We start from the raw sequence: 56,186 nt of genomic DNA on the forward strand, positions 1-56,186 counted from the left end.
ACGCCCGGTTACATTCCGAACCCGGAAGCTAAGCCTCACAGCGCCGATGGTACTGCAGGGGGGACCCTGTGGGAGAGTAGGACACCGCCGAACAACTCTTGGAGCTCTGGCTCCTGGGCAGCACAGCCCAGGAGCCAGAGCTTTTTTGCGTTGAGGTAGGGTCAGGACGCATCGTCGTTACGTTTGACCAGGAGGCCCCCGCGTGGAGGTCCAGGAGACCCGAGTCCAGACGGACCGGGTCCTCACCATTCCGAACATCCTCAGCATGGCGCGGCTCCTTGGCGTGCCCCTTTTCCTGTGGTTGATCCTCAGGCCGGAGTTCGGAGGGCCCAAGAGCGACGGGTGGGCCCTGCTGGTCCTCGCGCTCAGCGGCGTCAGCGACTACCTGGACGGCAAGCTGGCGCGGCGCTGGAACCAGATCAGCAGCCTGGGCCGGCTGCTCGACCCGGCGGCCGACCGCCTCTACGTGCTTTCCACCCTCGTCGGCCTCACCTGGCGTGAGATTCTGCCGGTCTGGCTGACCGCGGTTCTCCTGGCACGCGAATTGATGCTGCTGGTGGCCGTGGGCGTTCTCCGGCGTCACGGCTACCCCCCGCCCCAGGTGAACTTCTTGGGGAAGGCCGCCACGTTCAACCTGATGTACGCGTTCCCGTTGCTTCTGCTCAGCGATGGAAGCGGATGGATCCCGTCACTCGCCGCCGTTTTCGGATGGGCGTTCGCCGGATGGGGTACAACCCTCTACTGGTGGGCAGGAGTTCTCTACGTGGTGCAGGTCCGCCGACTGGTCCGGGCGGACGCCATGGCCGACTGAGCTCGCCCATTCCGGCAGCCGCAGTGGCTCCGATGGCCCGCTTCGGAAAAGTGCGGGACAATCAGGACGGGTGAAGTCGGCTAGATCGTCGTCTCTTGGAGGAGGACGCTTCCGACATGAAGGCCGTCGTGATGGCCGGAGGCGAAGGCACGCGCCTTCGCCCAATGACCTCGAGCATGCCCAAGCCGCTCCTGCCGGTGGCCAACCGGCCGATCATGGAGCATGTGCTGCGGCTGCTCAAAAGGCATGGTCTGAATGAGACCGTCGTCACAGTCCAGTTCTTGGCCTCGTTGGTCAAGAACTACTTCGGTGACGGTGAAGAGCTCGGCATGGAGCTCACCTATGCCAATGAGGAGAAGCCACTCGGTACCGCCGGAAGCGTCAAGAACGCCGAAGAGGCGTTGAAGGACGATGCCTTCCTGGTGATCTCCGGCGATGCGCTGACCGACTTCGACCTCACGGATCTGATCCGGTTCCACAAGGAAAAGGGTTCGATGGTCACCGTGTGTCTCACGCGCGTGCCCAATCCGCTGGAATTCGGCATCACCATCGTCGACGAAGAGGGCAAGGTCGAGCGTTTCCTCGAGAAGCCGACCTGGGGCCAGGTCTTCTCCGACACGGTGAACACGGGCATTTACGTCATGGAACCGGAGGTCTTCGACTACGTCGAGGCCGACGTTCCCGTCGACTGGTCCGGTGACGTCTTCCCCCAGCTGATGAAGGAAGGCAAGCCGATTTACGGCTATGTCGCCGAGGGCTACTGGGAGGACGTCGGCACCCACGAGAGCTACGTCAAGGCGCAGGCGGACGTCCTCGAAGGCAAGGTGGACGTCCAGCTGGACGGCTTCGAGATCTCACCGGGTGTCTGGGTCGCCGAGGGCGCCGAGGTGCATCCCGACGCCGAACTGCGCGGCCCCCTCTATATCGGCGACTACGCCAAGGTGGAGGCCGGCGCGGAGATCCGTGAGCACACGGTGGTCGGCTCGAACGTCGTCGTGAAGAGCGGTGCCTTCCTGCACAAGGCCGTCGTGCACGACAACGTGTACATCGGGCAGCACAGCAACCTGCGTGGCTGCGTCGTCGGCAAGAACACCGACATCATGCGCGCGGCGCGGATCGAGGACGGCGCGGTCATCGGTGACGAGTGCCTGATCGGTGAGGAATCGATCGTCCAGGGCAATGTGCGGGTCTACCCGTTCAAGACCATCGAGGCGGGTGCCTTCGTCAACACCTCGGTGATCTGGGAGTCCAGGGGGCAGGCGCATCTGTTCGGTGCCCGCGGTGTCTCCGGCATCCTGAATGTGGAGATCACGCCGGAACTCGCCGTACGCCTCGCCGGCGCCTACGCGACGACGTTGAAGAAGGGCTCCACGGTCACCACGGCACGTGACCACTCCCGTGGCGCGCGTGCGCTCAAGCGGGCGGTCATCTCGGCCCTCCAGGCCAGCGCCATCGACGTACGAGACCTGGAGAACGTGCCGCTGCCGGTGGCCAGGCAGCAGACCGCACGCGGCAGCGCCGGTGGCATCATGATCCGGACCACTCCTGGAGTACCGGACTCCGTCGACATCATGTTCTTCGACGGACAGGGCGCCGATCTGTCGCAGGGCGGCCAGCGCAAGCTCGACCGGGTCTTCGCCCGCCAGGAGTACCGGCGCGCGTTCCCTGGCGAAATCGGCGACCTTTACTTCCCGTCCAGCGTCTTCGACTCGTACACCGGGTCACTCCTGCGCAACGTCGACACGAACGGTATCGGCGAGGCGGGTCTCAAAGTCGTCGTGGACGCCTCGAACGGCAGCGCCGGCCTGGTCCTGCCCAGCCTGCTCGGCAAGCTCGGTGTCGACTCGCTGACCATCAACCCCGGTCTCGACGAGTCCCGGCCGACGGAGAGCGAGGACATGCGCCGAAAGGGGCTGGTGCGGCTCGGCGAGATCGTGGCGTCCTCCGGGGCCGCGTTCGGGGTGCGGTTCGACCCGGTCGGAGAGCGGCTGTCGCTCGTCGACGAGAAGGGCCGCATCATCGAGGACGACCGGGCGCTGCTGGTGATGCTCGACCTGGTCGCCGCCGAGCGTCGCAGCGGCCGGGTCGCACTGCCGGTGACGACCACCCGCATCGCCGAGCAGGTGGCCGCCTACCACGGCACCCAGGTCGAGTGGACGACGACCTCGCCCGACGACCTGACACGGGTCGGCGGCGAGGAGGGGACGATCTTCGGTGGCGACGGCAAGGGCGGGTTCATCGTCCCGGAGTTCAGCAGCGTCTACGACGGCACGGCGGCCTTCGTACGGCTGATCGGGCTGGTCGCGCGAACCCAGCTGACCCTCAGCCAGATCGACGCCCGGATCCCGCGCGCCCATGTCCTCAAGCGCGACCTGGCCACGCCGTGGGCGGTGAAGGGCCTGGTGATGCGCCGGGTCGTCGAGGCGGCGGGAGAGCGTTTCGTCGACACGACGGACGGTGTGCGGGTCGTGGAAACCGACGGGCGCTGGGTCATGGTGCTGCCCGACCCGGCCGAGGCGGTCACCCACCTGTGGGCCGAGGGTCCCGACGACGCCTCCGCGCAGGCCCTGCTCGACGAGTGGTCGGCGGTCGTCGACAGCGCGGGACGGTAGCGGACCGCAGAGGCAGGACCGTCCGGACGCCACGACCGGACGGTGACACAGGGCGATAAAACGGACAGCACGCGGGCGTGCCGGACAAGTGCCCCCAAGGGGGCCTGTCCGGCACGCCGGTGGGGTCATTCGGAGGACTCGGCCCCTGCATGCGACGATGTGCGGCATGCCGCAGCAACCCCCCGTTCGGAGCACCCCCACGCGGCCTTCCCGTCCGGATGCGTCCATGTCGTTGATCACCAACGTCATGGACCACAGCCTCGACGACGGCTATGCCGAGGCCGCCGCACGGAAGAAGGCCGCTGGTGAGGGCGGTCTGCCCAAAACCCTCCGGGCGCGGCTGGGACTGGCGGTCGGCCTGGTGCTGGCGGCGCTGGTGGTGACCGTGGGAGCGGCGCAGGCGCGCGTGGCGGCCCCGACGGTCGCCAAGGAGCGCCAGGAGCTGATCGACCGCATCGACCGTGAGACGGCGGCGGCCGACAAGCTCGAGCGAGATGTCGACAAACTCCGTGGCGACGTGAGCGAGCGGCAGCGGCAGGCGCTCAGGGAGAGCGGCGGAAACAGCCGGGCCGACCTGGTGGGGATCCTGGCGGGCGCCACCGCGGTGCACGGACCCGGGGTGAAACTCGTCGTGGACGACGCCAAGGAGGCCGCCACGGGCGGGGGCGGCGGCAACCCGCGCGAGACGTCGGGCTTCTCGGACACGGGCAGGGTGCGCGACCGGGACATGCAGCGCGTCGTGAACGGGCTGTGGCAGTCGGGGGCCGAGGCGGTCTCCGTCAACGGGCAGCGGTTGACCGCCCTGTCCGCGATCAGGGCGGCCGGCGACGCCATACTGGTCGACAACAAACCGCTGGTGCCGCCGTACACGGTGCTCGCGGTGGGGGACGGGCAACGGCTGAGCACCCGGTTCCAGGACAGCCCCGACGGGCTGTACCTGCACGCCCTCCAGGACAACTACGGCATCCGGACGAGCATCTCCGTGGAGGGCGACCTCCGGCTGCCCGCCGCACCGAGTGTGATCGTACGTACCGCACAGCCGAGCACTGAGAAGGGCACATCGTGATCGCCGTACTGGGCCTCGTCGTGGGAGTGGTGGCCGGCCTGTTGGTCCGGCCCGAGGTTCCGGCGGTTGTCGAGCCTTATCTGCCGATCGCCGTCGTCGCGGCGCTGGACGCCGTCTTCGGCGGGCTGCGGGCCATGCTCGACGGGATCTTCGACGACAAGGTGTTCGTGGTGTCGTTCCTGTCGAACGTGGTCGTCGCCGCGCTGATCGTGTTCCTGGGCGACAAGTTGGGCGTGGGCGCCCAGCTGTCCACGGGGGTCGTGGTGGTCCTCGGCATCCGCATCTTCTCCAACGCCGCCGCGATCCGACGGCACGTGTTCCGGGCGTGAGACCGATGAACCACAAGGACGAACTGCCGGAGAACGAGTCCGGCGCGAACCGGGACGAGCCGGGCGAGGAGCGGGAGGACCAGAGGGAGAACCGGCTCCGCAAGGAACTGCCCGCGGAGGTCCCCGCGCAGGTTCCCGGAGCCGCGGAGGGCACCGAGGAGGAGTCCGCTCCCCAGCTCACCGGTCGTCAGCGGCTGGGCAAGGGCCTGTGGCCGCCGCGCTTCACCCGGGCCCAACTCGTCGTCGCGCTGCTGCTGTTCGGCCTGGGCTTCGGTCTCGCGGTCCAGGTCGCCTCCAACAGCGACAGTGACAGTGCGCTGCGCGGTGCCCGGCAGGAGGATCTTGTGCGCATCCTCGATGAACTCGACGACCGTACTCAGCGTCTTGAGGACGAGAAGCAGGGTCTCGACAAGCAGCGTCAGGAGCTGGAGAACAGCTCGGACCAGGCCGAGGAGGCCCGCAGGCAGACGGTCGAGAAGGAGAGGCAACTCGGCATTCTGGCGGGCACGGTGGCCGCGCAGGGACCAGGCATCACGATGACGATCGAGGACACGAAGGGGACGGTCCGGGCGGACATGCTGCTGGACGCGATACAGGAGCTGCGCGCGGCCGGTGCGGAGGCCATCCAGGTCAACGGCGTCAGGGTGGTGGCGAGCACCTATCTGACGGACTCCGGCAAGAGCGTGGACGTCGACGGGAACAAGATCAACGCGCCCTATCGTTTCAAGGTCATCGGCAAGCCGCAGGACCTGGAGCCGGCGCTCAACATCCCGGGGGGCGTGGTGCAGACCCTCGAGAAGGAGCAGGCCACCGTGACCGTCGAGCGATCGGACAAGATCGTCGTGGACGCCTTGCGAGCGGCGAAGCAGCCTGACTACGCTCGGTCGTCCTCCCAGTGAACCGGGGGTGCATGGCGGTCGTCCGGCAGGGGCATGAGGTTGCGGGGGGTCGGCGCACCGATTGGGTGGTGCGTGGTGGAAACTGTCTGGTGGATACGGACGTTGTGAAGATGTCCGGGTCGACCGGTGTATGCAGTCAGGGTTCGTCCTGCCCCACGGGCGGGTCTGTTTCGGTCAAGGGGAATCGCCCGTGAAGTTGTTTGCGAAGTTGTTCGGCAAGAGCGCGCGAGAGGGCGGCGACAATGCGACCGCCCGTCATCGCGCACAGCCCGACGCGGAAGGTCAGCGTCCGCTGTTCCGCGACCAGGTCCCGGGGTCGGGTGACATTTCCGGCGCACCGGGCGCGCCGTCGGTTGACCCTGCCCAGGCAGGCGGCATAGGTTTCGGCCAACCGTCAACCTCAGGTACGGGTGGAGGGTTTGCCGCCGGCCCGTACGCGTCCCCAGCCCCGACGGGGCAGCCGCGGCAGGAGGATCCGTCCATGTCGGCCCTGGTCTGTACGAGGTGCGGCCACCGCAACGCGGAGAACAGCCGTTTCTGCTCCAACTGCGGTGCCCCGCTGCGGCCGGGCGCGGTGCCGGAGCGCGCGTCGGAGACGACCTCCACGATCTCCATCTCCGGTCTGGAGGCCTACGACGCCGAGGCCACCGGTCAGACGCCGATGCTGTCTCCGGAGGCGCAGGCGGCCGTCGACGCGCTGCCGGTCGGTTCCGCCCTGCTGGTGGTGCGCCGCGGGCCGAACTCGGGCAGCCGCTTCCTCCTGGACGGCGAGCTGACCACGGCCGGGCGTCATCCGCAGAGCGACATCTTCCTGGACGACGTGACGGTCTCGCGCCGCCACGTGGAGTTCCGTCGCGGCCCGGACGGGTCGTTCACGGTGGCCGACGTCGGCAGCCTGAACGGCACGTACGTCAACCGGGAGCGGATCGACCAGGTCGCTCTGTCCAACGGCGACGAGGTGCAGATCGGCAAGTACCGGCTGGTCTTCTACTCGAGCCGACAGGGCTACTGACCCTCCCCGGACTCGTCCGGGGAGATCCCAGGGAAGGTCCATGCTTCAAACACCGAGCGGTGGTGCCGGGCACGGCACCACCGCCGCGGACAGTGGGCTGATGAGCATCGGCAGCGTGCTGAACGTGCTGCGCGAGGAGTTTCCCGAGGTCACCATCTCCAAGATCCGTTTCCTGGAGTCGGAGGGCCTCGTCGAGCCGCGGCGTACCCCCTCGGGGTATCGGAAGTTCAGTCCGGACGACGTCGAGCGCCTCGCCCGCGTGCTGAGACTGCAGCGGGACCACTACCTGCCGTTGAAGGTGATCCGCGAGTATCTGGACGCGGTGGAGCGCGGTGAGGCCGTGTCGCTGCCGGTGCTCGGCCGGCAGCGTGACGGCGAGGCCGTGCCGGCGCCCGTCGAGACGCCCGCGGCGGCCCGGATCGGCCGGGCCGAGCTGCTCGCCGCCGCGGAGATCGACGAGGAGGTCCTCCAGGAGTGGGAGTCGTACGGGCTGGTCACTCCGGTGGAGGACGGCGCTTACGACGCGGAGGCGGTCACTGTCGCCTCGCTGGTCCGTGAGCTGGGGCGGTTCGGGATCGAACCCCGTCACCTGAGGGTGATGAAGGGGGCCGCCGACCGGGAGGCCGGGCTCGTCGACCAGGTGGTGGCCCCGCTGCGGCGTCATCGCAATCCGCAGACCCGAGCCCATGCCGAGGCCCGTACGAAGGAGCTGGCGGCGCTGACGGTGAGGCTGCACGCGGCGCTGGTGCAGACCGCGCTCGGTGTGCGACTGCCCTGAACCGGCCACTCCGACCCGGTACCAGCCGCGGCGGCCGGATCGGCCTCCCGTTTCCGGCCCGACTACCCAAACATCCCGGGCACGGCCTAGGGTTGCTGTGTGAACGAGCTCGATGTCGTAGGTGTCCGGGTCGAGATGCCCTCCAACCAGCCGATCGTGCTCCTGCGTGAAGTGGGGGGCGACCGCTACCTCCCCATCTGGATCGGGCCGGGGGAGGCTACGGCCATCGCCTTCGCCCAGCAGGGGATGGCCCCCGCGCGTCCGCTGACCCATGACCTGTTCAAGGATGTGCTGGAGGCCGTCGGCCAGGAGCTCACGGAAGTGCGCATCACGGATCTGCGTGAGGGCGTCTTCTACGCGGAGCTGGTCTTCGCGAGCGGGGTCGAGGTCAGTGCTCGTCCGTCCGATGCCATAGCGCTGGCGCTGCGCACCGGCACGCCGATCTACGGCAGTGACACGGTGCTCGACGACGCGGGCATCGCGATCCCGGACGAGCAGGAGGACGAGGTGGAGAAGTTCCGCGAGTTCCTCGACCAGATCTCGCCGGAGGACTTCGGCACCAGCAACCAGTGAGGTTCGGGCCCCCGGCTCCGGCAGGCGCTGGTCGCGGGGCGGGACCCGGCAGGCAGTGAAACGCCGACATATGCCACCGGCCACCGGGAGTGCTCGGCCGTTCCCCGCGTGGCATTCCGCTAGCCTTTCCCCACGACGGGGCACGGGAAACCACTCGTAGGGTGATTATCACTCGGCGTGCCGAGTGTGGCGATCGTTGACGCACCCCCGGTGACTGCCTACCGTCGAGGAGGCAGGTCAAGGACGGAGGTCGGCGTGAGAAGCAGCGGCGACGGTACGGCTGGGGGTGCCCCCGGTCGTGAGGCCGGGGGAATGGGTCCGTACCCTCCTCCGGGCTCTCGGCTCCGCTCGAGCATGGGCTACCCCCATCACGTCAGCACGGCCGATCACGCTCCGCAGCGGCCCACGGTCGTGCCGAGCAGCAAGGGGGCGGCGTCCATGGCGTCCGAGCAGATCGGCTACCGCGGTCCGACGGCCTGCGCGGCCGCCGGCATCACCTACCGGCAACTGGACTACTGGGCGCGCACGGGCCTGGTCGAGCCGAGCGTGCGGCCCGCCCACGGGTCCGGCACGCAGCGGTTGTACAGCTTCCGTGACGTCGTCGTCCTGAAGATCGTCAAGCGGTTCCTCGACACCGGGGTGTCGCTGCAGAACATCCGTACGGCCGTCCAGCACCTGCGCGAGCGCGGCTTCCGTGACCTGGAGCGCATGACGCTGATGAGCGACGGCGCCACGGTCTACGAGTGCACCTCGCCCGACGAGGTCCACGCCCTGCTCCAGGGCGGCCAGGGCATCTTCGGCATCGCCGTCGGCGTGGTGTGGCGCGACGTGGAGAGCGCGCTGTCCCAGCTGCACGGCGAGCGCGTCGACACCGGCGAGACCCTGGTGGGCCACAATCCCGGCGACGAACTCGCCCGACGACGCAACCGGGCGGTCTGAGCGGCCCACGGGCCTCGGCCGTGCCGGACGTCGCGTCATACGTGGCGCCTGGGCTGCGGGGTCCCTGACGCCGGGGCGGGTCCCGTTCCGGGGTGTTGTCAGTGGTGTGGTGCAGCATCGGAGGTGTGAGAAGCGCGCCGACCATCCTGCATCTCGACATGGATGCCTTCTTCGCCCAGGCGGAGCAGGCGTCCAAGCCGAGCCTGCGCGGGAAGGCCGTCATCGTGGGCGGGCTCGGGCCGCGCGGGGTCGTGGCCACCGCGTCGTACGAGGCACGGGTCTTCGGTGTCCACTCGGCGATGCCGATGGCCCAGGCGCGGCGGCTGGCTCCGAACGCCGCGTACCTCGTGCCGCGCTTCGGCTTCTACCGGTCCATCAGCGAGCAGGTGATGGGGCTGCTGCGGGCGCTGTCGCCGCTGGTGGAGCCGCTCAGCCTGGACGAGGCGTTCGTGGACCTGGAGGCCGGGGAAGCGGCCTGGGACGCCGATTCCGCCCGGCTGGCCGGGGCCCGGCTGCGCGCCGACATACGGGCCGTCACCGGCCTGACGGGCTCGGTGGGCCTGGCCGCCTCCAAGATGCTCGCGAAGATCGCCTCCGAGCAGGCAAAGCCCGACGGGCTGGTCCTCATCGAGCCCGGCACCGAGCGGGCCCTGCTGGGCCCCATGTCGGTGCGGACGCTGCCCGGCGTGGGCCCGGCGACGGGCGACCACCTGCGGCGGGCCGGGATCCACACGGTCGACGAGCTGGCCGAGGCGGGTGAGGACGAGCTCGTACGGCTGCTGGGCAAGGCGCACGGGCAGGCGCTGCACGCCATGGCGCTGGCGCACGACGAGCGGCCCGTGGTCGCCGAGCGCGAGGCGAAGTCGGTGTCGGTCGAGGACACCTACGACGTGGACATCCACGACCGGCTGCGGGTGGGCCTGGAGGTGCAGCGGCTCGCCGACCGGTGCGTACGGCGGCTGCGCGGGGCCGGGCTGTCGGGCCGCACCATCGTGCTGAAGGTGCGGCGCTACGACTTCTCCACGCTGACCCGCTCCGAGACGCTGCGCGGGCCCACCGACGACCCGGCGGTGGTGCGGGAGGCGGCGGCCCGGCTGCTGGACTCGGTGGACACCACGGGCGGGGTGCGGCTGCTCGGTGTGGGCGTGTCCGGGCTCGCCGACTACACGCAGGAGGACCTCTTCGCCCAGGCGGCCGGCGCGCGGGTGGACAGCCCTGAGGAGGAGCCCGCGGCCGAGGCGGCGCCGGAGCAGCCGGCCCCCGCCGAGCGGCACTGGCCGGCGGGCCACGACGTACGGCACACCGAGTTCGGGCACGGCTGGGTCCAGGGCAGCGGCCTCGGCCGGGTCACCGTCCGTTTCGAGACGCCCGACTCCGCGCCGGGGCGGGTGCGGACCTTCCGTGTCGACGACCCGGACCTGGAACCGGCGGATCCGCTTCCGCTGGTGCGGCGAAGACCGGACGCCACCACCGGCAACGCGTCCTCGGTGGCCGGCGGGGCCCGGTCCGGATAGCGGGCGGTGGGACGCCGCTCGCTCTCAGCTTTCCTCGGAACCGGATCCCGCGAGCTTGCCGAAGTCGCGGTCCGGGAGGGCGGGGGGAGGCGCCACGTCGAGGCCGTAGTGGTGGTAGAGCTGGAGTTCCTGCTCGGGGGAGAGGTGGCGGCCGACGCCGAAGTCGGGGGCCTCCTTGATGAGGGCCCGGTCGAAGGGGACGTGCAGTTCACCGCCGACCAGTTGGCTGGGCTCGAGCGGCACGAAGGCGTCCCGGGAGAACAGGCCGGTGCGTATGGCGGCCCACTCCGGCACACCGGTCGCGTCGTCGAGGTAGACCTCGTCCACCGTGCCGATCTTGGTGCCGTTCCGGTCGAACGCCTTGCGGCCGATCAGGTTGCGCGGATCGATGTCGGTCTGCACGGTCCCTCCACTAGGTCGCAACTCATTCGTAAGCACTACGAAAGAGCACAATCGGGACGGCGGCCACTCGAGCCCGCCTCGTGACACCCGCTGGTACCCTGGCAAACGGCTGCTGACCCCGTGCGGGAGAGTCCTCCACCACCGGAGGCGCCGAAGGAGCAAATCCTCCCCGGAATCTCTCAGGCCCCTGTACCGCACGGACGAGGTCACTCTGGAAAGCAGAGCGGGTGTCGACGGATGCCGCTCTCACCGACGGTGAAAACCGGGTGCCCTCGGGCGGTCCGGTGAAGCTCTCAGGTTGAGATGACAGAGGGGGAGGCCGTCGGGGCACCCGAGCCGTGGTGTCCCTCGAAGGTCGCGTCAGACCAGGAGGCCTCCGCAATGACCGCCCAGCGCATTCCGCTCTCCGAGCTCGAACAGGGCATTCCCTTCGAGCAGCGCCACATCGGGCCCGACCAGGAGGCGCGGGCTAAGATGCTCGCGCAGGTCGGTTACGGCTCGCTCGACGAGCTGACCGCCGCCGCGGTGCCGGATGTGATCAAGAACGCCGACAAGCTCGACCTGCCGGGCGCCCGCACCGAGGCCGAGGTGCTGGCCGAACTGCGTTCCCTCGCCGACCGCAACCAGGTCCTCGGCTCGATGATCGGCCTCGGTTACTACGGCACGTTCACCCCGCCCGTCGTCCTGCGCAACGTCATGGAGAACCCCGCCTGGTACACCGCGTACACGCCGTACCAGCCGGAGATCTCGCAGGGCCGGCTCGAGGCGCTGCTGAACTTCCAGACCATGGTCGCCGACCTCACCGGCCTGCCGACCTCCGGCGCCTCCCTCCTGGACGAGGGCACCGCCGCCGCCGAGGCCATGGCGCTGTCCCGGCGCATGGGCAAGAACAAGAAGGGCCTCTTCCTGGTCGACGCGGACGCGCTGCCGCAGACCATCGCCGTCATCGAGACCCGCGCCGAGCCGACCGGCGTCGAGGTCGTCGTCGCCGACCTCAGCGACGGCATCCCCGCCGAGATCGCCGAGCGCGAGATCAACGGCGTGCTCCTGCAGTACCCCGGCGCCTCCGGCGCCGTACGCGACCTCAAGCCGGTCATCGACCAGGCGCACGAGCTGGGCGCGCTGGTCACCGTCGCCGCCGACCTGCTCGCCCTCACCCTGCTGAAGTCCCCCGGCGAGCTGGGCGCGGACATCGCCGTCGGCACGACCCAGCGCTTCGGCGTGCCGATGGGCTTCGGCGGCCCGCACGCCGGCTACATGGCGGTGCACGAGAAGTTCGCCCGCAGCCTGCCCGGCCGCCTGGTCGGCGTCTCCGTGGACGCGGACGGCAACAAGGCCTACCGTCTCGCCCTCCAGACCCGTGAGCAGCACATCCGCCGCGAGAGGGCCACCAGCAACATCTGCACCGCCCAGGTGCTGCTCGCCGTCATGGCCGGCATGTACGCCGTCTACCACGGCCCCGAGGGACTGAAGGGCATCGCCCAGCGCACCCACCGCTACGCCACGATCCTCGCCGAGGGCCTGAAGGCGGGCGGTGCCGAGGTCGTCCACGGCGCCTACTTCGACACGATCACGGTCAGGGCCGAGGGCCGGGCCGCCGAGGTCGTCGCCGCCGCCCGCGAGGCCGGCGTGAACCTGCGCCTGGTGGACGCCGACCACGTCTCCATCGCCTGCGACGAGACCACCAACCGGGCGCAGCTGCGCAGCGTGTGGTCCGCCTTCGGCGTCGAGGCCCGCATCGAGGCGCTGGACGCCGCCGCCGCGGACGCCCTGCCCGAGACCCTGCTGCGCACCGACGCCTACCTCACCCACCCCGTCTTCCACCAGCACCGCTCCGAGACCGCGATGCTGCGCTACCTGCGCAAGCTGGCCGACCGCGACTACGCGCTCGACCGCGGCATGATCCCGCTGGGCTCCTGCACCATGAAGCTCAACGCGACCACGGAGATGGAACCGGTCACCTGGCCCGAGTTCGGCGGGCTGCACCCCTTCGCGCCCGCCGAGCAGGCGCAGGGCTACCTCACCCTCATCCACGAGCTGGAGGACCGGCTCGCCGAGGTCACCGGCTACGACAAGGTCTCGCTCCAGCCCAACGCCGGCTCGCAGGGCGAACTCGCCGGCCTGCTCGCCGTCCGCGGCTACCACCGCGCCAACGGCGACGACCAGCGCACCGTCTGCCTCATCCCGTCCTCCGCGCACGGCACCAACGCCGCCAGCGCCGTGATGGCCGGCATGAAGGTCGTCGTCGTGAAGACCGCCGAGGACGGCGAGATCGACGTCGAGGACCTGCGGGCGAAGATCGAGCAGCACCGCGACCAGCTGGCCGTGCTGATGATCACCTACCCCTCGACGCACGGTGTGTTCGAGGAGCACGTCGCCGACATCTGCGCCCAGGTGCACGACGCCGGCGGTCAGGTCTACGTCGACGGCGCCAACCTCAACGCCCTGGTCGGCCTCGCCAAGCCGGGCCACTTCGGCGGCGACGTCTCCCACCTGAACCTGCACAAGACGTTCTGCATCCCGCACGGCGGCGGCGGTCCCGGCGTCGGCCCGGTCGCCGTACGCTCCCACCTGGCGCCGTACCTGCCCAACCACCCGATGCAGCCCGAGGCCGGACCCGAGACCGGCGTCGGTCCGATCTCGGCCGCGCCCTGGGGCTCGGCGGGCATCCTGCCCATCTCCTGGGCGTACGTCCGGCTGATGGGCGGGGAGGGCCTCAAGCGCGCCACGCAGGTCGCGGTCCTCAGCGCCAACTACGTCGCCAAGCGCCTGGAGCCGCACTACCCGGTGCTCTACACAGGCCCCGGCAACCTGGTCGCGCACGAGTGCATCATCGACCTGCGGCCGCTGACCAAGGCGACCGGTGTGAGCGTGGACGACGTGGCCAAGCGACTGATCGACTACGGCTTCCACGCGCCGACGATGTCCTTCCCGGTGGCCGGCACGCTGATGATCGAGCCGACCGAGTCGGAGGACCTGGCCGAGCTGGACCGCTTCTGCGACGCGATGATCGCGATCCGCGCCGAGATCGAGAAGGTCGGCTCCGGCGAGTGGCCCGCGGAGGACAACCCGCTGCGCGGCGCCCCGCACACCGCGGCCGCGCTCGGCGGGGAGTGGAAGCACGCCTACAGCCGTGAGGAGGCGCTCTTCCCGGCCGGTGTCTCGGTGGCGGACAAGTACTGGCCGCCGGTGCGCCGCATCGACCAGGCCTTCGGCGACCGGAACCTGGTCTGCTCCTGCCCGCCGCTGGACGCGTACGAGGACTGAGCGGCGCAGAGCCACCCGGGCGGCCGTCGGAGCCGCCGTGAGAAGCACAGGGGGCCCCTGTCCGGCTTTTTCGGCCGGGCAGGGGCCCCTTGGTGAGTCAGGCGGGCGGGGTTGGGCCCGGTGGGCCCGCGTCAGGCGGCTGTGGGCCCGTCAGGCCGGGTAGGCGTGGGTCTGGGCCGCCTTGACCGTGGCCCAGACGACCGCGCCCGGGTGCAGATCGAGTTCCGCCGCGGCGACCGTGGTCAGGTCGGCGGCGAGGGCCAGCTCGCCGGTGAGGTCCGCACGGATCTGGTCGCCGTGCGTTTCCAGGCCCGCGACCTCGCACCGCCACAGATTGCGCGCGCTGGAGCCGGAGGGCCGGTCCCGGTAGAGGGTGACGGCGCCCGGCGGGAACGCGACGAAGGCGGGTCCGGACAGGTCTTCGGTGGTGGCGAGGACCGGGCCGCCCTCCAGCCGTACGGTGTGGCCCTCGGCCTGCCCGCGATACAGGTTCAGGCCGACCAACTGCGCGATGTAGTCCGTGCGCGGACGGCGGGCGATGTCCGACGGGGCCCCCTTCTGCACCACGCGCCCGTGCTCGACGACGACGAGCCGGTCCGCCAGTACCATCGCGTCCAGCGGGTCGTGGGTGACCAGGACGGCGACGGCCTCGAACTCGGCGAGGTGCCGGCGGAGCTGGGCCCGCACCTCCAGGCGCGTCCGGGCGTCCAGCGCGGCGAGCGGCTCGTCCAGGAGCAGCAGCCGGGGCCGGGTGGCCAGGGCGCGGGCCAGGGCCACCCGCTGGGCCTGGCCTCCGGAGAGCCTGCGCGGCTTGACGCCGGCGTGGTCGGCCAGGCCCATGCGCGCCAGCCACTCGGCGGCCTGCGCACGGGCCTCCGCCTTGCTCGCGCCCCGGCAGCGCGGCCCGAAGGCCACGTTGTCCAGGGCGGACAGGTGCGGGAAGAGCAGGTAGTCCTGGAAGACGACCCCGACCGGACGCGCCTCCGGCGGCGTACGGTCCAGCGTGGCGCCGTCCAGGCGCAGATGGCCGCCGGTGAGGGGGACCAGGCCGGCCAGGGCGCGCAGGGCCGTGGTCTTGCCGGCGCCGTTCGGGCCGAGCAGGGCCACGACGTCGCCGGGGGCGGCGGTGAGCGTCAGGTCGAGACGGAAGGCGCCGCGGTCGACGACGAGCCGGGCGTCCAGCCCGGCACCCCGCGGGTTCTCGGCGCGGACGCCGCTCGTGGTCTCGTCGATGTCCGTCATGAGGTGATCGTCCAGGATGCGCGATGGTTCGTGCGGGGGATCCGCGGCGGCCTCATGAGGACGCCGTCGTCCAGCGGTCCCGCAGACCCGCGAGCACCGCGATCGACACCGCGAGCAGCACCAGGCTCAGCGCGATCGCGGCGGCCGGATCGTTCTGCAGGGCCAGGTAGACCGCCAGGGGCATGGTCTGGGTACGGCCGGGGAAGTTGCCGGCGAAGGTGATCGTCGCACCGAACTCGCCGAGCGCCCGCGCCCAGGCCAGCACGGCACCCGCGGCGATGCCCGGCGCGATCAGCGGCAGGGTGACCCGGCGGAACGCGGTGAAGCGGGACGCGCCCAGCGTGGTGGCCGCCTCCTCGTAGCGCGGGTCCGCGGCGCGCAGCGTGCCCTCCACGCTGATGACGAGGAACGGCATGGCCACGAACGCCTCCGCGACCACCACACCGGCCGTGGTGAACGGCAGGGTGATCCCGAACCAGGAGTCCAGCCACTGTCCGACGACCCCGTTGCGCCCCAGCGCCAGCAGCAGCGCCACACCGCCCACCACCGGCGGCAGGACCAGCGGCAGCGTCACCAGGGCCCGTACGAGGCCGCGTCCGGGGAACTCGGTCCGGGCCAGCAGCCAGGCCAGCGGGACGCCGAGCACCAGGCTGACGGCGGTGGCGGCGGTGGCGCTGATCAGGGACAGCTGGAGCGCCTGCCACACCTCCGGACTGGTCAGCTGGCCGGGCAGGCTGCGCCAGGGGGCGCGGATCAGCAGGGCCAGCAGCGGCAGCAGCAGGAACGCCAGGCCCACCAGCGCGGGCACCAGTAGGGGGAGCGGGACGCCCCGGGGGACACGCCGGCGCCGTGGCCCGTTCTCCAGGGTCACCGTGCCGGTGTCGTGGGTCGTGGTCACGGCTTGAGGAACCCGGCCCGCGTCAGGACCTTCTGGCCCTCGGCGGAGCGCACCAGCGCGATGAACGCCTTGGCCGCCGCGGAGTCGCGTCCGTGGTCCAGAAGGGCGATCGGGTAGTCGTTCACGGCCTCGGCCGCCTCGGAAAACTCCACGCCCTCCACCTTGCCACCGGCCGCCTTCACATCCGTCTTGTAGACCACCGCGGCGTCGGCCTCCTTCAGGACCACCTTGTTCAGCGCGGACTTGACGTCCTGCTCGTAGGAGACCGGGGTGAGCTGGAGGCCGGCGGCGGTGAGTGCCTTCTGCGCGGCGGCTCCGCAGGGCACCGCCTTGTCGCACAGGACGACCTTCAGCCCGGACCCGGTCAGGTCCTTCAGGGAGGAGATCTTGTCGGGGTTGCCGGGCAGGGTCGCGATCTCCAGTTGGTTGCGGACGAAGGTGGCCGGGGCGCCGGCCGTGTCCTTCCCGTCGGTCACGATCTTCATGGTCTTGGCGCTGGCGGCGGCGAAGACGTCGGCGGGTGCACCGCCGGTGATGCTCGCGGCGAGGGTGTCGCTGCCGCCGAAGTTGAAGGTGACCTCGGTGCCCGGGTGCTGTCGTTCGAACTCCTTGCCCAGCGCCGTGAAGCTCTCCTTGAGGGAGGCGGCGGCGAAGACGGTCACCGTGCCGGTCACCTTCCCGGAGGAGGACGTCGCCGATCCGGACCCGGACGACGACGAGCCGTCGGAGGAGGACGCGGAGGAGCAGCCGCTGAGAGCCAGCAGAGCTGCGGCCCCCGCACCGGCCACCTGCAGTGTCCGGGTCCGGCGCACGGAACGGGTCATCACGGATCTACTCCTCTGCTGCCGCACGGAAGGTGTCGCGCCCTGCCACGGCCGAAGTGAGGCCGTGCCGCGATGATACTGCCGCATCTGCGAGGGATAAGTCTCCTGTGGCTTCGCATGAGCTGGCCGGTCGACGGCTTGGCATGGCATGTGCGTTTGTACGGCGGAGGGTCCGGTCGGCCGGGTCCGTCGGCTACGTCCGGTCGATATGTACGTTTGTCGACTTCACGCGGGCCGTGGCCTCCATGCCGACCTCCAGGCCCAGTTCCTCGACGGCCTCCCGGGTGAGCAGCGAGACCAGGCGGTGCGGTCCCGCCTGGATCTCGACCTGTGCCGCCACGTCGCCGAGCTTGATGGCCGTCACGATCCCGGGGAAGGCGTTGCGGGCCGAGGTGTAGGAGACCTCCTCGTCACCTCCGCCGGAGCGGGCCAGTTCGACCGAGAAGGCGGCGAGGTCGCGGCCGTCGACGAGCCGCCGTCCGCTCTCGTCGCGGTGGGTGGCCACCCGGCCCGCGTCCGCCCAGCGGCGTGCGGTGTCCGCACTGACGCCGAGCAGACGGGCCGCCTGGCCGATCGTGTAGGACTGCATGCCGGTCACGATAGGGCCGTCGGCGCGGAACCGTGGACGCCGGGTCGGTGGCCGGCCGGGTCAGCCCGTGTGCACGCGCGGCCGCCTGGCCCGGTCCGGCTCCGCCTCGCGCAGCACCTCACGGGTGACCGGCGCGACCTCGCCCTGACCGAAGAGGAAGAAGCGCAGGAAGTTGCGGAACGGGTTGCCCTCGGTCCACTCGAAGTAGATGTGCGGGGTGCAGCCCGTCGTCTCGCGGACGTGCAGGAGGAGGGCGGCCAGGGCGTTGGGGATGGAGGAGGACTCCAGGGTCAGCACGCGGTAGCGGTCGTGCAGCACCTCGCCGCGCACCGTGAGGCCGGCCTCGAACTCGGAGGGGTCGGTGACCGTCACCTCGACGAAGACGAAGTCCTCCGTGTCCGGGATGTCGTTGTCGGAGCGGATCTGCTCGATCTTGTCGCGGTACTCGGCCTTGTCCCGGCGTCCGGGCTTGTTGGCGATGAAGCGGATCCTGCGGCTGGCGATGTCCCTGACGAATCGTTCCGCCATCGGGTCCATCGTCACGCTGGTCACGCGCAGCTCGAAGGCACGGGCCAGCCGGGACAGCAGCGAGACCAGGATGATGCCGACGATGAAGCAGGCACCGATCTTCACACCGTCCGGGCGTTCGATGACGTTGACGACGGTGGTGTAGAGGAACACCGTCGAGATCACCGCGAACGCGATGGTCCACTTGCGCTGCCCGGCCCTGTGGGCGGCGATGGTCACCGCGATCGCCGCGGAGCTGATCAGGACGAGCACACCGGTGGCGTACGCGCCGCCCTGCTTGTCGACGTCGGCGTCGAAGATCCAGGTGACCAGGAAGCCGATCAGGGTGAAGACGATGACCATCGGCCGCACCGCCCGGGCCCAGTGCGGGGCCATGCCGTAACGGGGCAGGTAGCGCGGCATCAGATTGAGCAGCCCGGCCATCGCGGAAGCGCCCGCGAACCACAGGATCGCGATGGTCGAGACGTCGTACACGGTGCCGAAGACGTTCCCGAGGTAGTGGTGGGCCAGGTAGGCCAGCGCACGCCCGTTGGCCTTGCCGCCGGGCTCGAACTCCGGCGCCGGGATCAGCAGCGTGGTGATGAAACTGGTGGTGATCAGGAAGCCGCTCATGATGAGCGCGGCCGTGGTGAGGAGTTTCTTGGTGTCCCGGATCCGGCCGGTCGAGCGCTCCTCGGTGTCCTGCGGGTCGCCCTGCACGTGCGGCATCACGGCGACGCCGGTCTCGAAGCCGGACAGGCCGAGCGCGAGCTTGGGGAAGACCAGCAGGGCCACGCCGACCATGGCGAAGACGCTGCTGTGCTGGGCGGTCAGGGCGCTGGACCAGTCGGCCACCACATGACCGGCGGTGACGACGTGCCACAGGCCGACGACCACCACGACGACGTTCAGCGCCAGGTAGATGCCGACCAGCGCGACCGCGACCCCGATCGCCTCCAGGAACCCCTTGAGGAACACCGCACCCAGCAGCGCCACCAGGAAGAGCGTGACGAGCATCTGGTGGCTGTGCAGCGCACCGGTCAGATGGGGGTTCTCCACCAGGTGCGTCGAGGCGTCGGCCGCCGACAGGGTGATGGTGATCAGGAAGTCGGTGGCGGCGAAGCCGAGCAGGGTCAGCACGAACAGCTTGCCCTGCCAGAACGACAGCAGCCGCTCCAGCATGGCGATCGAGCCCTCGCCACGGGGGCTCTCCTCGGCGACCCTGCGGTACACCGGCAGGGCCCCGACGAGCGTGACCAGGACCAGCACCAGGGTCGCGACCGGCGACAGCAGACCGGCGGCGAGGGCCGCGATGCCCGGCTGGTAGCCCAGTGTCGAGAAGTAGTCGACACCGGTCAGGCACATCACGCGCCACCACCGCTGCCCCTTGTGCGGGGGCTCCGGCGCGGCGTGCGGTGCCTGCTGCACGCCCTTGCCCATGTCGGACAGGCCCTCCAGCATCCAGGCACGCAGACGACTGGGAGGGTGTTCGGTGGTGGCCATGGGCCCTGCTCCTGATGTGCGGCTCAGCGTGTGGATCAGGCCCTCACGCGGACGGGGCACCAGCGTATGCAGAGCGTGACGCACGGGCCCACGCGTACCGGGGCGGGCGGGCGTCAATCTTCCGTTAAGAATGGCCGCGCCGACGGCGGGGCGGGCCTCAGGAGCAGGTGGGCCGGACGGCTCGTCCGCGTTCGGCCGGCCGGGGCACAACCATGGCCGCAAGCCCGGAGGCGACCGAACCCCGGAGGCGACCGAACCCCCGGAGGCGTCATGGCTCGAGCCCGGAGACGCGGAACACCGTCAGCGCGGTCTCGCGGTCGACCTGCTCCGCGAGGTCCCGCAGCGCGCTCGCCCCGCACCGCAGCAGGCCGCCGGCCGCCGACGTCCGCGCGTCCTCCTCGAAGCGGTACCACAGGCCGGGGTTGTCCAGCAGGACCCGTGGGTCGATCTCGACGCGGGCGCCGAAGACGTCCCGCAGGACCAGCCGCCGGGAGACGCCGTCCGTGACGCGCACCGACACCAGCAGGTCGGTACGGACCCTGCGGCGGCGCAGCGGCGAACGAATGGCGAGCCAGCCCTCGCCGGCGCACACGAGGGGCGGGCAGAGCACCAGGAAGAGCAGCGCCCCGAGCGCGCACCACAGAGCGCCGCGCGCCCAGGTCAGGTTGCCCGTGCCCCAGTCGAACAGGAGCAGCAGGCCGCACAGTGCCACCGAGGAGCAGACCGAGGTGTGCAGGTCCCGCGCCCAGTGACGGTCGTACGCCACCCGGCCGGGGCGGTGCGCGGGTGTGCCGGTACCCGGTCGTACGTCGTTGCCGTGCTGCCTCATGACATCGACGCTAGAGCCCGCACGCGCCGCGGCAACCGCCGTTGACACGCCCCTGACGCGACGCCGACCGTTCTTGACGCCGTGGCAGCGCGGCCGGCCGTGCCGCCCCCTTGATCGGCTCCCTTGTCCGCCCTCCGCGCCACATCTACAGTGCGACTGCCATAAACATTCGTCAACAGTTTCGAAATTTTCGACTCGGATCGCTTCGCTTCGACCTCCTGAAAGGGGCTCGACTCCCATGCGGACGTACGACAACCCGGTGATCCCCGGCTTCCATCCCGACCCCAGCGTGTGCCGGGTGGGCGAGGACTACTACCTCGTGTGCTCCAGCTTCGAGTACTTCCCCGGCGTCCCGCTGTTCCACAGCCGCGACCTGGTCCACTGGCGCCTGATCGGCAATGTCCTCGACCGCCCCGGGCAGTTGCCGCTGCCGGACGACCTGCCGGCCTCGGCGGGGATCTACGCCCCGACGATCCGTCACCACGACGGCCGCTTCCACGTGATCACCACCAACGTCGGAGGCGGCGGGAACTTCCTGGTCACCGCCGAACGCCCGGAGGGCCCCTGGTCGGACCCGGTCTGGATCGACCTGCCCGGCATCGACCCCGACCTCGCCTGGGACGACGACGGAACCTGCTGGTGCGCCGTGGCCGGAGTGGGGCTGGCCCGGATCGACCCGCAGAGCGGAAAGGTGCTGGAAGGGCCGTTGAAGGTGTGGTCGGGGACGGGGATGCAGCATCCCGAGGCGCCGCACCTGTACCGCGTGGGGGACTGGTGGTACCTCATGCTCGCCGAGGGCGGCACCGCGCACGGCCACAGCGTCTCGATCGCCCGCGCCCGCTCCCCGCGCGGGCCCTACGAACCGGCGCCGCACAACCCGATCCTGTCCCACCGCAGCACCGACCGGCCGATCCAGTGCACCGGCCACGCCGACCTGGTCCAGGCCGCGGACGGCACCTGGTGGATGCTGCTCCTGGGCACCCGTCCCCGGGGCTACTTCCCGGAGTTCCACGTGCTCGGCCGGGAGACGTTCCTGGCGCCGGTGCGGTGGGTGGACGGATGGCCGACGGTCGGCCCGGTGCGCGAGAGCCATCCGGCCCCGGCGGCCTGGCACCCGGTCCCGCCCGAGCCCGCCCGGGACGACTTCGACGCGCCGGCCCTCGCGCCGTACTGGATCTCCCCGCGCAGCAGGCCGGACGGCTCCTGGTCGCTGAGCCGGCGCCCGGGGTGGCTGAGGCTGACCGCGACCGGCGACAGCCTCGACCGCCCGGGCCACACCCTCGTCGGGCGCAGGCAGCAGCACCCGGACTGCCGGGCGTCGGCCCGTCTGGACCCCGGCTCGGGACGCGCCGGACTGTCCGTCCGCCTGGACGAGGCGCACCACTACGACCTGGAGATCGGCGGGGGAGTGGCGAGCGTCGTCGCCCGTATCGGGCCGGTGCGGCAGCGGATCGCCGAACACCCGGTGCCGCCGGGACCGCTCACCCTGCACGTGCAGATCCGAACGTCCGAGGTGCCGCCGCCCACCGGGACGGCCGCCGGCGGACAGGCGCCCGGTCTCCGGTCGGGCGGCCCCGACGCGATCGCCTTCTCGGTCGAGACCGGCGAGCGGACCGTACCCCTGGCGGAACTCGACGGCCGCTATCTGTCCACGCAGGTCGCCACCGGTTTCACCGGGCGGGTGATCGGCATGTACGCCACCGAGGGCAGCGCCGATTTCGACTGGTTCGACTACCGCCCGCGGCCCGCCTGAAGCCCCGCCGGCGCCCTCGGCAGCCCGGCGGGCGGGCGGAGTTGCCCGCGAATCCGCGTCTGACGAGGGCTTGCCGAGCGTGCGCGCGTGTCCCTAGGGTGCACCGCAGCTTTCTGGACATGAGCCGAAAGTTTCGGAACAGAACGAGGAGTCGCACCATGTCACGGACCACCGTTCGCCTCAGATTCGCCGGAGCGCTCGCCGCAGCCCTCGTGGCCGGCGGCGTCGCCACCGGCCCCGCGGCCCAGGCCCATGAGCGGACGCCCAGCCTCGCCGACCTCGCCCACCGCCAGGGCCGCTACTTCGGCAGCGCCACCGACAACCCCGAGCTGACCGACAGCGCCTACACGAAGATCCTCGGCAGCGAGTTCGACATGATCACGCCGGGCAACGGCATGAAGTGGGAGAACACCGAGCCGCAGCAGGGCGTCTTCGACTGGTCCAAGGGCGACGAGATCGTGAAGCTCGCCCGCGCCAACCACCAGCAGGTGCGCGCCCACACCCTGGTCTGGCACAGCCAGCTGCCCGCCTGGCTCACCTCGCGCGAGTGGACCCCGTCCGAGCTGCGCGCCGTGCTGAAGAAGCACATCACCGCCGAAGTGCGCCACTACCGGGGCAAGGTCTACTCCTGGGACGTGGTGAACGAGGCCTTCAACGAGGACGGCACCTACCGGGACACGATCTGGTACAAGACCCTCGGCCCCGGTTACATCGCGGACGCGCTGCGCTGGGCCCACGAGGCCGACCCGCACGCCAAGCTGTACCTCAACGACTACAACATCGAGGCCGTCGGCCCGAAGAGCGACGCCTACTACAACCTCGTCAAGCAGCTGAAGGCGGAGCACGTCCCGCTGGACGGCGTCGGCTTCCAGACGCACCTCGCGCTCCAGTACGGCTATCCGACCACGATCGAGGACAACCTGCGCCGCTTCTCCCGCCTCGGCCTCGACACCGCGCTCACCGAGGTCGACGTCCGGATGCAGCTGCCGGCCACCGACGAGAAGCTGGCCGAACAGGCCACCTGGTACGGGGACCTGACGCGGGCGTGCCTGGCGGTGCGGCGCTGCGTCGGCGTCACCGTCTGGGACTTCACCGACAAGTACTCGTGGATCCCGGGGGTCTTCGCCGGGGAGGGCGCCGCGCTGCCGTGGGACGAGCAGCTGCGGCCCAAGCCGGCCTACCAGGCGCTGCGCGACGCGCTCGGCGGGTGACCGGGTCGCCGGACGGCTACGGTTCGTAGTCGCGGCGGGACATGCGTCGGGGCCGGCCCTCGCACACCGTGCGAGCCGGCCCCTCGTCGTGCCGGGCGGCTCTCCGGCCCGTCTCCGGCGCACCGGGTGCGCCCGGGCCGTGGCCGCCCTCGTGCTCAGGCCGCGGTCATCACCCGGTCGGCGCCCAGCGGGCGGTGCGGGGCGATGATCTGACCGTCCGGCAGAAGCTCACCGGTGTCCTCGAAGAGAAGAACGCCGTTGCACAGCAGGCTCCAGCCCTGCTCCGGGTGGTGCGCCGCGAGGCGGGCGGATTCCCGGTCGGCGGAGTCGGCTGACGGACACGGTGGCTGGTGCTGGCACATGGGTGGGATCTTTCGCTCTGTCGTCTGGTCCGGAATGGTCGGTGTGTGCGTTTCGCGGCTGGTGGCACTCTCCATGGCCGCCCCCCGTTGGATGAGTCGGACTGAAACCAGTGTTGCCCCACGAGCGTGTTTCCGCAGGCATTTCACGGCACCGCTTCTCACAGGTTGGAGACGCCTCACCCGCCTGAGCGGTTCATCCCGGACGCACGGCCTCTTCGGATGGTTCGGTGTGGCCGGATGGGGCTAGTCCGGTCGGGCCATCGGGCCGTGAACGGCGTCGTACCCCGCTCCCGGGGGATCCGGCAGCGGGGTACGACGAGGTGGTCCGGGGCGGCGCGAGACGGTCCGGGGCGGCGCGAGGGCGTCGGCGCGCGGGACGTCAGGCGGGCGAGCCCATGAGCCGTACGGGAGTGGGAGTCACCCGATGGGTGAGGACCGGGAGCAGTTCGGCGACCCGGTGCGGCACGTGGGCCGGTATCCCGGGCGGGGCCGGAGCCAGCGGTACGAGCAGGTCGGCGGGGTCCGGGTGGCCGTCGGCGCCGTCGTCGGCGAGGTCGCCGTGCAGCCACAGGGTGAGCATGTACAGGCTGGGCAGGGACAGCAGGCGCGGCTGGTAGGGCTGACCGAGGTTCTCCGCCTGACGCAGCGCGCGTTCGGTCGAGGTGATGTAGGGACCCTCGAAGAAGTGGGAGAAGGCCCAGCCGTCGGGGGTCAGCCTGGTCTCGGCGGCGGCCACCGCCTGGTCGCCGACGCGGATCAGGAAGCGCCATCCGGCCAGCCGGGTCGCGGAGATCCCCTCGGGGGTGATCCGGTCCAGTACGTGCACCGGAAGCGGGAGTTCTGGAGTGGCCGGGCCCTGCGCGGCGCGGAGCGCGGGCGTGGGCGCCTCACGGACCGCGGTGGGGGAACCGAGGGCCGTGAGGACGGAGCGAAGTGCGGGCGCGGGAGCCGGCGGGACATGCAGCGGCATGGTGGGTCGCCTCTCATTCGACAGGCAGGGTGGCGCGAGGGCGGGGCGGGTGGGGCGGACGACGCTGTCAGCTCTCGGGGGCAGGAGGGGGCGGGGCCGGGGCCTCGCGTACGAGGGGTGTACGAGGAGTTGCGGAGCGCGGCATGCCGGACATGACCCGGACCGCGGGTCCAGGGCCGCGGGCGCCAACCTTCTGCCGTTCAGCAGAGTTTATACGACACATGTTCACGCGATGTTTCATCTAGCTGTTTCCGGCGTGAACAACAAGTCGCTATTCAGCCGGAGATTCGCGGGATTGATCCCGCTTCCGAGTCGGGCGCACCGCGATGACCTCGGGTTCTGTCCGCGCAGCGGTCGGCTTGTTGTCGTCGGCGTTTTTCACGAGATCTCCGGGGTACTCGTTCTTGCTCGCTGCCCCATGCCCCGTGAATGTGCCGGACGGTCATTTGGCACCAGAGTAGTCGGTGCGGGGCGGCGACGGGACGTTATCGATCGCGTTCGTGGGGCATCATCCCACCTGACCGGGACCCCGGCGGCCGGATCCTCGGCCCGCCCGAGCGAGGAGGGACGCTGCGATGGGGGAGAAGGTCGTGGCAGGAGAGTTCGACCTGTCGGATCGCAACCGCTACCGCGCCAAGCTCCGGCGGTGTCTGAAGGGGCTGGAGCGGTTGCTGGAGGAGAAGCGGTTCGACCGCCCCAAGAACCTCATGGGGCTGGAGATCGAATTGAATCTCGTCGGGTCGGACGGCATGCCGAAAATGCTGAATGCGCAAGTACTCGAGCGCATCGCGAGCCGGGACTTCCAGACGGAACTCGCCATGTTCAATCTGGAGGTGAACATCGCCCCGCACCGGTTGGGCGGGCGGGTATTCGACCGGCTGGCCGAGGAGTTGAGGACGTCACTGGCATATGCCGACCGAAAAGCCGGAGAGGTCGACGCGTCGATAGCGATGATCGGTATTCTTCCGACGCTCGACCGCGACGACCTGGTCTCCTCCAATCTCTCCGACGTCGACCGCTACACGCTGCTCAACGACCAGATCGTGGCGGCACGCGGTGAGGACTTCGCCCTGGACATCGAGGGCGTGGAGCGGCTGACCTGCACCTCGAAATCCATCGTCCCCGAGGCCGCCTGCACCTCCGTGCAGCTGCACCTCCAGGTCACCCCCGGCCGCTTCGCCGACGTGTGGAACGCGGCGCAGGCGGCGTGCGCCGCGCAGATCGCCGTGGGCGCCAACTCGCCCTTTCTCTTCGGGCGCGAGCTGTGGCGGGAGTCGCGGCCCCCGCTGTTCCAGCAGTCCACCGACACCCGCCCGCCCGAGCTCCAGGCGCAGGGCGTGCGGCCGCGCACCTGGTTCGGTGAGCGGTGGATCTCCTCCGCGCACGACCTCTTCGAGGAGAACCTGCGCTACTTCCCCGCGCTGCTGCCGATCTGCGACGAGGAGGACCCCCTCGAGGCGCTCGACGCCGGCGGTGTCCCCAGACTGGCCGAACTCGTCCTGCACAACGGCACCGTCTACCGCTGGAACCGGCCGGTCTACGACATCGCCGACGGCGTGCCGCACCTGCGGGTGGAGAACCGGGTGCTGCCCGCCGGGCCCACCGTCACCGACGTGATCGCCAACGCCGTCTTCTACTACGGCCTCGTCCGCGCGCTCGCCGAGGAGTCACGGCCCGTGTGGACCCGGCTGCCCTTCGAGGCCGCGGCCGCCAACTTCGACGCGGCCTGCCGGTACGGGATCGACGCCCGGTTCAGCTGGCCCCGGCGCGGCCGCTACTCCGGCACGGTCGAGGTCGACGCGGTCACCCTCGTCCGCGACGAACTGCTGCCGCTCGCCGAGGCCGGTCTGGACGCGTGGGGCGTGGAGGCGGTGGACCGGGACCGCTATCTCGGTGTGATCGAGGAGCGGTGCCGGCACCGGACCAACGGCGCCCAGTGGCAGGCGGCCACCTTCCACCAGGGCGTGGAGAGCGGTCTCACCAGGGACGAGGCCCTGGCCGCCACGACGCGGCGCTACTGCGAGCTGATGTGGCTGGGCGAGCCGGTCCACACCTGGCCGGTCGGCCTGCCCGCGCCGGTCCCGCTGGGCTGAGCCGGCGGGGGCGCCCGCGCCCCGGCGGGGCGGATGGGGCAAGCTGTGACCTCTCAGAACGGTGTACGGGAGGCACAGCGTGCAGGAGAGGATGGGGCCGACGGACGAGGCCGCTCCACGGGAGCGGCTGTCGCGGCGGATGCTCCGTGACGAGACACTGCTCGTGCTCGCCCTCTCTCTCGGGGCGAGCGGGGTCTCCGCCCTGATCAGCTTTGTCGGATCGGTCACCCGACCCGGCGGCCTCAAGGACCAGGCCGCCACCCTCAACGCCTCGGCCGCACCCGGCCGCCCCTGGCTCGATCTCGCCTGGCAGCTCTTCGGGATCGCCACCGCGCTCGTCCCCGTCGCCCTGGTCGCCCACCTGCTGCTCCGCGAGGGCGAGAGCCTGCGCACGCTCGGCTTCGACCGCACCCGTCCCTGGCCGGATCTCGGCCGGGGCGCCGCGATCGCCGCGGTGATCGGCAGCACCGGAATCGCCTTCTATCTGGCCGCCCGTGGCCTCGGCTTCAATCTGACGGTGGTGCCCGAGGCGCTGCCGCCGGTCTGGTGGAAGTACCCGGTGCTGGTCCTGTCCGCGATCCAGAACGCGGTCCTGGAAGAGGTCATCGTGGTCGGCTATCTGCTGCGCCGGCTGGGCGGCCTCGGCTGGACGCCGGGGACGGCGCTGGTCGCCAGTTCCGTGCTGCGCGGCTCGTACCACCTCTACCAGGGCGTCGGCGGCTTCGTCGGCAACATGGTGATGGGCGTGGTCTTCGTCTGGCTCTACCGCCGGTGGGGGCGGGTCGGCCCGCTGGTCGTGGCGCACTCGCTGCTCGACATCGGCGCCTTCGTGGGCTACGCCCTGCTGGCCGGGAAGGTGGGCTGGCTGCCCACGGCGTGAGGCGGGCGGCCGTGGCCCGTGCGAGCGGCCCGCGGCGCTCGTGGTCCGAGTGGGGGCGGGGCGTACGACGCCGTCGTACGCCCCCTTCGTGCGAGCGGCCCCGCACGCCGGACGCGGGCGCTCAGGCGTGCAGCTCCCCCTCGATGACCGTCACGGCGTGGCCGGTGAGCAGCGTGCGGGCGCCGCGCAGCCCCGTGCGGACCCGGCCGGAGCGCCGGGAGGCCTGGAGGCCGGTGAGGTCCGTCCGGCCGAGACGCTCCGACCAGTAGGGCGCCAGGGCGGTGTGGGCGCTGCCGGTGACCGGGTCCTCGTCGATGCCGACGTTCGGGAAGAAGCAGCGGGAGACGAAGTCGTGGCGGCGGGCGGTCTCCTCGGCGCGGGCGGTGGCGATGATGCCGCGCGAGGAGTAGGCGGCCAGGGCCTTGTGGTCGGGGTCGAGGCTCCGGACGGTCTTCTCGTCGGCGAGTTCCAGCAGCAGGTCGCCCACGTTCGGGCCGGTGTCGAAGGCGGTGCGGGGCTCGGCGCCGAGGGCCTCGGCGACCCCGTCCGGCACCTCGACCGGCGTGAGCGGGGCGGTGGGGAAGTCCAGGGTGATCGCGCCGTCCCCGGCGGGCGTCGCGATGAGCACACCGCTGCGCGTGGCGAAGCGCACCGGTCCGGTGTGGGCGCCGGTGGTGTGCAGGACGTGTGCGGTGGCGAGCGTGGCGTGCCCGCACATCGCGACCTCGGTGGCGGGGGTGAACCAGCGCAGCGCCCAGTCGGCCTCGCCGCCCTCGGGAAGCCGGTGCGCGAAGGCCGTCTCGGCGTGGTTGACCTCCAGGGCCACCTTCTGGAGCCAGTCGTCCTCGGGGAAGGCGTCGAGGAGGAGGACCCCCGCCGGGTTGCCGGAGAAGGGACGGTCGGTGAAGGCGTCGACGATTCGAATCCGCATGTCCCGACGGTAGGACGTACGGGACGGCGCGGGCCAAGGCCAATTCGCGGACGGCGGCCACGGATCGGGGGAGCGAGCAGCTCGGAAGAGGGTTGTCGGAGACTTGTTTCCGATATATCGTTGAGGCATCGCGACAGATCGACGATGGGATGGAGTGGTGGCGATGCACACCCACGGATTCGAGCGTGGACACCGGCAGGACGGCCCGTGGCGCGGCCGGGGCGGCTTCGAGGGCCGGCGTGCGGCGTTCGGGCCCTTCGGCCCCGGCGGTCCCGGCTTCGGACCGGGTTTCGGTCCGGGCCCCTGGGGTGGACGAGGACGCGGCGGACCGCGCGGAAGGGCCCGGCGCGGGGACGTACGGGCATCGATCCTGGCCCTGCTGAAAGACCGTCCGATGCACGGCTACGAGATGATCCAGGAGATCGCCGAGCGCAGCGGCGGCGCGTGGAAGCCCAGCCCCGGCTCGGTCTACCCCACGCTCCAGCTGCTGGAGGACGAGGGGCTGATCACCAGTGAGTCCGAGGGCGGCAAGAAACTGTTCTCGCTCACCGAGCCGGGCCGCAGCGCGGCCGACGAGGGGCCCGAAGCGCCCTGGGAGGAGGCCTCGCGCGGCATCGACTGGGAGGCCTTCGGCGAGATCCGTCAGGCCGGCTTCGGTCTCATGGAGGCCTTCGGCCAGGTCTGGAAGACCGGCAGCAAGGAGCAGCGCGACAAGGCGCTCGCCGTCATCAACGAGGCCCGCAAGAAGCTGTATCTGATCCTGGCCGACGAGGACTGACCCTCGCACCGCACAGGCACAGGCCTGATCTCCTCCGCAAGGAGGAGATTCCGGCCACGCGGGTCCACTTTCCGTGGGACGCGAAAATGCTTCCCGCCGGGGATGACCGCGGCGCGGGAGGCTGATGGGCTGGCAGATGTGCGACCCCGTATCCCCAGGCCGCCGGCCCACGAGCGGGGCGGCCGCCGTCCGGACGACGATGTCCGGCTCAGCGCCGAACTGGCGGCGGTGGTCGCCGCTGCCCGCAGAAGGGCCGTCCGGAACAGGGACCGGCACATCGACACCGCCCATCTGCTGCACGCGCTCCTGGAGTCCGGCCCCGAGGTGCGCGCCGTCCTCGGCGACGGTCCGCGGATCGCCCGGCTGCTCGGCTACCTCGTGCAGCGCAGCATCGGCTACGGCCTGCGCTGGCAGAGCGGCGTCGAGGACTCCGGCGCGCTGCCCGTGGTGACCGGAGCGACGGCGGCCGGGGCCGACGGCTGCTCGCCCCTGGCGGCGGCCGCCCTGGAGTGCGCCCGCGAGCGCGCCGCACGGCGCGGCGACTACCTGGCCGACGGCCCCGACCTGCTCGCCGCCCTCGTGGCGGACCCCCAGGCACGCGCAGTCGAGGTCCTCACCCGCGCGGGCATCGACGCCCGGGAACTGGCCACCCGGCTGGACGGAACCCATGGGCTGGACGAAGCGGTGGGGAGGCCGTCCGGCCCCGGCTGACGCGTCCAGCCGTTGAGACAGGTGTCATCGGGGGTGACGCTCCTGTCGTTGCCTGTCATCATGTGCCGGTGGTTACGTCTGGGATCAGTAAGCGCCAGTCCGGCAAGGGTGCCGGGCTCGGCCTCGCGCTCGTGTCCGCGCTCGCGTTCGGGGGCTCCGGTGTCGCGGCCAAGCCGCTGATCGAGGCAGGTCTCGACCCGCTGCACGTGGTGTGGCTGAGGGTCACCGGCGCGGCCCTCGTCATGCTGCCGCTCGCCGTGCGCCACCGCGCCCTGCTGCGCCGGCGCCCCGCGCTGCTCGCCGGCTTCGGCCTGCTCGCCGTGGCGGGCGTCCAGGCCTGCTACTTCGCCGCGCTCTCCCGCATACCCGTGGGGGTCGCCCTGCTCATCGAGTACCTGGCGCCGGCCCTGGTGCTCGGCTGGGTCCGCTTCGTGCAGCGGCGGCCGGTCACCCGGGCCGCCGCGCTCGGCGTGGTCCTCGCGGCCGGCGGGCTCGCCTGCGTCGTAGAGGTCTGGTCCGGCCTGAGCTTCGACGCCCTCGGACTGCTGCTCGCCCTCGGCGCCGCCTGCTGCCAGGTCGGCTACTTCGTGCTGGCCGACCACGGCGGCGGGGAAGGCGAGGGCGACGGCACGGCGCCCGACCCGCTCGGCGTCATCGCGTACGGACTCCTCGTCGGCGCCGCCGTGCTGACCGCCGTGGCCCGCCCCTGGGGCATGGACTGGCCGGTCCTCGCGCGCACCGCGCACATGAACGGCACCCCGGTCCCGGCCGCCGCCCTGCTCGTCTGGATCGTGCTGGTCGCCACCGTCCTCGCGTACATCACGGGCGTGCTGTCGGTGCGCAGGCTCTCCCCGCAGGTGGCGGGCGTGGTGGCCTGCCTGGAGGCGGTCATCGCCACCGTGCTGGCCTGGGTGCTGCTCGGCGAGCACCTCTCCGCGCCGCAGGTCGTCGGCGGCGCCGTCGTCCTGCTGGGCGCGTTCATCGCGCAGTCCTCCACGCCGGCGAAGGCACCCGCGGAGCCGGCGGAGCCCGCGCGGTCGGTGGCGGCCGGCGGGGCGGAAAGAGAGTTGTCGGCACGCGGTACGGCGGCCTAGGGTCCCGATCATGCACACGAACGCACTCGTTCTTCCGCCCCCGGCCGCCTGAGGCGGGCCCTCCGGTGATCCCGGCCCGGTGCGCGTCGCCGGGCCGAACGGTGCTGCCCGCAGAAGAAGTCCGACGACCCCGCCGAACCGGGGTCCTCATCCGAACTTCTGCGTCCTGGCGGAGAGAAACTCGTGTCGCATGCTTCCTCCGGCCTGCCCATCGGGCGTGGCCTGCTCTGTCTGATCGTCGCCGGTGCCGCCTGGGGCACCGCGGGCGCTGCCGCCTCCCTGGTCCACCGGGCCAGTGACATGGGGCCGGCCGCCCTGTCCTTCTGGCGCTGCGCGGCCGGTGCGCTGCTGCTGCTCGCCGTGCGGCTGCTGCGCCCGCGCGTCCGGGCGGCGGTGCCCGTTCCGCTCGGCCGCGGGCTGCTGCGGGCCGGTGCCACCGGTGCCGGCCTGGCCGTGTTCCAGACCGCCTACTTCTACGCCGTGGCGGCCACCGGACTGGCGGTGGCCACCGTCGTCACGCTCGGCGCCGGACCCGTGCTCATCGCCCTCGGCGCCCGCCTCACGCTGGGCGAACGGCTCGGCCGGGCCGGCCTGATCGCCGTCGCCGGGGCACTGGCCGGGCTGGGCGTGCTGGTCCTCGGCGGCGGCGGGGCCGGCGCGCACCCGTGGGGCGTGCTGCTCGCCCTCCTCTCGGCGGCCGGCTACAGCGTCATGACGCTGCTCACCCGACGGTGGGGGCGTGCGGGCCAGGCCGACGGGTCCGCCACGACCGTGGGGGCGTTCGCGGTGGCGGGGCTGTGCCTGCTGCCGTTCGCGCTGGTGGAGGGGCTGGTGCCGCACACCGCCGAACCCCTCCGGCTGCTGTGGCTGCTGGCCTACATCGGGACCGTTCCCACGGCCCTCGCCTACACCCTGTACTTCGCGGGCGCGGCCGTCGTCCGGTCCGCCACCGTCTCCGTGATCATGCTGCTGGAGCCGGTCTGCGCGGCCGTGCTGGCGGTGACCCTGCTCGGCGAGCGGCTGACGGCGGCCACCCTCGTGGGCACCGCGCTGATGCTCGGGTCGGTCGGCGGCCTCGCCGTCGCGGAGGCGCGCGGGGCACGGTCGGCGTCCGTGCGGGAACCGGTCCTCGTGTGACGAGGGGGGCCGCCGGTTCGGCGGCCCCGCCTCACAGTTCCGCGAGGTAGTCCGGAAGTCCGATGCCCGGGGCCAGGTCCGCGTCGGGGAGCGGAGTGCCGTACTCCCGGCGGACCGGGACCACACCGGCCCAGTGGGGGAGGGCGAGGTCCTCGGGCTCGTCGTTCACCCCGCCGGTGCGCAGCTTGGCGGAGACCTCCTCCAGGTCGAGACGGAGCACGGCGGTCGCCGCCAGTTCCTTGGTGTCGGCGGGGCGGGAGTCGGCCGCGCGGCCCGGCACCACGTGGTCGACCAGCGCGTCCAGCGCCGTCCGCCTCTCCTCGGGGTCGGTGACCTGGTGGGCGATGCCGTGCACCACGACGGAGCGGTAGTTGATCGAGTGGTGGAAGGCCGAACGGGCCAGCACCAGGCCGTCGACGTGCGTGACCGTGAGGCAGACCGGCAGCCCCGGCTCGGCCGGGCCCTTTGGGGCGGCCTGGCGGGCCATGCGCAGCGGACGGGAGCCCGTCGAGCCGTGCACGTAGAGCCGCTCGCCGACCCGGCCGTACAGCGTCGGCAGCACCACGGGGGCGCCGTCGCGGACGAAGCCGAGGTGGCAGACGTAGCCCTCGTCGAGTATCGCGTGCACCAGTTCCTTGTCGTACGACGCACGGTTCGCCGAGCGGGTGGGGACGGTGCGCTCGGTGGGGGCGTAGGCGTCGTCGGTCGGCGCGGTGGGCCGCTGGGTCCCCTGCATTGCGATCTCCATTGCACTAGTGCATAATCTGCTTTGTGCTAGGAGGATATCCGATCGAAGGGCGGCGCGCAGCGGAGATTGCGGCGAGCGTCGAGCGTGCGGTGGGGTCCGGTGACCTCGAACCCGGTCAACTCCTGCCGCCCATGCGCGAGTTGGCGACCCGTCTGGGGGTCAACGCGAACACGGTGGCGGCCGCTTACCGGGTGCTGCGCGAGCGCGGGGTCATCGAGACCGCCGGGCGGCGCGGCAGCCGGGTGCGGCCCGCGCCCGCCACCACCGGGCGGGAGAACATCCGCGTGGACGTGCCCGAGGGCGTCCGCGACATCTCGAGCGGCAACCCGGATCCGGCGCTGCTGCCGCCGCTGGCACCGGCGTTGGCCTGGGCGGCGGACCAGGGCGACCGCGAGCCGGTGCTGTACGGGCATGTGGCCGTGGACCCGGAGCTGGCCCGCGAGGCGCGTGCCGCACTGGACGCCGACGGCGTGCCGGACGGACCCGTCGCCGTCCTGTCCGGAGCGCTCGACGGCACCGAACGGGTGCTCTCCGCCCACCTCAAGCCGGGCGACACGGTCGCCGTCGAGGACCCGGGGTGGGGCAGCGTCCTCGACCTGGTGCCCGCCCTCGGCCTGCGCACACAGCCCGTCGGAGTCGACGACGAGGGACCCCTTGTCGACGACGTACGCCGCGCGCTCTCCGGCGGCGCCCGCGCCCTGATCGTGACGGACCGCGCGCAGAACCCGACCGGTGCGGCGGTGAGCGCCACGCGTGCGCGTGCGCTGCGGGCCGTACTGAGCGAGTACCCGGAGACCCTGCTGATCGAGGACGACCACGGCCACGGCATCGTCGACCTCCCCCTGCACCCCCTGGCCGGCACGACCCGGCACTGGGCCTTCGTCCGGTCGGTCGCCAAGGCGTACGGCCCCGACCTGCGGCTCGCCGTGCTCACCGGCGACGAGACCACCGTCGACCGGGTCCGCGGGCGGCAGCGGCTCGGACCCGGCTGGGTGAGCCTGCTGCTGCAACGCGCCGTCGTACGGCTGTGGCGGGACGGGACGCCGGACACGCGCGTAGTGGCGGCGGAGTACGGAAGGCGGCGCGCGGCGCTGATCGGCGCGCTGGCCGAACGGGGGATCGCCGCGCACGGGCGCAGCGGGATGAACGTGTGGGTGCCCGTGCCGGACGAGACCGGTGCCGTCGCCCGGCTGCTCCACGCCGGCTGGGCGGTCGCCCCGGGCGCCCGCTTCCGGATGAGCGCGCCGCCGGGCATCCGGATCACCGTCTCGACGCTGCGGGACCACGAGGTGGCGGCACTGGCGGACGCCGTGGCGGCGGCCCTCGGACCGGCGCCCGCGCGGAGCTACGTCTGACGGGACGGCGCCCCGCCGATGGCTACGCCTTGGCCGCGGGCTCGGGCCGGGAGGACTTCGCTTCCGGCTGCTCGATCCGTGCCGCGGCGGTCCCGGCGGGCCGGTCGCCGCTCCGGGGCCGGGCCTGGGTCAGCGCCGCGCCCGCGAGGACGATCACCGCGCCGACCGGGGTCGACCAGGCCAGCTGCTCGCCGAGGACCGCGACGCCCGCGGCGGTGGCGATGATCGGAACGAAGTAGGTGACCATCTGCGCGGTCGTCGGGCCGACCTCGGCGACCAGGCCGTACTGGACGAGCATCGCCACGCCCGTGCCCAGCGCGCCCAGCGCGGCGATCGCCAGCAGCGGCACCACGGACAGACGGCTCGGCAGATCCGTGAACAGCGGGGTGACCACCGCCAGCTGCACCGTCGCCAGCAGCAGCTGGCCACCCGTCAGCGACAGATGCGACTCGCTCGAGCCGGCCAGCGTGCGCCGGACGTAGATCCAGCCGACGGGGTAGCTCAGCGAGGCCAGCAGCGCCATCGCCGTGCCGCCCGCGTCCAGTCCGTGGAAGCCCTGCCAGGCGCCCAGCACCGTGAGCACCCCGAGGAAGCCCAGGCCGAGACCGGCCACCCGCACCCGGGTCGGGCGGTCCTCCGAGAGGGCCACGAGGGACAGGGCCATGCCCCACAGCGGTGAGGTCGCGTTGCAGATGCCCGCGAGCGTGGAGGGGATGGTCAGCTCCGAGTACGCGAACAGCGAGAACGGCAGGGCGTTGAGGAAGAACGCGGCGACCGCCAGGTGCCCCCAGGTGCGGGCGCCGCGCGGCAGCCGCTCCCGCTTCACCGCCATCGCCACCACGAGCACCGCCGTGCCGAACACCAGACGCCCCAGGGTCACCTGGAAGGGCGCGAAGCCCTCCGTGCCCACCTTCATGAACAGGAAGCTGAATCCCCAGATCAGCGAAAGGAAGGCGAAGCGGACCCGCCAGTGCAGGGGCCGGCGGTCCCGTGCGGCCGGGACGGAGGGGTGCGGTGACGAGGCGGTCGCGGTGCTCATGGTCGTACCATGCCTGCTGCCGACCTCGTAGCACAATCGAGAATTTTCGCGCGGTACCTCGTAGCATCTCTTACATGTTGAATCTGGAGCGCCTGCGCACCCTCGACGCCCTGGCCCGGCACGGCTCGGTCAGCGGCGCGGCGGACGGACTGCACGTGACGACCTCGGCCGTCTCGCAGCAGATGGCGAAGCTGGAGCGGGAGGTCGGCCAGCAGCTCCTGGCCAGGAACGGCCGCGGGGTGCGGCTCACCGACGCGGGGCGGCTGCTCGCCGAGCACGCGGCGCGCATCCTGTCACAGGTCGCGGTGGCCCAGTCCGACCTGGAGGCGCAGCGCGGGCAGGTGGTCGGCGAGCTGCGGCTGGGCGCGTTCCCCACGGCCGCGCGCGGACTGTTCCCCACGGCGCTGTGCCATCTGCGTTCCCGGCATCCGGGCCTCGGCGTCACCACCGCCGAGGTCGAACCCGCGTTCGCCGTGCGCGCCGTGCTCCGCGGCGACGTGGACCTGGCGGTCGTCCTCGACTGGTACAACAAACCGCTGCCCGTGCCCGACGGGCTCACCCGGGCACCGATCCTCGACGACGCCGCCGACGTGGCCCTGCCCGCCGCGCACCCGTACGCGGACCGCGCCGAGGTCGACCTGGAGGACTTCGCCGACGACGACTGGATCACCTGGCGGGACGCGGAGTTCTGCCACGAGTGGCTGCTGGACACCCTGCGCTCCAAGGGCGTCGAACCGCGCATCGCGCACCGCGCCGAGGAGCACGCCACCCAGCTCGCCCTGGTCGGCGCCGGACTCGGCGTGTGCGTGGCGCCTCGGCTCGGACGCGGGCCGCTGCCCGCCGGGGTGCGGACCGTTCCCGTACGGCAGGCGGTGCGACGGCACGTCTACGCCGTCTGGCGCGCCGACGCCGACCGGCGCCCCTCGATCCGCGCGGCGGTGGACGCCCTGCGGGCGGCGGGGGAGCAGATCGGCTGAGTCCCCCGGGAGTCCCTCGGCACCCAGCCGGTTCACCCCCGGCCCAGCTTGCGGAAGTCCCAGGAGACGGTCTTCTCCGGGGTCAGCCGGACCCACGCGTGCCGGCCGTCGTGCGGCATCTCCTCCAGGCCGAAGTACTTGCGGGCGAACAGCGTCTCGGGGACGTCGAGTTCCGCCCGCAGCTCCCCGACGCGCGGCGACTCCCCGACGAACTCGGCCGTGCCGGAGAGCTCGACGCCGCGCAGCTGGTCGTACTCCTCGCCCGTGTCGACCACGACCGCCACCCGGGGATCGCGGCGCAGATCCGCCCAGCGCCTGCTGCGCACCACCGAGTACAGCCACAGCGAGACGCCGTCCCAGGCGAACCACAGGGCGCTCACGTGCGGGGCGCCGCCGGGCGACACGGTGGCCACCCGGCAGGTGCGCTGGGCAGTGAGGAACGCGTCCAGCTCGCCCGGAGTCATCATGATCTTCCGGCCCCGGCGCTGTGTGACGGTCATGCGGCCGCTGCTTCTCCTCTTCGGCGTGGACAGGTGCTGGTTCGGCGCGCGCAGGCGTCGCGGGCGCGTCAGGCCAGCTTGATCTCGTCCCCGGAGACCGTGATGTCCTTCGCGGGCAGCGGCTGGGTCGCGGGGCCCTTCTTCACGCTGCCGTCGGCCGCGGAGAACTGGCTGCCGTGACAGGGGCAGCTGATCACGCCGCCGGCGATCCCGCTCACCGCGCATCCCTGGTGGGTGCACTTCGACGAGAACGCCTTGAACTGCCCCTTCACCGGCTGCGTGACCACCACTCCCTCCTTGGCCAGGATCTTGCCGCCGCCCTCGGGGATGTCGCCGGTCTTGGCGAGCACGGCACCGGAGGAGCCGGCCTCGGCCCCACCGCCCGCGTCACTGCCGTTCTGGGTGGTGGCCGAACCGGACGACGACGAGTCGTCCGATCCGCACGCGCTCAGCGCCACGGCGAGCCCCGCCGCGCCGACCGCCGCCACGACGCTACGGCGGGCCGGTGCCCCTTGGGACTGAAGCGATTCGCTGGTCATGCCGACGTCTTCCCTTCGCACGGACTTCATGCTTCAGGGGCGGACCTCGTGATCCGCCCGGACTTCGTGATCTGATGTGTGATCCGTACAGGGGTACGGCCGCCGGGCGCCGGGCGTTCAGGTGACGGCGAGAATTGTGCGAAGACCCCAGTAGCCTGGGGCGATGCTCAAGGAAGTCAACGCGACCCGGTTCATCACACCGCTGCGCGAGGGCGGCTCGCTGCCGGGACTCGTCGAGGCCGACGACTTCGGGACGTACGTCCTGAAGTTCACCGGCGCCGGGCAGGGCCGCAAGACACTCGTCGCCGAGGTGGTCTGCGGCGAACTCGCCCGCCGGCTGGGACTGAGGGTGCCCCGCCTGGTGACGATCGGCCTGGATCCCGTGCTCGGGCTCGGCGAACCCGACGAGCAGGTGCAGGAGTTGCTCAGGTCCAGCGGCGGCACCAACCTCGGGATGGACTTCCTCTCCGGTGCGCTCGGCTTCGACCCGCTCGCCTTCCCGGTGGACCCGGAGGAGGCCGGACGGATCGTCTGGTTCGACGCGCTGGTGGGCAACGTGGACCGCTCCTGGCGCAACCCCAACCTGCTCAGATGGCGCGGCGGGCTGTGGCTCATCGACCACGGCGCGACCATGATCTGGCACCACAACTGGCCCGGCGCCGAGGCCTCCGCGGCCCGCCCCTACGACGCCTCCGACCACGCCCTCGCGCCCTTCGCCCCGGACCTCGCCGCCGCCGCGGCCCGGCTCGCGCCCCAGGTCACCGAGGACCTGCTCGCCGAGGTCACCGCCGAGATCCCCGACGTCTGGCTGGCCGGCGAACCCGGCTTCGACACCCCGGACGAGCTGCGCCGGGCCTACGCCCGCCCGCTGCTCGCCCGGGCCGCCGTCATCCACGAGCGCATCACCGGCATCGAGGGGGCCAAGTGAGCGACCACCACATCATCGGCGGCCGCCAGGCGGGGGAGCGCCACATCACCCGGGCCGGCCAGGGCGGCGACCGGGACGTCTTCGAGTACGCCCTGCTGCGCGTCGTACCGCGTGTCGAACGCGGCGAGTGCATCAACGCGGGCGTGATCGTCTACTGCCGCGCCCGGTCCTACGTCGGCGCCCGCACCCACCTCGACGAGGCCCGCCTGCTCGCCCTCGACCCGGACGCGGACGCGGCCGGCGTGCGCTCCCTGCTGCGCGCCGTGGAGGGCGTGTGCGCCGGCGGGGACGCGGCCGGGCAGGCCGCCCGCGACGACGCCGGGCGCCGGTTCCGCTGGCTGATCGCGCCCCGTTCGACGATCGTGCAGCCCGGCCCCGTGCACACCGGGCTGACCGCCGACCCGGCCGCCGAGACGGAGCGGTTGCTGGACCTTCTGGTGAGGTAATGGATCACACCGGCACCCTGTGTCGTTGACACCGCGTGCCAGGGCTTCTAGCGTCACGTTCCACCGAAGGTACTAAGCGGTCGCTCACCGCACACCAGGTTCTCTCAAGGGCGAGGAGAAGCAACAATGTCCAGCACTGAGCAGCGGGTAGCCGTCGTCACCGGTGCCGCGCGCGGTATCGGCGCCGCCACCGCCGTACGACTGGCCGCCGAAGGCCGCGCGGTCGCCGTGATCGACCTCGACGAGGCCGCCTGCAAGGACACCGTGGAGAAGATCACCGCGGCGGGCGGCAGGGCCATCGCGGTCGGCGCCGACGTCTCGGACGAGGCACAGGTCGAGGCGGCGATCGCCCGTGTCGCCGAGGAGCTCGGCGCGCCGACCATCCTCGTCAACAACGCGGGCGTGCTCCGCGACAACCTGCTGTTCAAGATGAGCGCCTCCGACTGGGACACCGTCATGAACGTGCACCTGCGCGGCTCGTTCCTGATGACCCGCGCCGTGCAGAAGCACATGGTGGACGCGGGCTTCGGCCGCATCGTCAACCTCTCCTCGTCCTCCGCGCTCGGCAACCGCGGCCAGGTCAACTACTCGGCCGCCAAGGCCGGTCTCCAGGGCTTCACCAAGACCCTCGCCAAGGAGCTCGGCAAGTTCGGCATCACCGCCAACTCCGTCGCCCCCGGTTTCATCGCCACCGAGATGACCAAGGCCACCGCCGAACGCGTCGGCATGGGATTCGAGGACTTCAAGGCCGCCGCCGCCACCCAGATCCCGGTGCAGCGCGTCGGCGAGCCCGAGGACATCGCCAACGCGATCGCCTTCTTCACGGGCGACGCGGCCGGATTCGTCTCCGGCCAGGTGCTCTACGTCGCCGGCGGACCGCTCAACTAAGGAAACGGACACATGACTTCCGTGGAACCGACCGGCAAGGTCGCCCTCATCACCGGTGCCAGCCGCGGCATCGGCTACGGCATCGCCGAGGCGCTCGTGGCCCGGGGCGACCGGGTGTGCATCACCGGCCGCAACGAGGACGCCCTGAAGGAGGCCGTCGAGAGGCTCGGTGCCGACCGGGCCGTCGGCGTCGCGGGCAAGGCCCACGACGAGGCCCACCAGGCCGAGGCCGTCGAACGCGTCATGGAGGCGTTCGGCCGCGTGGACTTCCTGGTCAACAACGCCGGGACCAACCCGGTGTTCGGGCCGATCGCCGACCTCGACCTGAACGTGGCGCGCAAGGTCTTCGAGACCAACGTCGTCTCCGCCCTCGGCTTCGCCCAGCGCACCTGGCACGCCTGGCAGAAGGACAACGGCGGCGCGATCGTCAACATCGCCTCGATCGCGGGCCTCGCGCCCTCGCCGTTCATCGGCGCCTACGGCATCAGCAAGGCGGCGATGATCAACCTGACGCAGCAGCTGGCGCACGAGTTCGCGCCCCGGGTGCGGGTCAACGCCATCGCCCCGGCCGTGGTGAAGACCAAGTTCGCGCAGGCCCTGTACGAGGGGCGCGAGGAGGAGGCGGCCGCGTCCTACCCGCTCGGCCGGCTCGGCGTGCCCTCCGACATCGGAGGGGCGGCCGCGTTCCTCACCTCCGAGCAGTCCGACTGGATCACCGGCCAGACCCTCGTCGTCGACGGCGGCATGTTCCTCAACGCCGGGGTCGGCTGACCGGCCGGGAGAACCGGCCCGGGGCCGTTTCCGTTTCGGCCGGGGAATTCCTTGCCCGAGTTCGTTCCTCTTCGTTCCTCTTCGGCAAGGAATTCCTCGTTCCTCTTGACGGAAACGGCCCCGCTGTCATGCCAGGACCGCTGGCAGGGCGGTATGACAACGTAGTCAGTCACACGCTGATCAAGACCATGTTCATTGCGGGTTCAAGGAGGGAGAAGCCGCGGTATGGTCTGCCGACCCTTGGTACGGCGGATCGAGGAGCGTGCGCGTGTTCAACCGGAAGCGATGTCTGCGGCCCGCGGTGGTGATCGCGTCCATATCTCTCGTGGCCGGGTGCAGCGTCTTTTCCGACGGCGACCCCGACAGCGCGGGGCCCATCGTCGTGGGGACGACCAGTGCGCCCAGCACGCTGGACCCGGCGGCGTCGTGGGACGGCTCCTGGGAGCTGTTCCGGAACATCTACCAGACGCTGCTGGCCTACCCCAACGGCGCGACCACGCCCCAGCCCGACGCCGCGCGCAGCTGCCGGTTCACCGACGCCTCCAACCGCGTCTACCGCTGCGAACTGCGCCCCGGCATGAAGTTCGCCGACGGGCACCCCCTGGACGCCCAGGCGGTCAAGTACTCCATCGACCGCATCCGGAACATCAACGCGCCCGGCGGCCCCGCCGGACTGCTCGGCAGCCTGGACCGGGTGCAGGTGGCCGGTGACCGGGACGTCGTCTTCCAGCTCAACAAGTCCGACGCCACCTTCCCGTTCGTGCTCGCCACCCCCGCCATGTCGATCGTCGACCCCGACGACTACTCCGCCCATGCCCTGCGCAACGACGGCAAGGTCTTCGGCTCCGGGCCCTACACGCTGAAGTCGTACCAGGAGGGCAAGCAGGCCGAGCTGGTCAAGAACGGCAACTACCAGGGGTACGCGGAGCGCAAGAACGATGCGGTGACCATCCGCTACTTCCAGGACTCCGCCACGATGGTCAAGGCGCTGCGGGACGGCGGCATCGACGTGACCTACCGCGGTCTGGCCGCCGACGACATCGTCGCCCTCCAGGGCAGGGGCACCGAGGACCTGCAACTCGTCGAGGGCGCCGGCGCGGACATCAACTATCTGGTGTTCAACCCGAAGGACCCCTGGGCGGCCAGGCAGGCCGTGCGCAAGGCCGTCGCGCAGATCGTCGACCGGCCGGCGATCGCCCACAACGTCTACAAGGACACCGTCGACCCGCTGTACTCCATGGTCCCCAAGGGCCTGACCGGCCACACCACGGGCTTCTTCGACGACTTCGGCGACCCGAGTGTGCCCAAGGCCCGCGAGATCCTCACCGGGGCGGGCATCACCCAGAAGGTCCCGCTCACCCTCTGGTACACCACCGACCGCTACGGCTCCGAGACCGCCGAGGAGTTCCAGGAACTCAAGCGGCAACTGGACGACTCCGGCCTGTTCACGATCACCCTGAAGAGCCGGCCCTGGAAGACCTACGTCGCCGGCTACCAGAAGGGCGAGTACCCGGTGTTCGGGCGCGGCTGGTCCCCGGACTTCCCCGACGCCGACAACTTCATCGCCCCGTTCGTGGGCCAACAGAACGCGCTCGGCACCCCGTACCCGACGCCCGAGATCACCAAGGTGCTGCTGCCCGAGTCGCGGCGTGAGAGCGACCGCGCGAACGTGGTGAAGGAGTTCGAGCAGGCCCAGCAGATACTGGTGCGCGACGCACGGCTGCTGCCGCTGTGGCAGGGCAAGCAGTACGTGGCCGCGAGCGACGACATCTCGGGCGGCGAACGGGCGCTGGACCCGTCGTCGATCATGATGATGTGGGAGCTGTCGCGCAAGACGAGCTGGTAGGGGCGGAAGGGGCGGAACTCCGAGGGCGCGGCGCCGTTGTCAGTGGTCGCCTGTAGGTTCAGTGGCCTGGAAGTGACCGCACATCGTGAGGACGTTGACGTGACCGACATCGCCATGCTGCCCGAGTCCTGGCGCGGGGTTCTGGCCGATGAGCTGCAGCAGCCGTACTTCAAGGAGCTGACCGAGTTCGTCGAGGAAGAGCGGGCGAAGGGTCCCGTGTATCCGCCGCGCGAGGAGGTCTTCGCCGCGCTGGACGCCACGCCGTACGACAAGGTCAAGGTGCTGATCCTCGGGCAGGATCCGTACCACGGCGAGGGACAGGGTCACGGCCTGTGCTTCTCGGTGCGTCCCGGGGTGCGGATCCCGCCCTCGCTGCGCAACATCTACAAGGAGATGCACGAGGAGCTGGGCACGCCCGTCCCGGACAACGGCTACCTCATGCCGTGGGCCGAGCAGGGCGTGCTCCTGCTGAACGCGGTGCTGACGGTCCGCGGCGGCGAGGCCAACTCCCACAAGGGGCGCGGCTGGGAGAAGTTCACCGACGCCGTGATCCGCGCCGTGGCCGGCCGGCCCGACCCGGCGGTGTTCGTCCTGTGGGGCAACTACGCCCAGAAGAAGCTCCCCCTGATCGACGAGACCCGGCACGTGGTCGTCAAGGGCGCGCACCCGTCGCCGCTCTCGGCGAAGAAGTTCTTCGGCTCCCGCCCCTTCACCCAGATCAACGAGGCGGTGGCCCACCAGGGCCACGACCCGATCGACTGGCACATCCCGAACCTGGGCTGAGCGCCGCGCGGCGGCGGGGCGCACCGGGGCGGTTGGCTCGGGGGGAAGGGCCGGTGACCGGCGGCGGGACCGGGCGGCGACAAGGCCGGGGAGGCCGGGGCGCGCCGGGGTCCGCTCCACCGGTCCCTGCCCCGGTTCCGGTCCCTGCCCCGGTTCCGGTCCCGGCTCCGGTTTCGGTCCCGGCTCCGGTTTCGGTCCCGGCTCCGGTTTCGGTCCCGGCCCCGACCCGGCCACGGCGCCCTGGCGCCGATGACTGGGCCGGGCCCTCGCCTCTGAGCCTGCCCGCCTCAGGCCCCGACCGGTCCGGACGTGTCCCCGGCGGGCCCGGCGAGGTGTCCCCGGCGGGCCCGCGAGCCCGCCCGGATCGCCGGATGTGGGGTGCCGGGCCCGCGTCTTCGGTGGGATTCGGCCGGTCGGGCCCTAACGTCGGGGGAGTCGGGTCGGGGACAGTGCTGGAGGCCGTGGTGACGGAACGACAGGAGCAGGCGGCGTCGGACGCCGTGCTGACACGGATCGGGCAGTGCATCATGCTGCACCACGCCGGAGACCGTGAGGAGGCACGGGTGCGCTTCCTCGATCTGTGGCGTGAGATCGGCGAGGACGGCGATCCGCTGCACCGCTGCACGCTGGCCCACTACATGGCGGACACCCAGGACGACCCCTCCGACGAACTGGCCTGGGACCTCAGGGCGCTGTCGGCGGCGGAGGAGCTCACGGACGACCGGCTCGCCGAGCACGAGGGCGCGCCGGCGGCCCGCGCCCTCTATCCGTCCCTCCATCTGAACCTCGCCGCCGACTACGTGAAGCTGGGCCGCTGCGAGGCGGCCCGCAGCCATCTCCACCGCGCCCGTGGTGCGGCCGACGCCCTCGCCGACGACACGTACGGAGACGGAGTCCGCGCGGCGATCCACCGGATGGAACTGCGGCTGGGCGAGGGCGATGCCTCCGGCCCGGGGGAGGAACCCGAGGGGCCGTCGCGCCGGCCGTTCTAGAGAGACACCCCTTAGAGCGGTGTCCGGCGTTCTGAGAGGTGTCAACGGCCGTATGTCCGGCCGCAGATGCGTGCCTCGGGGCTGTCCGGGCGCCAGCCGCCGTACTGCCTGCCCAGGGCGCAGACGCCGGGGTCTGCCGGTGCTCCCGGTGCCGCGTGGGTGCCGGAGGGGGCTTCGGCGTGCGGTGCCCTCGGCGGACGCTGGTGCCGGGGGCCCGGGTGCCGCTCGTGGAGGTGGTGGTGGGCGGGAGAGCGCGGGTTCGGGGGTTGCGGCTGTCGCCCGCGCGGCTCGGGGGCCGCGTGGGTGTGCGGGGGCGCCGGGAGGTGTGCCGGGGTGCCCGGGCGTGTGGTCGGGTGCGGGGAGGCGGGCGGTGCGACGCGTTCCAGGGCCTCCTGGGCGGGCGCCTGGACGGGGCGTGGTGCGGCGCTGCCGTCCGGTCGCGGGGCCAGGGGCGGGGAGGGAGCCGCCGCCGGGCCGGACACGGGCGGCCGCTGGACCGTGACACAGCCGGTGAGGGCCGCGACGGCCACGGTGACCAGGAGCGTTGCGGTGGTCGTCGTTCGATGCACGCGCGCAACTCTGCTGGGTCCGGGCCGTCGCCGGCCGGGGGACGGGCCGAGGATGCCCCGCACGGGTGATCTCCGGCCCCGTAGGGGGTGCGGGCGCCACGCGCGGGTGACGCCCCCGGGCCGCGTCGCCCGGCGCACCGGCCGGTCCCCGTGCGCTCGGTCCTCGGGTCCCCGTTCTCTCAGTCCCCGGTCGCCCCGTCCAGGCGCTCGCGGAGCAGGTCGGCGTGGCCGTTGTGGCGGGCGTACTCCTCGATCATGTGGGTGTAGATCCACCGCAGGTTGAACGGCTTGTCGGTGCGCCTGCCGTGGCGCTGGGACATCTCGTCCAGGCCGATGCCGGCCGCGCCGCGTCGGGCGGCCTCGATCTCGGCCTGCCAGGTGGCGTACGCCTCGGCCCAGGTGTCCTTCTCGGTGACGTGGAAGTCGCCGTCGGGGTCCTGCTCGCTGTAGTAGATCGGCGCCGGTTCCTCTCCCACCAGCACGGCGCGGAACCAGTGCCGTTCCACCTCGGCCATGTGCCGCACCAGTCCCATCAGGGACAGGCCGGACGGCTCGGCGGACGCGGTCCGCAGCTGTTCGTCGGTCAGGCCCTCGCACTTCCACGCCAGCGTCTGCCGGTGGTAGTCCAACCAGCCTTCCAGCATGGTGCGTTCGTCGGCGTCCTGGGCGGGCTCTCGGCGTTCCTCGGTCGTCATGCCCCGATCCTGACGCAGCCCGGCACCGTCACACCACGCCATTTCCGGCGCCGCATCAACCGGCTTCGCATCAACCGGCTTCGCATCATCCGGCTTCGCATCAACCGGCGCCGAACATCCCCTCCAGCAGCTCCCGCAGGCTCGCCCGCACCTCGTCGAGCTCCGGCACGCGCGCGTGGAAGGTGCCGGCCACGCAGGAGAACATCAGCCCGTCCGCCCAGGCGATCAGGGACAGCACATGCCGGTCCGGGTCGGCCGAGCCCATCGCCGTGACCAGGGCGCCGAGCTGCTCGCGGAAGTAGGCGCCCGCCGCGTCGAAGTGGGAGCGCAGCTCGGGGCGGCGGGTCGCCTCCAGGGCCAGCTCGTAGCGGGCGAGGGTCAGTTCGCGGTTCCGGGTCAGCGTGCGGTGCGTGGCCAGCGCCAGCCCGTCCACCAGCGCGTCGAGGCCGCCGGTCCGCGGGTCCGGAAGCTCGTGCGGCGCCAGCACCCGCGCCTCCCGCTCGGCCAGTCGCCGCACCGCCAGGTCGAGCAGGGCCTGGCGGGTGCGCGCGAGGTTCGACGTCGAGCCCTGCGGCAGGCCGGCCGCCTCGTCGACCGCCCGGTGGGTCAGGCCGCGCATCCCGCGTTCGGCGAGCAGGGCGAGAGCGGCGTCGGCCACGCGATCGGCGCGCGAGACGTTCGCGGGGGCTGGAGCTGCGGACATGAGGGCCAACCTACCCGGCGACTACGCCCGTGGTACGGGTCACCGCGCGCTTCACTACGCCCGTAGTGCGCCTGCCACTACATCCGTAGTATGTTCGAGCCGTTGCCGCACTACAGGTGTAGTCTCGTTGTGCTGGAGGAGCCATGTCCCCGTCCCGTCCCAGTCCCTCGCGCGTCGTCGTCATCGGCGGCGGCATCGGAGGCCTCGCCGCCGCGGCGGCCCTGCACCGGACCGGCCGGCAGGTCACCGTGCTGGAGCGGGCCCGCTCACTGGAGCCCGTCGGCGCGGCCATCTCGATCTCGCCGAACGCCCTGCGCGCCCTGGACGTCCTCGGCATCGGCGACCGGATCCGCGACCTGGCCGCCTGGCAGGGCGGTGGGGGAGGGCTGCGCACGCCGGACGGCCGCTGGCTCACCCGCACCGACGCCGCCGCGGCGGCCCGCCGGTTCGGCGGCCCCCTGGTCCTGCTGCACCGCGCCACGCTGATCGACAGCCTGGCCGGACTCCTGCCGCCCGAGGCCGTCCGCACGACCGCCGCCGCGAGCCTCACCGACCCCGGCGACGACCACCGCCCCGCCCGTGTGCGCACCCCCGACGGCGAACTGGAGGCCGACCTGGTCGTGGCCGCCGACGGCATCGACTCCGCGGCCCGCCGGACGCTGTTCCCCCGCCATCCCGGGACCGTCTACTCCGGATTCACCACCTGGCGCGTCGTGATCCCCGTCCCGGGCGTCGAGTTCGCCCCCCACGAGACCTGGGGCAGGGGCTGCCTGTGGGGCACGCAACCGCTCAAGGACGGCCGGGTGTACGCGTACGCCGCCGCCATGACGCCCGCCGGGCAGCGCGCCGCCGACGACGAGCGGGCGGAACTCCTGCGCCGCTTCGGCCACTGGCACGAGCCGATCCCCGCCGTGCTCGCCGCCGCCCGCCCCGAGGACGTGCTCCGCCACGACGTCCACCACATCGCCGACCCGCTGCCCGCCTACCACCGCGGCCGGGTCGCCCTCGTCGGCGACGCGGCGCACGCCATGCCGCCGACCCTCGGCCAGGGCGGCAACCAGGCCGTCGAGGACGCCGTCGTCCTCGCCCACCACGCCGACGACCTCGCCGCCTACACCGCCGCCCGGCTGCCCCGCACCACGGCCATCGCCCGCCAGGCGGTGCGCGTCGCCCGCGCCAACATGATGAGCAACCGCGCCGCGATCGCCGTACGGAACACGCTGATCGCCGGGGTGTCCAAGGCGCGGCCGGAGCTGCTGCTGCGCGGTTTCGACGGCATCGCCGACTGGCGGCCTCCGCAGTCGCCGTATGCTGCCGTGCACACGGGAACCGTGGGAACAGGCGAGCGATGAGGGAGAGCACGTGAAGGTCGGCTGCATCGGACTGGGCGACATCGCGCAGAAGGCGTACCTGCCGGTGCTCGGCACCCAGCCCGGGATCGACCTGCATCTGCAGACCCGGACGCCGGCGACGCTCGAGCGCGTCGCCGATGCCCTGCACCTGCCCGCCGACCGCCGGCACCCGGCCCTGGACGACCTTCTGGCCCAGGACCTCGACGCCGCCTTCGTGCACGCCCCCACCGCCGTCCACCCCGAGATCGTCACCCGGCTGCTGGAGGCGGGCGTGCCGACCTACGTCGACAAGCCGCTCGCCTACGACCTCACCGACTCCGCACGCCTGGTCGCGCTCGCCGAGGAGCGGAACGTCTCCCTCATGGTCGGGTTCAACCGGCGCCACGCGCCCGCGTACGCGCAGTGCGCCGACCATCCGCGCGAGCTGATCCTGATGCAGAAGAACCGCGTCGGGCTGCCCGAGGAGCCCCGCACGATGATCCTCGACGACTTCGTCCACGTCGTGGACACGCTGAGGTTCCTGGTCCCGGGCCCGGTCGACGACGTCACCGTGCGCGGCCGGATGCGCGACGGACTGCTGCACCACGTCGTGCTGCAACTCGCCGGCGACGGGTTCACCGCGCTCGGCGTGATGAACCGGCTCAGCGGCTCGACCGAGGAGATCCTGGAGGTCTCCGGACAGGACACCAAGCGCCAGGTGGTCAACCTGGCCGAGACCATCGACCACAAGGGCCAGCCGAGCGTGCGCCGGCGCGGCGACTGGGTGCCGGTCGCCCGGCAGCGCGGGATCGAGCAGGCCGCGCTCTCCTTCCTCGACGCGGTGCGCGCGGGCAAGGTGCTCAGTGCCCGTGACGCGCTGGAGACGCACGAACTGTGCGAGCGGGTGGTGCGGACGGTGCTGGAGCGTTCCGGCGCGGCCTGAGCGCCCGCGCCCCCTGCGTCGCGCAGAACGCGGCCAGTACCAGCAGCGCCGCGTGCACCGGCCAGTCCCCGTAGCGGACGTACGGGGTGACGCCGTGCGCGGTCGGCACGTCGTACACCTCGGTCGTGCTCGCGTCCGTGCCGAGCCAGGGGCCGACGCGCTGTCCGCCGGGGCCGTAGACGGCCGACACCCCGGTCAGCGTGGCGTGCACCATGGGCCGCCCCGTCTCGGCGGCCCGCAGCGCGCCGAGCGAGGCGTGCTGCTCGGGAGCCCAGCTGTGCTGGAACGTGGAGGTCGACGACTGGGCGAGCAGCACCCCCGCGCCGTCCCGCGCCAGGTGCCGGCTCATGTCCGGGAACGCCGTCTCGAAGCAGACCAGCGGGCCGACCCGCAGCCCGTGGCCCACGTCCATCACCACCTGCGCGCTGCCGCGCCTGCGGTCCTCGCCCGCGGCCTTGCCGACGGAGGTCGCCCACCCGAGCACGGAGCGCGCGGGAATGTACTCGCCGAACGGCACGAGCCGCATCTTGTCGTAGCGGTCGCCGGTCGGGCCGTCCGGGCCGACGAGCACGGAACTCTTGTAGATGCCCGGCCGGTCGGCGCGCCGGGCGTCCACGTTGACCAGCACGTCGGCGCCCACCTCACGGGAGAGCGCGGCGATCCGCCGCGCCAGGTCCGGCCGCTCGGTCAGGTCGAAGCCGACGCTGGACTCGCCCCAGACGACCAGATCGACGTGCTGCCCCACCAGGGAGCGGGTCAGCCGCTCCTCCCGGTCGAAGCGCCGCTGCCCGCTCTCGGTGCCGTCGACCAGGCCCGGCTGTACGACGGCTATGCGCACGTGGCCGTCGACGCCGGGGCGCGGCGCCCACACCCAGGCCGCCGAGGTCGCCGCCGCCGTGGCCACCAGTCCGGCCACGGCGGGCACCCGGGCGGCACGGACCGCGACGAGCACGGCGACGGCGACGTTGACCGCCACCACCAGGAAGCTCAGCAGCCACACCCCGCCGACCGAGGCCAGCCGCAGCGCCGGCGCGACCTGCCACTGACTGGCACCGAGCATCCCCCAGGGCCCGCCCAGCCCCTGCCAGGACCGCACGAGCTCGACCGCCAGCCAGCCGGACGGCAGCACGACGAGGGCCGCCGCGCACCGCCCCGGCGGGGGCAGACCGGCCAGGAACCGCCGCACCAGCCACCCCCAGGGCACCCACAGGGCACCGAGCAGCGCCGCGAGCACCAGCGTGAACACATGCAGGCTGGGCAGCAGCCAGTGGTGGACGGCCAGCATGAAGCCCAGCCCGCCGAACCAGCCGTCGCAGGCGGCCCGCCGCCCCGTCGGAGCGCAGCGGGCGAGCAGGATCCACGGCACCAGGGCGACGTAGGCGAACCACCACAGCGACGGCGCGGGAAAGGCGAACATGGGCAGTGCCCCCGCGAGCGCGGCGAGCACCGAACGCCGCCACGGGGAGTCGAGCCAGCGGTCGAACCTCTGCATCGGAACAACGCCCTCCTACCCCCGCCTGCCCCGTGGACACCTGCACCTTCCCGGCGGACGGCTCCAGTGTGCGCGCCCGGACCGCTCCCGCCCAGGCCGCCTCCCTGCGCACCCGGCGACCGAGGGAGGAGCTACTGAACCTCGATGCCGAAATCCTGAACGAGTTCCTCCAGGCCGCCCGTGTACCCCTTGCCGCCCAGGACGAAGTCCCAGTCCCCGTTCGACCTGTGGCGGAAGGAGCCGAGCACCAAGGCGGTCTCGCGCGGCCGCCCGTCGGAGACTTCCAGTCGTCCCAGCTCGGCCAGCGACGGGTCGAGCAGGCGGATGCGGGCGTCCGTGAAGCCGGAGAGGTCGGCGTCCGGGTCGGCCTCCGGATCGATGGCGGCCACCAGGACGAAGCGGTCGGCCTCGTCCGGCAGCCCGTCGAAGGAGACGCAGATCGCCGCCTTGTCGGGTGGGGTGGCCGAAAGGACGCGCACGGAGCCGTCCGGTGTCCGCGGGTTGTTGAAGAAGACGAAGTGATCGTCGCTGAGGACGCGGTTGCCACGGCAGACGAGAGCGCACACGTCCAGCGCCACACCCCCGGTCCACGACATGCCCAGGACGTTGTAGTCGTCGGGCAGGCGTGTGTCCGCAACCGTCGGCGTCGGCTGCGCTCCGGCATGACGGGCGCCGTCGCCCAGGCGCCCTCGCAACCCATGGCGATGCAGCAGGTCGACGAGTTCGGTTCCCGAGATCAGTTCGAGCGGCTTGCCGTTGGCGAAGGTGTGCGAGCCGGGACCGAACTTCGAGGTCGTCACGAGGACGCCTTTGTTGGCGCCGGCGTCCTGCACGGTCCCGTACAGGTCGCGCACCGCCGTCGGCGGCACCGTGTTGCGGTAGCGCTTGACCTGTACGACGATCTTGCCGCCTCGGATCGGTGTGGGATCCAGCGCGTCGACGTCCACCCCGCCGTCGTTCGAGCGCTGGGTGGTGACCGCCTGCATCCCCATGGCCCGGAAGAGGTCGGCCACGAGATCCTCGAAGGCGATCGGATCCATGCCGTACAGATCGGGTTCCTCATCGCCGCCGTGCGTGACCACACGGTTCCCGACCTCCTGCGGCCGGCGACCCGGCCGCACCGGAGTGAGCTGGTCGGGACGAGCCGACAGCTGCCCACGCAGCGCCTCCGTCAGACAGCTGCCGGCGTCCACCCGCGCCAAGTGCAGGTCGAGGAACGTCGCGCGCGGAGCCATGACGGTCGCCAGACAGATGCGGCCCGGTCGGCCCGTCGTGGGGTCGTGCCCGTCGACGACCCCGTTCAAGATCACGGAGTCGAGCGCGCCCGGCTCGTCCGCGGCGAAGAGCTCGTGCAGGACGAGCAGCACGCACTGCGCGAGAACCTCCCGGTACAGGGCTCGGCGTTGACCTACGGGGCGGGGCGTCTCCCTGTCCTGGTCCGTGCTCGGCATGTACCGAACGGACTTGGTCTCGGGTACGACGCTGTAGGAGGGCAGTTCCCAGTCCAGCACCAGTTGGCCGGCTGCCGGGTCGTAGGCTGCCGCCACCTGGCATGGGAAGCCCTCCGGCCACACGGCCGAGGCGTAGAGAGCGGCCGAGAAGTACTCGACCACGGAGTCGGGATCGCGGCGCCCGACTCCTTCGGTCAGTTCCACGACGCCTGTGTTGTGCCGCCGCACCTCGGCGAGCCGGGCATCGGCCCACTGCTGGTACTCGCGCTGGTACGCCGCCAATTGCTGCTGTCGCTGGGCCTCCGCCGCCTGGGCCGCGTGCCAGTCCCTCTCGAAGCGGGCCCGGGCCTCCGCCTGTGCCTGAGCCCGGCGGCCGGCGGTCCACCCGCCCTGGGCCTGGTAGTGGGCGAAGTCCGGCATGGGCACGGGCTGCGCCAAGGGTCCCGGGGAGAAGGGCTCGATCTCTTCGGCGCGCATCAGGGAGGACGCCCTGAAGGCCGGGGCCCGAGAACCCGAGGCGAGCAGACCTTGCAGTGCCGTGACCTGGGCGTCGAGTTCCTCGGTGCGGCGTAGTGCCTCTGCCTGCCGGTACTCTCGGTGGCTCTGGGCAGCTCGCCGTTGATAGGCACGTGCCTGCTGCGCTTCCTGTCTCCGTCGTCGGGCGTCGGCCTCCATCTGGCGCTGCTGCTGCCTCTGCACCTCGGCCCAGACGCCGACCAAGCCGTTAGAGCGACGACTCATGTGTTGCAGGCCCTCCCCAAGGCGCGCTGGTTGTCCCCACAACCAGTTGTCATGCGACGACTCTATCCAGTGATGCCCGTCTCGCACATCCGGCCGACAACGGCGGCGGGCCCAGCCGGAGTGCGCCGGCGGCCATGGCGCCGGACGCGGGAGTTCGTCAGCCCCACCGGGCAGGTCGGTACCGCGGAACCGCACCCACGTCATGCACGTCATGGGTACGGGAAGGCTCCGCGGGACCGGCTTCTCGCCGCTCCCGTGGTGCCCGCGCCGGCGCCCTGGCGGCCCGTTCTCGAGCCCTGCGAGCTCCGCGCCGCCGGCGTCTCTCCCTCCGGCCAGACCCTTGCCGTTGCGACGAGCGGCGATCTGTCCGTGTGGACCCGTCGGACCGGCCAGGGCGGCAGCGGTGGCGCCGAGGCCCGACCAGGCGGTCCTCCGGGGTGAGCTGGGGCGGGGGACGGAGGGCCCGACGAGCGGCCGTATCGGCTGCCCGACGAGGTGCTCGGGCGGGCGCGGGCCTAGGATGATCATATGAAGCGTCTTGTCACCGTCGTCACCGGCGGCAGCCGGGGCATCGGCGCCGCGATCTGTCGTCGGCTGGCGGCCGACGGGCACGACGTGGTGGTGGGGTACGTCAACGACACGCGGGCCGCGGAGGCCGTCGCGGACGAGGTGCTGGAGTGCGGGGCGCGCAGCGTGACCGTGCGGATGGACACCTCGCTGGAGGCGGACGTCGAGCGGCTCTTCGCCACGGCGGAGGAGCGGCTCGGACCGGTGACGGGGCTGGTGAACAACGCGGGGGTGACCGGACCGCTGGGCCGGCTCGCCGACACGGACACCGCCGACCTGCGCCGCGTCGTGGACGTCAACTTCCTCGGCACGCTGCTGTGTTCCCGCCGCGCCGCCCAGCTCATGGCGCCCCGGGGCAACGGCGTGATCGTGAACGTGTCGTCCGCGGCGGCCACGCTCGGCAGCCCCGGCGAGTACGTCCACTACGCGGCGTCCAAGGCGGCCGTCGACGCCCTGACGCTGGGGCTGGCCAAGGAACTCGGCCCCGACGGCATCCGCGTCAACGCGGTCGCGCCCGGCGTGATCGACACCGAGATCCACGCGGCGATGGGCGACCCGGACCGGGCCCGGCGCGCCGCCGGCGCGATCCCGCTGCGTCGGCCGGGCCGGGCGGAGGAGATCGCCGCGGCCGTGGCCTGGCTGATGTCGCCCGACGCCTCCTACACGTCGGGAGCGGTGCTGCGGGTGTCCGGCGGGCGCTGAGGCCGGCCGTGAGGCTGCCGCTCAGGCGGACGCCGAGGACTTTGGGGACGGCTGTTGGGCTGCCGTTCCGGCACGAGGACCTTGGTAACCGCCGGGAGGCTGCCGCTCCGGCGGACGCCGAGGAGGCGGTCAGGGTCCTGCGGGCGTCGAGGGCTCACGCCGCCTCGATCACCCGCCCTCGGATGGCGGCGGCCCACTCGACCACCAGCAGCTCGTACGCGGCGCGCTCCTGGGCCGACAGCGACCCGCCCGAACGCAGCCAGAGCGCCCGGATCTGCTCGTTCAGCTCGGCGGCGGACCGCACGGAACCAGGGGCCATGGAATCGGGGGACATGGCCACAAGCCTAGGGCCAAGTGCTGACGCTGCGCTACCGGACGGCTACGCGAACCGCAGGGATCGGTCACCGCGGCCGACCGCCCGGCGACCGCCCGGTGACCGCCCGCTCAGCCCGCCGACTCGGCCGCGTGCGGGCTGAGCACACCGGCCGCCACCAGCGCGACGATGACGACCCCGAGCGCCACCCGGTACCACACGAACGGCATGAAGCTCTTGGTGGAGATGTACTTCATGAACCATGCGATGACGGCGTATCCGGAGGCGAAGGCGATCACCGTGGCGAACAGCGTCGGTCCCCATGCCACGTGGCCGCTCTCCAGCGCGTCCTTCAACTCGAAGGCGCCGGAGGCCAGTACGGCCGGAACGGCCAGCAGGAAGGAGTAACGGGCCGCCGCCTCCCGCCGGTAGCCCATGAACAGCCCGCCGCTGATGGTGGCGCCGGAGCGGGAGACACCCGGCACCAGGGCCATCGCCTGGCAACAGCCGTAGATCAGGCCGTCCTTGACGCCCAGGTCCTCCAGGGCCTTGCGCTGCTTGGGCGCCCGGTGCCGGCCGCCCTTCTCGTCGCGCGCCGCCAGCCGGTCGGCGACGCCGATGACCGCGCCGACCACGACGAGCATCGTGGCGGTGACCCGCAGATCCCGGAACGGCCCCTCGATCTGGTCCTTGAGCGTCAGGCCGAGCACCCCGATCGGGATGGAGCCGACGATCACCAGCCAGCCCATGCGGGCGTCGGGGTCCTTGCGCGTCGTCCTGTCGACGAGCGAGCGGGACCAGGCGGCGAGGATCCGGCCGATGTCCCTGCGGAAGTAGATCAGGACGGCCGACTCGGTGCCGATCTGGGTGATCGCCGTGAAGGCCGCTCCCGGGTCCTTCCAGCCCGAGAAGGCCGCGGTCAGGCGCAGATGCGCGCTGGAGGAGACGGGGAGGAACTCGGTCAGCCCCTGGACGAGTCCGAGAACGAGGGATTCAAACCAAGACATGGAAGTTCGACAGTCCAAGCGCCGGTCGGGAGGTCGGAGATCCGCAGCGTAGCGCTCCGACATGACCGGAACACCACCGGGGCTTTACCGTCCCTTTACGGCACGTGGCGTCCTGCGCCGCTGGCGCCCCGGGCGGGGCCCTGCCGGCCGCTACACGGAAGGCCCGCGGTGCCCGCGCAGTTGGTGCCGCTTGCGCCAGGCCACCGCCGCGCCGGCCAGCCCCGGTACGGCGATGCAGGCCATCGCGATCAGGAAGGCCGGGGACGTCGGCGCGGCGGCGCGGGCGCCCGCGACGACGTAGGCGGCCGTGTTCGGGACCGAGCCGAGCGCCGTCGCCAGCAGGAACGCGGACCAGCCCATGCGGGAGACGGCGGCGCAGTAGTTCGCCGCCCAGAACGGCACCCCCGGGAACAGCCGGGCCGCCAGCATCGAGCGGAAACCGTGCCGGCTGAGCTGCCCGTCCGCCGCCTTCAGCAGCCGGCCGCGCAGCAGCGGCCGCAACGCGTCCTGACCCAGCACCCGGCCCAGTCCGAAGGCCACCCCGGCGCCCAGCACCGTACCGGCCAGTGCCGCCGCGAGCCCGAACTGCGAACCGAACAGGGCTCCCGCGGCGAGGTTCAGCAGCGGCCGGGGCACGAACGCCACCGTGCACAGGCCGTAGGCCACCGCGAACACCACCGCCGCCGCGGCCCCGCCCAGCCGCGGCGGCCAGCCGTGCGCCAGCAGTCGCTGCGGCTGGAAGAGCAGCACGCACGCACCGGATGCGGCGAGCAGCACCAGCAGCAGCGACAGCCGTGACCAGGGTGACAGCAGCGCTCTCGCGCAGCGGGCGGTCAGCGGGAGCGCGCCCGGCGCGGACGCGGGGACGGCGACGGCCGGCTCCGTGACGGCGGCCCGGGGAGAGGCCGCGGCGGTGCCCCCAGAGCGGGTGGTGGCATCGAGCATCTGGTGACATTAACCGACCGGTGTCTCTGATCGCCGCATGGACCGTCTCATGAGTGTCCCCGGCACACATCATGAGCCCCTGAGGCCCCGTCAACCTCCCCGTGCACCGAAAAGCATTCGACCCACGGCGCGCTCTCGGCGATGATCGACCCCATGTTCCGGCACGCCTTCCTCCTCGCCGCATCCGCCGCCGCGGATGCTCCGAAGGCTGCCGTCCTGATCCTCCTGGCCGCAGTCGACGGCGCCCGAAGCTGACCCTCCCCGGATCGTCCGGCGGACCCCGCAGGGGGAGGGTCGGAGAGTCCTCGGGGTCCCGCATTCCTTCACGGCTGAAAGGCTTCGAGGTACAGCCATGTCCAAGACCGCGTACGTGCGCACCAAACCGCATCTCAACATCGGCA

General features: G+C 71.9%; 54 protein-coding genes, 1 rRNA gene and 1 riboswitch (1 of these 56 running past the window's edge). Of the genes, 33 read left to right on the plus strand and 22 right to left on the minus strand.

Translation table 11 applies throughout. The annotated features are described in order from the left end of the window. From rrf to ABZ484_RS02090, 11 genes are all read left to right on the plus strand, one after another. Positions 1-93: ribosomal RNA gene (gene rrf, locus ABZ484_RS02040) — 5S ribosomal RNA — on the plus strand; the annotation flags it as partial. A 109-nt stretch (positions 94-202) separates the two neighbouring features. After that, on the plus strand, positions 203-811 hold the full coding sequence (locus tag ABZ484_RS02045; protein WP_358863963.1) for a CDP-alcohol phosphatidyltransferase family protein: 609 nt from the start codon (positions 203-205) through the stop codon (positions 809-811). A gap of 116 nt (positions 812-927) precedes the next feature. Continuing rightward, a complete protein-coding gene (locus tag ABZ484_RS02050; protein WP_358863964.1) occupies positions 928-3,423 on the plus strand; it encodes a mannose-1-phosphate guanyltransferase in 2,496 nt (831 codons plus the stop codon). A gap of 226 nt (positions 3,424-3,649) precedes the next feature. After that, positions 3,650-4,489 carry a DUF881 domain-containing protein gene (locus tag ABZ484_RS02055; RefSeq protein WP_358863965.1) on the plus strand — a complete coding sequence of 280 codons (840 nt, stop codon included), beginning with the start codon at positions 3,650-3,652 and terminating at the stop codon, positions 4,487-4,489. Next, positions 4,486-4,818, plus strand: coding sequence for a small basic family protein (locus tag ABZ484_RS02060; protein ID WP_003988855.1), 333 nt, complete (start codon positions 4,486-4,488; stop codon positions 4,816-4,818). Before ABZ484_RS02055 ends, ABZ484_RS02060 begins: the two co-directional genes overlap by 4 nt. A gap of 5 nt (positions 4,819-4,823) precedes the next feature. Continuing rightward, positions 4,824-5,717 carry a DUF881 domain-containing protein gene (locus ABZ484_RS02065; protein ID WP_358863966.1) on the plus strand — a complete coding sequence of 298 codons (894 nt, stop codon included), beginning with the start codon at positions 4,824-4,826 and terminating at the stop codon, positions 5,715-5,717. Positions 5,718-5,847: 130 nt separating this feature from the next. Then, on the plus strand, positions 5,848-6,729 hold the full coding sequence (locus ABZ484_RS02070; protein ID WP_306185728.1) for an FHA domain-containing protein: 882 nt from the start codon (positions 5,848-5,850) through the stop codon (positions 6,727-6,729). A 40-nt stretch (positions 6,730-6,769) separates the two neighbouring features. After that, complete coding sequence (locus tag ABZ484_RS02075) at positions 6,770-7,507, plus strand: MerR family transcriptional regulator (protein ID WP_358863967.1); 738 nt, start codon at positions 6,770-6,772, stop codon at positions 7,505-7,507. 99 nt (positions 7,508-7,606) lie between these two features. Next, positions 7,607-8,080, plus strand: a complete 474-nt coding sequence (locus tag ABZ484_RS02080; RefSeq protein WP_004934251.1) for a bifunctional nuclease family protein — start codon at positions 7,607-7,609, stop codon at positions 8,078-8,080. Between the two features lie 255 nt (positions 8,081-8,335). Continuing rightward, on the plus strand, positions 8,336-9,019 hold the full coding sequence (locus ABZ484_RS02085) for a MerR family transcriptional regulator (RefSeq protein WP_358863968.1): 684 nt from the start codon (positions 8,336-8,338) through the stop codon (positions 9,017-9,019). A 125-nt stretch (positions 9,020-9,144) separates the two neighbouring features. After that, complete coding sequence (locus ABZ484_RS02090) at positions 9,145-10,533, plus strand: DNA polymerase IV (protein WP_358863969.1); 1,389 nt, start codon at positions 9,145-9,147, stop codon at positions 10,531-10,533. A 24-nt stretch (positions 10,534-10,557) separates the two neighbouring features. Here the strand turns inward: ABZ484_RS02090 and ABZ484_RS02095 are convergent, their stop codons facing one another. Next, on the minus strand, positions 10,558-10,935 hold the full coding sequence (locus ABZ484_RS02095) for a PRC-barrel domain-containing protein (RefSeq protein ID WP_358863970.1): 378 nt from the start codon (positions 10,933-10,935) through the stop codon (positions 10,558-10,560). Between the two features lie 113 nt (positions 10,936-11,048). After that, positions 11,049-11,140, plus strand: a riboswitch (glycine riboswitch). A 176-nt stretch (positions 11,141-11,316) separates the two neighbouring features. On the opposite strand from ABZ484_RS02095, the gene gcvP reads away from it, so the two are divergent. Continuing rightward, entirely contained in the window at positions 11,317-14,202 is a 2,886-nt protein-coding gene (gene gcvP, locus ABZ484_RS02100; protein WP_358863971.1) for an aminomethyl-transferring glycine dehydrogenase, read from the plus strand. A 150-nt stretch (positions 14,203-14,352) separates the two neighbouring features. Here the strand turns inward: gcvP and ABZ484_RS02105 are convergent, their stop codons facing one another. The 6 genes from ABZ484_RS02105 to ABZ484_RS02130 form a co-directional block, all read right to left on the minus strand. After that, a complete protein-coding gene (locus ABZ484_RS02105) occupies positions 14,353-15,444 on the minus strand; it encodes an ABC transporter ATP-binding protein (RefSeq protein WP_358863972.1) in 1,092 nt (363 codons plus the stop codon). A gap of 52 nt (positions 15,445-15,496) precedes the next feature. After that, the gene (gene modB, locus ABZ484_RS02110; protein ID WP_358864127.1) at positions 15,497-16,315 is read right to left on the minus strand and encodes a molybdate ABC transporter permease subunit; all 819 of its coding nucleotides are present in this window, start codon (positions 16,313-16,315) and stop codon (positions 15,497-15,499) included. Between the two features lie 23 nt (positions 16,316-16,338). Beyond that, a complete protein-coding gene (gene modA / locus ABZ484_RS02115; RefSeq protein ID WP_358863973.1) occupies positions 16,339-17,166 on the minus strand; it encodes a molybdate ABC transporter substrate-binding protein in 828 nt (275 codons plus the stop codon). 193 nt (positions 17,167-17,359) lie between these two features. Then, positions 17,360-17,755, minus strand: coding sequence for a helix-turn-helix transcriptional regulator (locus ABZ484_RS02120; RefSeq protein ID WP_358863974.1), 396 nt, complete (start codon positions 17,753-17,755; stop codon positions 17,360-17,362). Between the two features lie 60 nt (positions 17,756-17,815). Further along, a complete protein-coding gene (locus ABZ484_RS02125) occupies positions 17,816-19,765 on the minus strand; it encodes an amino acid transporter (protein WP_358863975.1) in 1,950 nt (649 codons plus the stop codon). Between the two features lie 268 nt (positions 19,766-20,033). Further along, positions 20,034-20,594 (minus strand): hypothetical protein, encoded by a 561-nt coding sequence (locus ABZ484_RS02130; protein WP_358863976.1) that lies wholly within the window; start codon positions 20,592-20,594, stop codon positions 20,034-20,036. A gap of 238 nt (positions 20,595-20,832) precedes the next feature. Between ABZ484_RS02130 and ABZ484_RS02135 the strand changes: the two genes are divergently transcribed. Together ABZ484_RS02135 and ABZ484_RS02140 are read left to right on the plus strand one after the other, a co-directional pair. After that, on the plus strand, positions 20,833-22,347 hold the full coding sequence (locus ABZ484_RS02135) for a glycoside hydrolase family 43 protein (RefSeq protein WP_358863977.1): 1,515 nt from the start codon (positions 20,833-20,835) through the stop codon (positions 22,345-22,347). 158 nt (positions 22,348-22,505) lie between these two features. Further along, entirely contained in the window at positions 22,506-23,558 is a 1,053-nt protein-coding gene (locus ABZ484_RS02140) for an endo-1,4-beta-xylanase (RefSeq protein ID WP_358863978.1), read from the plus strand. A gap of 155 nt (positions 23,559-23,713) precedes the next feature. Here ABZ484_RS02140 and ABZ484_RS02145 read toward each other — a convergent pair whose 3' ends face one another. Beyond that, a complete protein-coding gene (locus tag ABZ484_RS02145) occupies positions 23,714-23,920 on the minus strand; it encodes a DUF5999 family protein (RefSeq protein ID WP_358863979.1) in 207 nt (68 codons plus the stop codon). A 379-nt stretch (positions 23,921-24,299) separates the two neighbouring features. Next, positions 24,300-24,890 (minus strand): hypothetical protein, encoded by a 591-nt coding sequence (locus ABZ484_RS02150; RefSeq protein ID WP_358863980.1) that lies wholly within the window; start codon positions 24,888-24,890, stop codon positions 24,300-24,302. Between the two features lie 575 nt (positions 24,891-25,465). Between ABZ484_RS02150 and ABZ484_RS02155 the strand changes: the two genes are divergently transcribed. Beyond that, on the plus strand, positions 25,466-26,983 hold the full coding sequence (locus ABZ484_RS02155; protein WP_358863981.1) for a glutamate--cysteine ligase: 1,518 nt from the start codon (positions 25,466-25,468) through the stop codon (positions 26,981-26,983). Between the two features lie 91 nt (positions 26,984-27,074). Then, positions 27,075-27,863 (plus strand): type II CAAX endopeptidase family protein, encoded by a 789-nt coding sequence (locus ABZ484_RS02160; protein WP_358864128.1) that lies wholly within the window; start codon positions 27,075-27,077, stop codon positions 27,861-27,863. Between the two features lie 121 nt (positions 27,864-27,984). Here ABZ484_RS02160 and ABZ484_RS02165 read toward each other — a convergent pair whose 3' ends face one another. Next, positions 27,985-28,794, minus strand: coding sequence for a PhzF family phenazine biosynthesis protein (locus ABZ484_RS02165; RefSeq protein ID WP_358863982.1), 810 nt, complete (start codon positions 28,792-28,794; stop codon positions 27,985-27,987). Positions 28,795-28,957: 163 nt separating this feature from the next. Between ABZ484_RS02165 and ABZ484_RS02170 the strand changes: the two genes are divergently transcribed. The 4 genes from ABZ484_RS02170 (at position 28,958) to ABZ484_RS02185 (ending at position 32,514) form a co-directional block, all read left to right on the plus strand. Beyond that, the gene (locus tag ABZ484_RS02170; RefSeq protein WP_358863983.1) at positions 28,958-29,572 is read left to right on the plus strand and encodes a PadR family transcriptional regulator; all 615 of its coding nucleotides are present in this window, start codon (positions 28,958-28,960) and stop codon (positions 29,570-29,572) included. 138 nt (positions 29,573-29,710) lie between these two features. Further along, positions 29,711-30,283 carry a Clp protease N-terminal domain-containing protein gene (locus ABZ484_RS02175; protein ID WP_358863984.1) on the plus strand — a complete coding sequence of 191 codons (573 nt, stop codon included), beginning with the start codon at positions 29,711-29,713 and terminating at the stop codon, positions 30,281-30,283. Between the two features lie 68 nt (positions 30,284-30,351). After that, positions 30,352-31,377 carry an EamA family transporter gene (locus tag ABZ484_RS02180; RefSeq protein WP_358863985.1) on the plus strand — a complete coding sequence of 342 codons (1,026 nt, stop codon included), beginning with the start codon at positions 30,352-30,354 and terminating at the stop codon, positions 31,375-31,377. A 183-nt stretch (positions 31,378-31,560) separates the two neighbouring features. Continuing rightward, entirely contained in the window at positions 31,561-32,514 is a 954-nt protein-coding gene (locus ABZ484_RS02185) for an EamA family transporter (protein WP_358863986.1), read from the plus strand. A 31-nt stretch (positions 32,515-32,545) separates the two neighbouring features. Here ABZ484_RS02185 and ABZ484_RS02190 read toward each other — a convergent pair whose 3' ends face one another. Further along, a complete protein-coding gene (locus ABZ484_RS02190) occupies positions 32,546-33,250 on the minus strand; it encodes a pyridoxamine 5'-phosphate oxidase family protein (RefSeq protein ID WP_358864129.1) in 705 nt (234 codons plus the stop codon). Positions 33,251-33,285: 35 nt separating this feature from the next. Between ABZ484_RS02190 and ABZ484_RS02195 the strand changes: the two genes are divergently transcribed. Next, a complete protein-coding gene (locus ABZ484_RS02195; RefSeq protein ID WP_358863987.1) occupies positions 33,286-34,617 on the plus strand; it encodes an aminotransferase class I/II-fold pyridoxal phosphate-dependent enzyme in 1,332 nt (443 codons plus the stop codon). A 22-nt stretch (positions 34,618-34,639) separates the two neighbouring features. On the opposite strand, the gene ABZ484_RS02200 is transcribed toward ABZ484_RS02195, so the two are convergent. Next, positions 34,640-35,656 (minus strand): DMT family transporter, encoded by a 1,017-nt coding sequence (locus ABZ484_RS02200; RefSeq protein ID WP_358863988.1) that lies wholly within the window; start codon positions 35,654-35,656, stop codon positions 34,640-34,642. Between the two features lie 74 nt (positions 35,657-35,730). On the opposite strand from ABZ484_RS02200, the gene ABZ484_RS02205 reads away from it, so the two are divergent. Further along, positions 35,731-36,633, plus strand: a complete 903-nt coding sequence (locus ABZ484_RS02205; RefSeq protein ID WP_358863989.1) for a LysR family transcriptional regulator — start codon at positions 35,731-35,733, stop codon at positions 36,631-36,633. A gap of 32 nt (positions 36,634-36,665) precedes the next feature. On the opposite strand, the gene ABZ484_RS02210 is transcribed toward ABZ484_RS02205, so the two are convergent. Further along, entirely contained in the window at positions 36,666-37,133 is a 468-nt protein-coding gene (locus ABZ484_RS02210) for a pyridoxamine 5'-phosphate oxidase family protein (RefSeq protein ID WP_358863990.1), read from the minus strand. A gap of 68 nt (positions 37,134-37,201) precedes the next feature. Further along, positions 37,202-37,672 carry a Rieske (2Fe-2S) protein gene (locus ABZ484_RS02215; RefSeq protein WP_358863991.1) on the minus strand — a complete coding sequence of 157 codons (471 nt, stop codon included), beginning with the start codon at positions 37,670-37,672 and terminating at the stop codon, positions 37,202-37,204. 163 nt (positions 37,673-37,835) lie between these two features. Between ABZ484_RS02215 and ABZ484_RS02220 the strand changes: the two genes are divergently transcribed. The 7 genes from ABZ484_RS02220 to ABZ484_RS02250 all read left to right on the plus strand — a co-directional run bounded on the left by ABZ484_RS02220 (position 37,836) and on the right by ABZ484_RS02250 (position 44,326). Then, positions 37,836-38,600 (plus strand): HipA family kinase, encoded by a 765-nt coding sequence (locus ABZ484_RS02220; protein ID WP_358863992.1) that lies wholly within the window; start codon positions 37,836-37,838, stop codon positions 38,598-38,600. Positions 38,601-38,614: 14 nt separating this feature from the next. Further along, positions 38,615-39,046, plus strand: coding sequence for a DUF3037 domain-containing protein (locus ABZ484_RS02225; RefSeq protein ID WP_358864130.1), 432 nt, complete (start codon positions 38,615-38,617; stop codon positions 39,044-39,046). 126 nt (positions 39,047-39,172) lie between these two features. After that, positions 39,173-39,934 carry a 3-oxoacyl-ACP reductase FabG gene (gene fabG, locus ABZ484_RS02230; protein WP_358863993.1) on the plus strand — a complete coding sequence of 254 codons (762 nt, stop codon included), beginning with the start codon at positions 39,173-39,175 and terminating at the stop codon, positions 39,932-39,934. Between the two features lie 12 nt (positions 39,935-39,946). Then, complete coding sequence (locus ABZ484_RS02235; RefSeq protein ID WP_358863994.1) at positions 39,947-40,705, plus strand: SDR family oxidoreductase; 759 nt, start codon at positions 39,947-39,949, stop codon at positions 40,703-40,705. A gap of 262 nt (positions 40,706-40,967) precedes the next feature. Continuing rightward, a complete protein-coding gene (locus ABZ484_RS02240) occupies positions 40,968-42,551 on the plus strand; it encodes an ABC transporter substrate-binding protein (RefSeq protein WP_358863995.1) in 1,584 nt (527 codons plus the stop codon). 99 nt (positions 42,552-42,650) lie between these two features. After that, positions 42,651-43,334 (plus strand): uracil-DNA glycosylase, encoded by a 684-nt coding sequence (gene ung / locus ABZ484_RS02245; RefSeq protein ID WP_358863996.1) that lies wholly within the window; start codon positions 42,651-42,653, stop codon positions 43,332-43,334. Positions 43,335-43,798: 464 nt separating this feature from the next. Further along, positions 43,799-44,326, plus strand: a complete 528-nt coding sequence (locus ABZ484_RS02250) for a hypothetical protein (protein ID WP_358863997.1) — start codon at positions 43,799-43,801, stop codon at positions 44,324-44,326. A gap of 41 nt (positions 44,327-44,367) precedes the next feature. On the opposite strand, the gene ABZ484_RS02255 is transcribed toward ABZ484_RS02250, so the two are convergent. From ABZ484_RS02255 to ABZ484_RS02265, 3 genes are all read right to left on the minus strand, one after another. Beyond that, positions 44,368-44,895, minus strand: a complete 528-nt coding sequence (locus ABZ484_RS02255) for a hypothetical protein (protein ID WP_358863998.1) — start codon at positions 44,893-44,895, stop codon at positions 44,368-44,370. A 179-nt stretch (positions 44,896-45,074) separates the two neighbouring features. Beyond that, positions 45,075-45,590, minus strand: a complete 516-nt coding sequence (locus ABZ484_RS02260; protein ID WP_358863999.1) for a DinB family protein — start codon at positions 45,588-45,590, stop codon at positions 45,075-45,077. A gap of 100 nt (positions 45,591-45,690) precedes the next feature. Beyond that, positions 45,691-46,293, minus strand: coding sequence for a TetR/AcrR family transcriptional regulator (locus ABZ484_RS02265; RefSeq protein WP_358864000.1), 603 nt, complete (start codon positions 46,291-46,293; stop codon positions 45,691-45,693). Positions 46,294-46,436: 143 nt separating this feature from the next. On the opposite strand from ABZ484_RS02265, the gene ABZ484_RS02270 reads away from it, so the two are divergent. Continuing rightward, positions 46,437-47,645, plus strand: a complete 1,209-nt coding sequence (locus ABZ484_RS02270) for an FAD-dependent monooxygenase (protein ID WP_358864001.1) — start codon at positions 46,437-46,439, stop codon at positions 47,643-47,645. 10 nt (positions 47,646-47,655) lie between these two features. Further along, positions 47,656-48,567: a Gfo/Idh/MocA family oxidoreductase gene (locus tag ABZ484_RS02275; protein ID WP_358864002.1), complete on the plus strand. Its 912-nt coding sequence runs from the start codon at positions 47,656-47,658 to the stop codon at positions 48,565-48,567. Here ABZ484_RS02275 and lnt read toward each other — a convergent pair. Together lnt and ABZ484_RS02285 are read right to left on the minus strand one after the other, a co-directional pair. Continuing rightward, positions 48,485-50,059 carry an apolipoprotein N-acyltransferase gene (lnt, locus tag ABZ484_RS02280; protein ID WP_358864003.1) on the minus strand — a complete coding sequence of 525 codons (1,575 nt, stop codon included), beginning with the start codon at positions 50,057-50,059 and terminating at the stop codon, positions 48,485-48,487. The two genes, ABZ484_RS02275 and lnt, sit on opposite strands and share 83 nt — an antisense overlap. Before the next feature lie 131 nt (positions 50,060-50,190). Continuing rightward, positions 50,191-52,251 carry a restriction endonuclease gene (locus ABZ484_RS02285; RefSeq protein ID WP_358864004.1) on the minus strand — a complete coding sequence of 687 codons (2,061 nt, stop codon included), beginning with the start codon at positions 52,249-52,251 and terminating at the stop codon, positions 50,191-50,193. 528 nt (positions 52,252-52,779) lie between these two features. Between ABZ484_RS02285 and ABZ484_RS02290 the strand changes: the two genes are divergently transcribed. After that, complete coding sequence (locus ABZ484_RS02290; RefSeq protein WP_358864005.1) at positions 52,780-53,520, plus strand: glucose 1-dehydrogenase; 741 nt, start codon at positions 52,780-52,782, stop codon at positions 53,518-53,520. A 154-nt stretch (positions 53,521-53,674) separates the two neighbouring features. Here ABZ484_RS02290 and ABZ484_RS02295 read toward each other — a convergent pair whose 3' ends face one another. The 3 genes from ABZ484_RS02295 to ABZ484_RS02305 all read right to left on the minus strand — a co-directional run bounded on the left by ABZ484_RS02295 (position 53,675) and on the right by ABZ484_RS02305 (position 55,785). Then, on the minus strand, positions 53,675-53,854 hold the full coding sequence (locus ABZ484_RS02295; protein WP_316745110.1) for a hypothetical protein: 180 nt from the start codon (positions 53,852-53,854) through the stop codon (positions 53,675-53,677). Between the two features lie 110 nt (positions 53,855-53,964). Further along, the gene (locus ABZ484_RS02300; protein WP_358864006.1) at positions 53,965-54,840 is read right to left on the minus strand and encodes an undecaprenyl-diphosphate phosphatase; all 876 of its coding nucleotides are present in this window, start codon (positions 54,838-54,840) and stop codon (positions 53,965-53,967) included. A gap of 150 nt (positions 54,841-54,990) precedes the next feature. Then, positions 54,991-55,785, minus strand: a complete 795-nt coding sequence (locus ABZ484_RS02305) for a VTT domain-containing protein (RefSeq protein WP_358864007.1) — start codon at positions 55,783-55,785, stop codon at positions 54,991-54,993. Positions 55,786-56,137: 352 nt separating this feature from the next. Here ABZ484_RS02305 and tuf point away from each other — a divergent pair, with 352 nt between their 5' ends. Then, on the plus strand, positions 56,138-56,186 hold the 5' portion of the coding sequence (gene tuf, locus ABZ484_RS02310; RefSeq protein ID WP_358864008.1) for an elongation factor Tu. It continues 1,121 nt past the right edge of the window; the window shows 49 of its 1,170 coding nt (coding positions 1-49); it begins with the start codon at positions 56,138-56,140; the stop codon falls past the right edge of the window.

Origin of the sequence: Streptomyces sp. NPDC006393, from assembly GCF_040628575.1 — a bacterium.
GTDB lineage: Bacteria > Actinomycetota > Actinomycetes > Streptomycetales > Streptomycetaceae > Streptomyces.

Coding starts and splice junctions, on each gene's coding strand:
- ABZ484_RS02050 (WP_358863964.1), top strand. CDS start 928: ATGAAGGCCGTCGTGATGGCCGGAGGCGAAGGCACGCGCCTTCGCCCA.
- ABZ484_RS02055 (WP_358863965.1), top strand. CDS start 3,650: ATGTCGTTGATCACCAACGTCATGGACCACAGCCTCGACGACGGCTAT.
- ABZ484_RS02065 (WP_358863966.1), top strand. CDS start 4,824: ATGAACCACAAGGACGAACTGCCGGAGAACGAGTCCGGCGCGAACCGG.
- ABZ484_RS02070 (WP_306185728.1), top strand. CDS start 5,848: ATGCAGTCAGGGTTCGTCCTGCCCCACGGGCGGGTCTGTTTCGGTCAA.
- ABZ484_RS02075 (WP_358863967.1), top strand. CDS start 6,770: ATGCTTCAAACACCGAGCGGTGGTGCCGGGCACGGCACCACCGCCGCG.
- gcvP (WP_358863971.1), top strand. CDS start 11,317: ATGACCGCCCAGCGCATTCCGCTCTCCGAGCTCGAACAGGGCATTCCC.
- ABZ484_RS02105 (WP_358863972.1), bottom strand. CDS start 15,444: ATGACGGACATCGACGAGACCACGAGCGGCGTCCGCGCCGAGAACCCG.
- modA (WP_358863973.1), bottom strand. CDS start 17,166: ATGACCCGTTCCGTGCGCCGGACCCGGACACTGCAGGTGGCCGGTGCG.
- ABZ484_RS02120 (WP_358863974.1), bottom strand. CDS start 17,755: ATGCAGTCCTACACGATCGGCCAGGCGGCCCGTCTGCTCGGCGTCAGT.
- ABZ484_RS02125 (WP_358863975.1), bottom strand. CDS start 19,765: ATGGCCACCACCGAACACCCTCCCAGTCGTCTGCGTGCCTGGATGCTG.
- ABZ484_RS02130 (WP_358863976.1), bottom strand. CDS start 20,594: ATGAGGCAGCACGGCAACGACGTACGACCGGGTACCGGCACACCCGCG.
- ABZ484_RS02135 (WP_358863977.1), top strand. CDS start 20,833: ATGCGGACGTACGACAACCCGGTGATCCCCGGCTTCCATCCCGACCCC.
- ABZ484_RS02140 (WP_358863978.1), top strand. CDS start 22,506: ATGTCACGGACCACCGTTCGCCTCAGATTCGCCGGAGCGCTCGCCGCA.
- ABZ484_RS02145 (WP_358863979.1), bottom strand. CDS start 23,920: ATGTGCCAGCACCAGCCACCGTGTCCGTCAGCCGACTCCGCCGACCGG.
- ABZ484_RS02150 (WP_358863980.1), bottom strand. CDS start 24,890: ATGCCGCTGCATGTCCCGCCGGCTCCCGCGCCCGCACTTCGCTCCGTC.
- ABZ484_RS02155 (WP_358863981.1), top strand. CDS start 25,466: ATGGGGGAGAAGGTCGTGGCAGGAGAGTTCGACCTGTCGGATCGCAAC.
- ABZ484_RS02160 (WP_358864128.1), top strand. CDS start 27,075: ATGGGGCCGACGGACGAGGCCGCTCCACGGGAGCGGCTGTCGCGGCGG.
- ABZ484_RS02165 (WP_358863982.1), bottom strand. CDS start 28,794: ATGCGGATTCGAATCGTCGACGCCTTCACCGACCGTCCCTTCTCCGGC.
- ABZ484_RS02170 (WP_358863983.1), top strand. CDS start 28,958: ATGCACACCCACGGATTCGAGCGTGGACACCGGCAGGACGGCCCGTGG.
- ABZ484_RS02190 (WP_358864129.1), bottom strand. CDS start 33,250: ATGCAGGGGACCCAGCGGCCCACCGCGCCGACCGACGACGCCTACGCC.
- ABZ484_RS02200 (WP_358863988.1), bottom strand. CDS start 35,656: ATGAGCACCGCGACCGCCTCGTCACCGCACCCCTCCGTCCCGGCCGCA.
- ABZ484_RS02205 (WP_358863989.1), top strand. CDS start 35,731: ATGTTGAATCTGGAGCGCCTGCGCACCCTCGACGCCCTGGCCCGGCAC.
- ABZ484_RS02210 (WP_358863990.1), bottom strand. CDS start 37,133: ATGACCGTCACACAGCGCCGGGGCCGGAAGATCATGATGACTCCGGGC.
- ABZ484_RS02215 (WP_358863991.1), bottom strand. CDS start 37,672: ATGACCAGCGAATCGCTTCAGTCCCAAGGGGCACCGGCCCGCCGTAGC.
- ABZ484_RS02220 (WP_358863992.1), top strand. CDS start 37,836: ATGCTCAAGGAAGTCAACGCGACCCGGTTCATCACACCGCTGCGCGAG.
- fabG (WP_358863993.1), top strand. CDS start 39,173: ATGTCCAGCACTGAGCAGCGGGTAGCCGTCGTCACCGGTGCCGCGCGC.
- ABZ484_RS02235 (WP_358863994.1), top strand. CDS start 39,947: ATGACTTCCGTGGAACCGACCGGCAAGGTCGCCCTCATCACCGGTGCC.
- ABZ484_RS02260 (WP_358863999.1), bottom strand. CDS start 45,590: ATGACGACCGAGGAACGCCGAGAGCCCGCCCAGGACGCCGACGAACGC.
- ABZ484_RS02265 (WP_358864000.1), bottom strand. CDS start 46,293: ATGTCCGCAGCTCCAGCCCCCGCGAACGTCTCGCGCGCCGATCGCGTG.
- ABZ484_RS02270 (WP_358864001.1), top strand. CDS start 46,437: ATGTCCCCGTCCCGTCCCAGTCCCTCGCGCGTCGTCGTCATCGGCGGC.
- lnt (WP_358864003.1), bottom strand. CDS start 50,059: ATGCAGAGGTTCGACCGCTGGCTCGACTCCCCGTGGCGGCGTTCGGTG.
- ABZ484_RS02285 (WP_358864004.1), bottom strand. CDS start 52,251: ATGAGTCGTCGCTCTAACGGCTTGGTCGGCGTCTGGGCCGAGGTGCAG.
- ABZ484_RS02290 (WP_358864005.1), top strand. CDS start 52,780: ATGAAGCGTCTTGTCACCGTCGTCACCGGCGGCAGCCGGGGCATCGGC.
- ABZ484_RS02295 (WP_316745110.1), bottom strand. CDS start 53,854: ATGTCCCCCGATTCCATGGCCCCTGGTTCCGTGCGGTCCGCCGCCGAG.
- ABZ484_RS02300 (WP_358864006.1), bottom strand. CDS start 54,840: ATGTCTTGGTTTGAATCCCTCGTTCTCGGACTCGTCCAGGGGCTGACC.
- ABZ484_RS02305 (WP_358864007.1), bottom strand. CDS start 55,785: ATGCTCGATGCCACCACCCGCTCTGGGGGCACCGCCGCGGCCTCTCCC.